Source organism: Bergeyella zoohelcum ATCC 43767, assembly GCF_000301075.1.
GTDB lineage: Bacteria > Bacteroidota > Bacteroidia > Flavobacteriales > Weeksellaceae > Bergeyella > Bergeyella zoohelcum.
Genome location: NZ_JH932293.1, coordinates 1,759,706 through 1,803,288, shown reverse-complemented (window position 1 = coordinate 1,803,288; position 43,583 = coordinate 1,759,706). Strand labels below are relative to the sequence as shown.

General features: G+C 36.7%; 39 protein-coding genes (1 of these 39 cut by a window edge). 14 read left to right on the top strand and 25 right to left on the bottom strand.

What is annotated here, in order from left to right; translation table 11 throughout:
- Positions 1-201: 201 nt before the first annotated feature.
- Both HMPREF9699_RS08300 and HMPREF9699_RS08295 read left to right on the top strand, forming a co-directional pair.
- Entirely contained in the window at positions 202-756 is a 555-nt protein-coding gene (locus tag HMPREF9699_RS08300; RefSeq protein WP_245946139.1) for a hypothetical protein, read from the top strand.
- Positions 756-968, top strand: a complete 213-nt coding sequence (locus tag HMPREF9699_RS08295; protein WP_002664041.1) for a hypothetical protein — start codon at positions 756-758, stop codon at positions 966-968. The genes HMPREF9699_RS08300 and HMPREF9699_RS08295 overlap by 1 nt, the downstream gene beginning before the upstream one ends.
- Here the strand turns inward: HMPREF9699_RS08295 and HMPREF9699_RS08290 are convergent.
- The 8 genes from HMPREF9699_RS08290 to tsaE all read right to left on the bottom strand — a co-directional run bounded on the left by HMPREF9699_RS08290 (position 947) and on the right by tsaE (position 8,405).
- Positions 947-2,047 carry a glycosyltransferase family 4 protein gene (locus HMPREF9699_RS08290; RefSeq protein ID WP_002664040.1) on the bottom strand — a complete coding sequence of 367 codons (1,101 nt, stop codon included), beginning with the start codon at positions 2,045-2,047 and terminating at the stop codon, positions 947-949. The two genes, HMPREF9699_RS08295 and HMPREF9699_RS08290, sit on opposite strands and share 22 nt — an antisense overlap.
- A gap of 43 nt (positions 2,048-2,090) precedes the next feature.
- Positions 2,091-2,876, bottom strand: coding sequence for a polysaccharide deacetylase family protein (locus HMPREF9699_RS08285; protein ID WP_002664039.1), 786 nt, complete (start codon positions 2,874-2,876; stop codon positions 2,091-2,093).
- Entirely contained in the window at positions 2,873-3,805 is a 933-nt protein-coding gene (locus HMPREF9699_RS08280; RefSeq protein WP_002664037.1) for a glycosyltransferase family 2 protein, read from the bottom strand. Before HMPREF9699_RS08280 ends, HMPREF9699_RS08285 begins: the two co-directional genes overlap by 4 nt.
- Complete coding sequence (locus HMPREF9699_RS08275; protein ID WP_002664034.1) at positions 3,802-4,989, bottom strand: glycosyltransferase family 87 protein; 1,188 nt, start codon at positions 4,987-4,989, stop codon at positions 3,802-3,804. Before HMPREF9699_RS08275 ends, HMPREF9699_RS08280 begins: the two co-directional genes overlap by 4 nt.
- Before the next feature lie 215 nt (positions 4,990-5,204).
- Positions 5,205-6,017 carry a 2,3,4,5-tetrahydropyridine-2,6-dicarboxylate N-succinyltransferase gene (locus tag HMPREF9699_RS08270; protein ID WP_002664032.1) on the bottom strand — a complete coding sequence of 271 codons (813 nt, stop codon included), beginning with the start codon at positions 6,015-6,017 and terminating at the stop codon, positions 5,205-5,207.
- A gap of 139 nt (positions 6,018-6,156) precedes the next feature.
- A complete protein-coding gene (locus HMPREF9699_RS08265; RefSeq protein ID WP_002664030.1) occupies positions 6,157-6,528 on the bottom strand; it encodes a hypothetical protein in 372 nt (123 codons plus the stop codon).
- Between the two features lie 11 nt (positions 6,529-6,539).
- Positions 6,540-7,733, bottom strand: a complete 1,194-nt coding sequence (locus HMPREF9699_RS08260) for an alanine dehydrogenase (protein WP_002664028.1) — start codon at positions 7,731-7,733, stop codon at positions 6,540-6,542.
- Between the two features lie 264 nt (positions 7,734-7,997).
- On the bottom strand, positions 7,998-8,405 hold the full coding sequence (gene tsaE / locus HMPREF9699_RS08255; RefSeq protein ID WP_002664024.1) for a tRNA (adenosine(37)-N6)-threonylcarbamoyltransferase complex ATPase subunit type 1 TsaE: 408 nt from the start codon (positions 8,403-8,405) through the stop codon (positions 7,998-8,000).
- Between the two features lie 209 nt (positions 8,406-8,614).
- Between tsaE and argS the strand changes: the two genes are divergently transcribed.
- The gene (gene argS / locus HMPREF9699_RS08250) at positions 8,615-10,378 is read left to right on the top strand and encodes an arginine--tRNA ligase (protein ID WP_002664022.1); all 1,764 of its coding nucleotides are present in this window, start codon (positions 8,615-8,617) and stop codon (positions 10,376-10,378) included.
- Between the two features lie 155 nt (positions 10,379-10,533).
- Here the strand turns inward: argS and clpP are convergent, their stop codons facing one another.
- A complete protein-coding gene (clpP, locus tag HMPREF9699_RS08245) occupies positions 10,534-11,208 on the bottom strand; it encodes an ATP-dependent Clp endopeptidase proteolytic subunit ClpP (RefSeq protein ID WP_034985828.1) in 675 nt (224 codons plus the stop codon).
- 64 nt (positions 11,209-11,272) lie between these two features.
- Positions 11,273-13,195, bottom strand: coding sequence for a DNA primase (dnaG, locus tag HMPREF9699_RS08240; RefSeq protein ID WP_002664020.1), 1,923 nt, complete (start codon positions 13,193-13,195; stop codon positions 11,273-11,275).
- A gap of 128 nt (positions 13,196-13,323) precedes the next feature.
- Between dnaG and HMPREF9699_RS08235 the strand changes: the two genes are divergently transcribed.
- On the top strand, positions 13,324-15,156 hold the full coding sequence (locus tag HMPREF9699_RS08235) for a TonB-dependent receptor plug domain-containing protein (protein ID WP_002664019.1): 1,833 nt from the start codon (positions 13,324-13,326) through the stop codon (positions 15,154-15,156).
- Between the two features lie 183 nt (positions 15,157-15,339).
- On the top strand, positions 15,340-15,993 hold the full coding sequence (gene fsa, locus HMPREF9699_RS08230; protein WP_002664017.1) for a fructose-6-phosphate aldolase: 654 nt from the start codon (positions 15,340-15,342) through the stop codon (positions 15,991-15,993).
- A gap of 243 nt (positions 15,994-16,236) precedes the next feature.
- Here fsa and HMPREF9699_RS08225 read toward each other — a convergent pair whose 3' ends face one another.
- The 6 genes from HMPREF9699_RS08225 to ruvA form a co-directional block, all read right to left on the bottom strand.
- The gene (locus HMPREF9699_RS08225; protein WP_002664016.1) at positions 16,237-16,521 is read right to left on the bottom strand and encodes a rhodanese-like domain-containing protein; all 285 of its coding nucleotides are present in this window, start codon (positions 16,519-16,521) and stop codon (positions 16,237-16,239) included.
- A 205-nt stretch (positions 16,522-16,726) separates the two neighbouring features.
- Positions 16,727-17,083: an MmcQ/YjbR family DNA-binding protein gene (locus tag HMPREF9699_RS08220; protein WP_002664014.1), complete on the bottom strand. Its 357-nt coding sequence runs from the start codon at positions 17,081-17,083 to the stop codon at positions 16,727-16,729.
- Between the two features lie 106 nt (positions 17,084-17,189).
- The gene (locus tag HMPREF9699_RS08215; protein ID WP_002664012.1) at positions 17,190-17,909 is read right to left on the bottom strand and encodes an AAA family ATPase; all 720 of its coding nucleotides are present in this window, start codon (positions 17,907-17,909) and stop codon (positions 17,190-17,192) included.
- Positions 17,910-17,945: 36 nt separating this feature from the next.
- Positions 17,946-18,401 (bottom strand): DUF302 domain-containing protein, encoded by a 456-nt coding sequence (locus HMPREF9699_RS08210; RefSeq protein WP_002664010.1) that lies wholly within the window; start codon positions 18,399-18,401, stop codon positions 17,946-17,948.
- Between the two features lie 65 nt (positions 18,402-18,466).
- Positions 18,467-25,456 (bottom strand): T9SS outer membrane translocon Sov/SprA, encoded by a 6,990-nt coding sequence (sov, locus tag HMPREF9699_RS08205; protein WP_456151132.1) that lies wholly within the window; start codon positions 25,454-25,456, stop codon positions 18,467-18,469.
- A 43-nt stretch (positions 25,457-25,499) separates the two neighbouring features.
- Positions 25,500-26,087: a Holliday junction branch migration protein RuvA gene (gene ruvA, locus HMPREF9699_RS08200; protein ID WP_002664006.1), complete on the bottom strand. Its 588-nt coding sequence runs from the start codon at positions 26,085-26,087 to the stop codon at positions 25,500-25,502.
- Between the two features lie 131 nt (positions 26,088-26,218).
- Here ruvA and HMPREF9699_RS08195 point away from each other — a divergent pair, with 131 nt between their 5' ends.
- The 8 genes from HMPREF9699_RS08195 to HMPREF9699_RS08160 all read left to right on the top strand — a co-directional run bounded on the left by HMPREF9699_RS08195 (position 26,219) and on the right by HMPREF9699_RS08160 (position 32,611).
- The gene (locus tag HMPREF9699_RS08195; protein WP_002664004.1) at positions 26,219-26,869 is read left to right on the top strand and encodes a protein-L-isoaspartate(D-aspartate) O-methyltransferase; all 651 of its coding nucleotides are present in this window, start codon (positions 26,219-26,221) and stop codon (positions 26,867-26,869) included.
- 158 nt (positions 26,870-27,027) lie between these two features.
- The gene (locus HMPREF9699_RS08190; protein WP_002664002.1) at positions 27,028-27,699 is read left to right on the top strand and encodes a hypothetical protein; all 672 of its coding nucleotides are present in this window, start codon (positions 27,028-27,030) and stop codon (positions 27,697-27,699) included.
- A 233-nt stretch (positions 27,700-27,932) separates the two neighbouring features.
- Entirely contained in the window at positions 27,933-28,214 is a 282-nt protein-coding gene (locus tag HMPREF9699_RS08185) for a 2TM domain-containing protein (protein ID WP_002664000.1), read from the top strand.
- A 55-nt stretch (positions 28,215-28,269) separates the two neighbouring features.
- Positions 28,270-29,022: a hypothetical protein gene (locus tag HMPREF9699_RS08180; RefSeq protein ID WP_002663999.1), complete on the top strand. Its 753-nt coding sequence runs from the start codon at positions 28,270-28,272 to the stop codon at positions 29,020-29,022.
- A 28-nt stretch (positions 29,023-29,050) separates the two neighbouring features.
- Positions 29,051-30,970, top strand: coding sequence for a TonB-dependent receptor plug domain-containing protein (locus tag HMPREF9699_RS08175; RefSeq protein ID WP_002663997.1), 1,920 nt, complete (start codon positions 29,051-29,053; stop codon positions 30,968-30,970).
- Positions 30,971-31,026: 56 nt separating this feature from the next.
- Entirely contained in the window at positions 31,027-31,608 is a 582-nt protein-coding gene (locus tag HMPREF9699_RS08170; protein ID WP_002663996.1) for a hypothetical protein, read from the top strand.
- 89 nt (positions 31,609-31,697) lie between these two features.
- Positions 31,698-32,315, top strand: coding sequence for a Type 1 glutamine amidotransferase-like domain-containing protein (locus HMPREF9699_RS08165; RefSeq protein WP_002663995.1), 618 nt, complete (start codon positions 31,698-31,700; stop codon positions 32,313-32,315).
- Between the two features lie 8 nt (positions 32,316-32,323).
- Complete coding sequence (locus HMPREF9699_RS08160) at positions 32,324-32,611, top strand: winged helix-turn-helix domain-containing protein (protein WP_002663994.1); 288 nt, start codon at positions 32,324-32,326, stop codon at positions 32,609-32,611.
- Between the two features lie 10 nt (positions 32,612-32,621).
- Here the strand turns inward: HMPREF9699_RS08160 and HMPREF9699_RS08155 are convergent, their stop codons facing one another.
- A complete protein-coding gene (locus tag HMPREF9699_RS08155; RefSeq protein ID WP_002663992.1) occupies positions 32,622-33,938 on the bottom strand; it encodes an Nramp family divalent metal transporter in 1,317 nt (438 codons plus the stop codon).
- 145 nt (positions 33,939-34,083) lie between these two features.
- Between HMPREF9699_RS08155 and HMPREF9699_RS08150 the strand changes: the two genes are divergently transcribed.
- The gene (locus tag HMPREF9699_RS08150; protein WP_002663991.1) at positions 34,084-34,779 is read left to right on the top strand and encodes an SIR2 family NAD-dependent protein deacylase; all 696 of its coding nucleotides are present in this window, start codon (positions 34,084-34,086) and stop codon (positions 34,777-34,779) included.
- A gap of 6 nt (positions 34,780-34,785) precedes the next feature.
- On the opposite strand, the gene HMPREF9699_RS08145 is transcribed toward HMPREF9699_RS08150, so the two are convergent.
- The 8 genes from HMPREF9699_RS08145 to HMPREF9699_RS08110 form a co-directional block, all read right to left on the bottom strand.
- Positions 34,786-35,064, bottom strand: a complete 279-nt coding sequence (locus tag HMPREF9699_RS08145; protein WP_002663989.1) for a barstar family protein — start codon at positions 35,062-35,064, stop codon at positions 34,786-34,788.
- 9 nt (positions 35,065-35,073) lie between these two features.
- Complete coding sequence (locus HMPREF9699_RS08140) at positions 35,074-35,517, bottom strand: ribonuclease domain-containing protein (protein WP_002663985.1); 444 nt, start codon at positions 35,515-35,517, stop codon at positions 35,074-35,076.
- 55 nt (positions 35,518-35,572) lie between these two features.
- Positions 35,573-36,355 (bottom strand): NAD(+) synthase, encoded by a 783-nt coding sequence (nadE, locus tag HMPREF9699_RS08135; RefSeq protein ID WP_002663984.1) that lies wholly within the window; start codon positions 36,353-36,355, stop codon positions 35,573-35,575.
- Positions 36,356-36,376: 21 nt separating this feature from the next.
- Positions 36,377-37,312 carry an NAD(P)H-dependent flavin oxidoreductase gene (locus HMPREF9699_RS08130; RefSeq protein ID WP_002663983.1) on the bottom strand — a complete coding sequence of 312 codons (936 nt, stop codon included), beginning with the start codon at positions 37,310-37,312 and terminating at the stop codon, positions 36,377-36,379.
- A gap of 9 nt (positions 37,313-37,321) precedes the next feature.
- Positions 37,322-38,524, bottom strand: a complete 1,203-nt coding sequence (locus tag HMPREF9699_RS08125) for an NAD(P)-dependent oxidoreductase (RefSeq protein WP_002663981.1) — start codon at positions 38,522-38,524, stop codon at positions 37,322-37,324.
- Between the two features lie 506 nt (positions 38,525-39,030).
- Positions 39,031-41,820, bottom strand: coding sequence for an excinuclease ABC subunit UvrA (gene uvrA / locus HMPREF9699_RS08120; protein ID WP_002663979.1), 2,790 nt, complete (start codon positions 41,818-41,820; stop codon positions 39,031-39,033).
- 169 nt (positions 41,821-41,989) lie between these two features.
- On the bottom strand, positions 41,990-42,751 hold the full coding sequence (locus HMPREF9699_RS08115; RefSeq protein WP_002663977.1) for a TIGR03915 family putative DNA repair protein: 762 nt from the start codon (positions 42,749-42,751) through the stop codon (positions 41,990-41,992).
- A protein-coding gene (locus HMPREF9699_RS08110; RefSeq protein ID WP_002663976.1) for a putative DNA modification/repair radical SAM protein crosses the window boundary here: on the bottom strand, positions 42,732-43,583 show its 3' portion. The gene runs 426 nt beyond the window's last position; 852 of the gene's 1,278 nt are visible here — the last part of the coding sequence; its start codon lies off the right edge, out of view; the stop codon is at positions 42,732-42,734. Before HMPREF9699_RS08110 ends, HMPREF9699_RS08115 begins: the two co-directional genes overlap by 20 nt.

Here is a 43,583-nt window from a genome sequence, read left to right as displayed (position 1 = left end):
AGTTGTAACTCATCACAAAGTTACGGAAAATTGAAAGCAATTTACAACGAGATTCGAACCATCGCAAAAACCGATGCTGTTGTAACTCATCACAAAGTTACGGAAAATTGAATTGCATTAACACCTTGACATACAAAAATGTAATAATTATCCATCACTCAATCAAAATTCGGTGTATATTTGCAAAGCGTATTAGAAACAATGAAACATAAACATCGTTTACTATTGTTAGGGGTATTGGTAGCTACCACAGCGATTTGCATGAAAGCAAGAGCCCAGAAGACGGTTACTCACATCCCTGAGGTGGTGGTTCAAAAAAAGAAAAAAACCATACTCTACACTCGGCTCAATATTTTCCCAGAGGTAGAAGAAATCCGTGAGGTTACTGAAAATCATTTTTTTAATACTATCTATGAGCGAATTTCTAAATCCAATGACCTCCGCATTCTACAGACCAATGGTTATGTAAATATGGGAGAAAACCTACAAGAACAAGTAGCAGAACTTTGCCAAAATAATGATGCTGATTTCGTAGTAATTCCGTCCATTAAATTTTTCAAAGTAGGTTTCGGAAAGTATATTTTTTCTAGCCAAGTAGTTGTTACTTTAGACCTCTATAACGCCCAAGGACACCTTGTCTCTTCCAGTGTTTATGATACACTAAAACGCAAAGGAAGAATGTTTGGCTCGGCAGAAAGTTCTATCAAAAAAGGAACCATGGGTGCATATAAAATGATGAAAAAAAATATTCCCTAATGAACGCAAAAGTTTTTATCACAGACCGTAAAGAAGAAGCTGTACAAATCACACAGATGCTACATGAGCATGATATTCACTCCGAAATCCAAGAGGAAGAACTTTTCTTAGAAAATGGCAGCAGCATTCAGGGGTTTGCCATTATTACTTCCTTAGAAAATGAAAATACCGCTTTTACTTTAATTGATGATTATCTACAGAGTAATTCCTGATACACTGCATTCCATTGATTAGCGATATGCTCATCATTAAATCTTTGGACAAAATCTTTTCCTATCTTCACTCTTCGCATCCTTTCATCGGTAAAATTCCAAAGGTATTCTATTTTAGAAGCGATGTCTTTTTCATCATGAGGATGCACATAGAGGGCAGCATCTCCTCCTGCTTCGGGCATCGCACTGATATTGCTGGTAATCACTGGTGTTCCAGAATACAAAGCCTCGATAACGGGTATCCCAAACCCTTCAAATTCAGAAATGTAAATAAACACTTTGGCCAACTGATATATGGCTGCAAGTTCCTCCATCTGTGCTACACTGATGAACTGAACAGGAATAGCATATTGCTGAATGTACTTCTGTACTTTTTGAAAATAGCTTTTTTGGGGTTTACCTACCACTACCAAAGGTATATCTTTCCCACGAATGGCTTTTAAAACATGAAGCAGATTTTTTCTTGGCTCTATGGTACCCACACTGAGGAGAAAAGCATCGGGCAGAGCGTATTTTTCTTTGACTGTTTGTAGATTTTCAGGAGTAAATTTTCGTTGGAATGCAGGATGACAACCCTGATAAATCACTTCTACTTTTTTAGGGTCAATATCTAAAAAATGGACAATGTCTTTTTTGGTTTGTTCCGAAATGGCAATCACTTTATCGGCCACCTGAGCTGCTTTTTTAAACTTCCAAAAGTGTATCTTCCTATCCATCCAAGTGTAATACTGAGGAAATCTTTCAAAAATCAAATCATGAATGGTTACTACCTTTTTTACTTTAGAATCTTTCGCCCATCGTAAAGGCAATTCTCCTGATAGCCCATGAAAAATATCTACCTGAAGCTGTTCTGCTGCCTTTCCTAGTTGGGTTTGCCTTGCCAAAAAACCTTTATTTTCTTGAAAATGAACATTGGGCATTGCCATAATCTCTTTCCCTAATTCGGTCTTTTTTTTATTGAACAAAATATATTCATTCTCTGGAAATGCAGTGGCCATTATTCTTACTAAATCTCTAGAATAATTTCCTAATCCTGAACGATTTTGGAAAAATCTTTTGGCATCGTATGCTATTTTCATATCATTTTGTTTTGTGAACAATAATTAATGGATAGGTCCAAAACTATCCGCCATGAGCAAGTATTTCATCTCTAAACGCTTTAAAAGTAACCATTTTTTCCCCTTTAGCGGTAAGAAATGAAAGAAGTTTATCAAATTTCTTCACCATCTTTTCACCTACATTACGGGTGGTATAGCTGGGAAGTTGGTATTTTTTCTGAGCTATATCTGAAAACTCCCAAGGGTGAAAGTAGAGATTTAAATAGCCATCTTTATTCAGCGTATCTGATGCCCAGCGGTGGTACAGCCCCCGAGGGAAGTTATGAAAACTCAGCCAAAAAAGCGGTATTCTAAAATTCGGAGTTACCGAAGCAGGAATTTGTAGCACTTCATTTTCTATAAAATGCGTCCTAGAAACATGTCTATTATCATATCTCCCTGGTAGCCAAGTAGGATTTACCGAAGAATTATAACGGTATCCTGCCTTTTGCACCGCATCAGTAGGAACGGGCATCATCCTGGGCATGCGTAAACCGATGACTTCGGTAGCAAACATTTGCTCTAGTGCCAAGCGAGACTTCTCTAAATCTTCCAGCGTAAACTGTGAGTGATAATAAGTATGAGAAGCCAGCTCATGCCCTTCATGGAGTAATCTCTTAATCAATCCTTTACTATGCTCAGCAAAAACTACCGTAGAGAAGAAAGTAGCTTTAGCATTGTGTTTTTTGAGCAAGTCCAAAATCTTTATCAGTCCATTTTGGGAAACGGCTATTTGCTCCTCAAAAGGAATATGTCCTTGGTACTCCAAAGGCATATCAAATTCTTCTATGTCAAATGAAAGTAATGTCATTCCGTATTTTTTGAACGAATAATATAAGCGGGTCTATTCTTTACCTGCTTGAAAATCTTCCCAATGTACAGCCCCAATATTCCCAAAATAATGAGCTGCATTCCTCCAAAGAAAACCACCGTCATAATGAGCGATGCCCAGCCCGAAATCTCCGTATGGGTAAACAGTGCATAAAACACATATACAGAATAGCCGATGATGGAGAGAATAGAAAACAAAACACCTAAATAAGTAGCGATGTATAAAGGCTTTACGCTAAACGCAGTAACTCCTGTTACCGCAAACTTAATCATCTTTTTAAGATTGTATTTACTCTCCCCATGCTCCCGAACTCCTGCAGTAAAAGCCACGCCCACTTGCCTAAAGCCTATCCATTTAAACAAGCCTCTTAAGAAAAGATTATCCTCATTCATGTCTTTCACCACGGTCAAAACTTGTGCATCTATAAGGCGATAGTCTGAACCCGAACCTTTTTCTATTTCGATGTCTGACAGTTTTGTAATAATATGGTAATATAAATCTGAAGTTCGTTTTTTAAATTTTGAAATTTCTTTAGGATAAGTACGCACAGTATAGACAATGTCATTTCCGTTTTCCCACTGATGAATCATTTCAGGAATAAGCTCTGGCGGATGCTGAAGATCTGCATCCATAGAAATTACGGCATCTCCTTTCGCATGGTCTAGTCCTGCCTTTACCGCCATCTGATGCCCAAAGTTTCGGGAAAATTCTATGAATTTCACCTCTTGAAATTCCTTCGCCAGTGCTTCTAATACGCACTGTGTAGCATCAGTACTGCCGTCATTGACAAAGATTAATTCATACCCATAGCCTTCCAAATCCTTAAATATTTCTCGGATTTTATCATGGAGAATGGCTACATTTTTCTCCTCATTATGAGCAGGAACTACGATAGAAATCCGTTTCATACGCTTTCTTTTAACTGATAATCTTTTTCAAAATCTTTGGTCATTAGCTCATAAATCACTCTAAACCACACCAAAGCACAAGGCAAAGCCTTTAGTGAGTACTTAATAATGTATTCATCTTTAATATATCTAGGAAAAATATCAGAGAAGCTAAAACAAGTAATCACCATCACGAAAATGAGCAAAGCATGGATGAACCAATTTCTTTTCTTTTGCATGATGTACCAAATCATCACCCCTACTACGGCAATGATATAAGTAGGAGATTCTGACCCCGAGCTGAAAAGCACCACAAACAGAAGTGTGGAGGCTAAAATCATCATCTGAAATGCCAAATGCTTAAACTGCTTCGTCCGAAGATAGGGCAAAGCAAATAGCAGCCCACCAGGAATTAAAAAATAAAAATTAGAAATATCTGCATTCCCCAACACTCTGCGTACAATGCCCATGATGGAATAATCTTGCCGATTGCCCAATACTTGATTGGATAAATTTTTCTCAGTCAATGAAATATACCAATCATAATAAGATTTCAGCCCGAATTCTACACTGGAAAGGAACATCGGTAAAATTAAAAATAACAGACCGAAACCGATGAAAGAAAGTATGAATTTCAGTTTGTTTTGGATGAAGAAGAAATTGGCAAGTCCGACAATACCATATAGTTTTACAAAAAAACCAATGAGTATAGCAATGGCAGACTGGGTTTCTTTTCTTTCGTAAATAAAAATGGCAGATAAGACCAAAAGTCCCGTAAGTGCTACATTAAACTGTAAACTGACTGCTGCCGTAATATACTCCTGCAGACAGAGCCATGCCAAAAGCGAAATGTATTTCTGAGAAAAAGGCAATTTAGAGAAAGCATATACTAAAACGGCTGCATTGGCAATGTTCCAAAGTATAATCCCTAACCAATCTGGTAGAATAGCAAAGGGAGCTATGAGTACGGAGAAGAAAACACCGTAATGATTAGAATCAAAATGGACATCGGGGTACAAATCATAAATATTCTGCTGAAGCTGAATATTGGTAAATACATTTTTGAAAATCATGTAATTATTGTATGCCAGCTGCCCATTCATGTATTTCACTAATGCAGAAGCTATTGCCACTAAAAAGTATATCCCAAAAATAATTTTGGGATGATACAGTCCTTTTAAAAATATCGCCTTTGCGTTTTTCATTTTTTTAATCTATAAAAAGCAGAAAACAATATGGAAAAGATAACGCACACCACCACGCTTTTAAAGCCTTTTATAAAAACTTTCTAAGATATTCTAAAAAACCTAGCGTGGTTTTAGTAAAAACCTAATGTGGTTTCGGTGAAAACCTAGCGTGGTTTTAGTGAAAACCTAATGTGGTTTTCGGTGGGCAATCATGCTCTTTTTTTCTTCTTGTGTTATACTGCTACATTATTTTCCCTAAGGGCATCATTCAGAGAGGTTTTCTTATCGGTAGATTCTTTTCTCTTCCCTATGATTAATGCACATGGCACTTGGTATTCTCCTGCAGGGAATTTTTTAGCATAGCTCCCTGGAATTACCACCGAACGTGCAGGTACTCTCCCTTTCAGTTCCACAGGAGTATCTCCCGTTACATCAATGATTTTAGTGGAAGCGGTAAGCACTACATTCGCTCCCAATACAGCTTCTTTTTCTACATGAACCCCTTCTACCACGATGCATCTAGACCCTACAAAAACATCATCTTCTATAATCACAGGTGCTGCCTGAAGGGGTTCTAATACGCCACCTATCCCTACGCCACCGCTGAGGTGTACATTTTTACCTATCTGTGCACAAGAACCTACCGTAGCCCAAGTATCTACCATGGTTCCGCTGTCCACATACGCCCCAATGTTTACATAAGAAGGCATCATAATCACCCCCGAAGCTACAAAAGCCCCTTCTCTGGCAATGGCATGAGGCACTACTCTTACACCTTTTTCTGCATAGTTTTTCTTCAAAGGAATTTTATCATGAAATTCAAAAGGGCCTACCTCTATGGTTTCCATCTGCTGGATAGGGAAATACATTACCACCGCTTTCTTTACCCACTCATTTACCTGCCATCCGCTGGCGGTAGGCTCTGCTACGCGGAGTTCTCCTTTATCTAATAGTGCGATTACTTCTCTTATAGCAGCTTTGCTCTCTTCATTTTGTAACAAATCTCTATTGTCCCAAATATTTTCAATGGTTTGTTGTAAAGTCATTTTATCTTTATTTATCATTTTATTTTTGCAAATCTACGATTCTTTCGGGGGATAATATCCATTTATACCTTATTTTATCCATGGTATTTTTTTATTCTTATCCACAGTGTACTTTACCCTGTCTCATCATCTTACCTGATTATCGCTTTACGAAGTGATGAAACACCGCTATGGTATCACATTTTTCAAATTGAATTTCGAAGTTTCCATATTCTGTATCGCTATGCATCAGATATCTCGGGCAGGGCGTTCGTCTTGCTTCGCTTTTGCTAAAATTAATTTCTCCTTTGCTGAAAATTTTTTCCTTGAAGGTAGTCTCGTCTATATTGTATTGTTTCATTTGTCCAGAAAAGGCATCAGAAAAGCTAAAAGTCTTGCTATTGGTTTCCGCAATCACTCTGCTATTGGGCAGATAACCGCTACAAGTAGCCCCCTTTTGATTAAAAATAAAAAGTAAAATTACTAAGCCTGGAATGAGCCCATAAAGGAAAAAACGAATTTTTCTTGCCATGAAATAGAGTTTTATATCATTAATAAATTGATGTCACAATAGGGTAAATCAAATCGGTTACAGAGTATTTTTTTGGTATGCCTCCCTCTATACATATAGAGACTATGTTTTACTTCATCTCTATTCATCAACATATTTTCAAAACCACCTTCCTCATCATAATTCAGTAGATAGGTAAGGAAAAAATTAGAAATGGCTTTAGAGGTAAGCCTTGGCACTCTGGAGGTAAGATTCGGTAGTCCACTATGTACCACGCCATGTTTTACGAAATAAGGTGCCTTAAAGGTAGTAATCTCTGAAGTTTCTACCACTTTACCATAATCTATCCCCACATCTATGATGATGCTTCCGTTTTTCATTTTCATCACCATATCTTCTGAGACAATGGGGATATTGCTTTGCTTATGCATACACCCAATGAGCACATCGGCTCTGCGGAGGTTCTTTTGTAATTCTTTAGGCTCTATGATGGAGGTAGGAATTCGGGCACCAATACTGGTATGCAATCTTCTAAGTTTAGAAAGGGAATTATCAAACACTTTTACATCAGCTCCTAACCCAAGAGCGGCTTTGGCAGCAAATTCTCCTACAATACCTGCCCCAATGATGACCACCTTAGTAGGACGGACTCCTGTAATCCCTCCCAGCATATTTCCGTTAGATTGTGCCAAAAGCTCAGAAGCATAGAGGATAGAGGCGGTTCCTGCAATTTCGCCTATAAGCCTTACTAGTGGCAATTGCTGATATTCATCTGTAATAAATTCAAAGGCGATGGCAGTGATTTTCTTCTTTGCCAAAGTGAGAAAATACTCCTTATCTCTGAGGTTAATTTGTAATGCCGAAATGAGGTATGCATTGGGTTTCATCCATTGTATTTCCTCTACCGTAGGCGGATTAATTTTAAGTATCAAATCTTGAGAAAAAGCTTTAGAAGCACTATCTGTAAGCTGTGCTCCAGCATCTGCATATTGTTGGTCAGTAAAGAAAGAGCCACTTCCCGCACCTCTCTCTATGATGATTTGGTGTCCAGCATCGGTAAGTACTTGTACCGCATCGGGGGTTACACATGTACGCATTTCATCTAGACAAGTTTCTTTCGGAATGCCTATGCTCAACTTCTTTTCCTTTCTTTTGATTTCCAGTTTTTCCTCCACTGGCATCAGTTCTAAATCATTGAAAGGGGTAAAAAACGGGTCATTACTCATGATGCTAAAACTTACATTCTTTACAAAGATACTATTTAAAAGCGAATAGCCATTACCTAATGTCCGATAGCTTTATAAAAATCTTTATCTTTCGATGAAAATGCTATAAGCAATAAGCAGGAAGCCATACGCTAAAAGTCTTTGTACTTTATATATTGTACTTTGTACAATTTTTAATTTTATAGCCTAGTTTCAAAACACTTCGCCAAAGTACCAAACCATACGCCAAAAGTCTTTGTACTTTATACATGTACTTTGTACAATTTAAGAAAATGAAATATTTCTTTTCCCGTTTATCTCTACTATTTCTAATGTATGATAATCTGTCCCCTCAAAGGCTTCAGGAAAAAGTTCTGCCCACTCTATAATACACAAGTTACCACTGTCCAAATACTCATAAAATCCCAATGCTTCCAGTTCCGAAATATCTTTAAGTCTATACAAATCAAAATGATATACACTTCCTCTTTCAGTATCGTATTCATTCACTATGGCATAAGTAGGAGAGGAGACTTCATCTTTCGCATTCATTTTTTGGAGCAAAACAGCAGTAAACGAAGTTTTCCCCGCTCCCATTTCTCCTTTCAGCTGAATAACAGCATGTTTTTTATTTTCAAGTATCCATTTTGCAATGGGATTCCATTCCTCTAAAGTAGTGATGCTCCAAGTCATTTTTCTATTCTGCTAAATTATGATGTACTATGTATAAAGTACAATGTATAATGACTAATTATATGATGTTATATGATGTACAATATACAATAGTTGTAGATGCTTCGCTTATCGCTCTTTGAGTAGAGAAATACCAGCTACTACAATTTCTGCCAAATATACCATTTTTTAGGGTTTATGCGTATATTTGCATTCTAATTTTTCATACTATGGATTTTAAAACACAGCTTTCAGAAATTTTTACTCCCATCATTAGAAAAGCATATCAAAATGAAGAAATCACTATAGAACTCCAAGATACAAAACCTAACTTTGAAGGAGACTTTTCTATTGTTACATTTCCACTGGTAAAGTTGCTGAAAAAGAATCCTGAAATCCTTGCCGAAGAATTAGGAACACTTCTGAAAAATGAATGCCCATTCATCAAGGCATACAATACCATTAAAGGGTTTCTGAATATCTCTTTAGAAGATGATTTTTTCCTCCAATCTCTTCCCCATATTGAAAAAAATATAGAAAATAAACCGCAAAATAAAGGACAGGTAATGGTGGAATATTCTTCTCCCAATACCAATAAACCACTCCATTTGGGACATATTCGAAACAATCTTTTAGGCTATTCCATTGCTCAGATTTTAGAAGCCGATGGTTATAAAGTTATTAAAACTCAAATCATCAATGATAGAGGAATCCATATTTCTAAATCCATGTACGCATGGCAAGAGGAAGCCCAAGGAGCAACACCTGAATCTACGGATACCAAAGGGGATAAATTCGTAGGGAACTACTATGTAGCTTTTGACAAAAGATATAAAGCGGAAATACAAAAAGAGATAGAAAACGGACTTACTGAAGAGGAAGCAAAAAAACATGCTCCTTCTATCATCGCTGCTCAGAAAATGCTCATTGATTGGGAAAATAATGATGAGAAAGTGCGTCAGCTATGGGAAATGATGAATAATTGGGTATATCAAGGTTTTGCAGAAACCTACCGTAGATTAGGCGTGAACTTTGACCAAGTGCAATATGAGAGCAATACTTACCTCCTCGGGAAAGACCTTATCCAAAAAGGACTAGACCAAGGTGTTTTTTTCCAAAAAGAAGATGGCTCCGTTTGGATCGACTTAGAAAGTGAAGGCTTAGACCAAAAATTACTCCTCAGAAAAGATGGTACTTCGGTCTATATGACCCAAGATTTAGGAACTGCCGTACAAAGATTTGAAGAAAATGATATTCAAAAACTTATCTATACTGTAGGGAATGAACAAGATTACCATTTCCAAGTGCTTTTTGCCATTCTAAAAAAATTGGGTTATACTTGGGCAAATCATCTTTATCATTTGTCTTATGGTATGGTGGAACTTCCTCATGGTAAGATGAAATCTAGAGAAGGTACTGTAGTAGATGCAGATGACCTTATGCAGGAAATGTATCTTACCGCCAAAGAAAAAGCACAGGAACTGGGCAAACTGGAAGGACAAACCGAGGAAGAAAAAGAAAAATCTTACGAAATAGTAGGGATGGGAGCCTTAAAGTACTATATGCTGAAAGTAGATCCTAAGAAAAAAATGCTCTTTAACCCTGCTGAAAGCATTGATTTCAACGGAAATACAGGTCCTTTCATTCAATACACTTTTGCTAGAATTCAGTCTTTACTTACTAAAGTAGGTGCTGTATCTACGGAGCAACCTAAAAATCTTGTGCTAAACGCATCTGAAAAAGAGCTTTTGGTACAGCTCGCAAGTTTTCCTGCTATAGTTTCTAAAGCTGCCGAATCCCTCAGTCCAGCATTAGTTGCCAACTATGTGTATGATGTGGTAAAAACTTACAATTCTTTCTACCAAAACAATTCTGTGATGAATGCAGATACTGATGAAAGTAAAAACTTCCGTGTTCAGCTTTCTGCCATCACTGCTAAAGTCATCCAAAAATCACTTGCACTCCTAGGGATAGGCACCGTGAATAGAATGTAAAACGGCTCAGTGTTCGTCAGAAGATATTTTCACTGAGTAGAGATGCAAACTCTGATGCTTTATGTAAAAAACTTTAAAACCCCATAGAACATAACATTACGCTCTATGGGGTTTTGATTCATATTACCACTGAAAAAAGGGCAAATCTCTTTGAGTTATTTTTTCTCTAAAACTTCGTCTATCATTCCCATTTCTTTGGCCTCGTAGCTCGTCATCCAGTAGTCTCTGTCGGATGCTTTTTCTACCCAATCATAAGATTGTCCAGAATGTTCCGCAATGATATCATAGAGTTCTTTTTTCAGTTTGAGCATTTCTCTCAGGTTGATTTCCATATCGCTGGCCACACCTTGAGCTCCACCACTAGGCTGGTGAATCATCACTCTAGAGTGTTTCAGTGCAGAGCGTTTTCCTTTTTCTCCTGCCACCAAAAGCACTGCACCCATGGAGGCTGCCATACCTGTACAGATGGTAGCTACATCGGGCTTAATGATTTGCATGGTGTCATAAATTCCCAATCCAGCATATACGCTTCCGCCTGGGGAGTTAATATAAATCTGAATATCCTTATTAGGGTCTGCACTTTCTAGGAAAAGAAGCTGTGCGGTAACGATATTGGCCACTTGGTCATCTATTCCTGTTCCTAAGAAGATAATTCTATCCATCATTAATCTGGAAAAAACATCCATCTGTGCTACATTCATACGGCGTTCTTCCATGATGTAGGGTGTAAGATTGGTAGGGTTAAATGCGTTCATGTATTGTTCCGTAGCCAATCCGTTATTGTTAAGATGTTTTACAGAGAAGTCTCTGAATTCTTTTTTTATATCCATAATTTTAATATATGATTTCTTTTTTTTAGCAAAATGTATTCCTAATTCTTTCCCCGACAAATTGTCATACCGCACGGTAGAGTGATTTATCCAGTTGGATTTTAAGCTGGGTTAAAAGTAAGATTTTTTTATAATGTTCATCATGGTTTTCTGCGGTTTTCAGTTTTTCTTTCTCTTCATTTATTAGCTGGAGAATGTAGGCTCTTTTGTGTCTTGTACAGGCTTCAAAAACGATTCTGTCCAATATTTCCTCTTCATGATGAAAAGAGATATTAAATTTTTCCCAATTACTGGTATGGTAAGGTTCTACCAAGGCATCGGCAATTTTTTGAGATAAATCTTCTTCCATATAATTGCTAAAGAAATTTCCTCCACGAATCTCGTTTTTGGCGATGCCCTCCTTCATTTCAGCAATGATTTTTTCATTAATAGGCGAACGAATTTCATAATCATCTTCTTCAAAATGTGCCAAAATTTCCTCCAAGACCGTGGTTTCATAAGACTGATTTTCTATATCTTTTCTTTCAATGATGTACTCTCCGTATTTTAGAAGAAGTTCTATTAGTTTTTCTTCTAAAAATAATGTAGAATCTACAGAAGTATCTATTTTCTCTACGGTAAGCGTAGAGGAGTGGTGAGGAGTAGCAGGCGTCTTATCTATTTTTCTTTCTTGGCTTTGCTGAATGTTTTTCAGTTCGTTAAAAAGATTCTGCTCATTGAGTCCTCCGAATTTAGAAGAAATCTCTTGGATATAAACTTCCTGTTTCAGTGGATTAGAAACATGGGCTACAGACTGTATGATGTCCCTGATGGCAGCTGCTTTTTTGATGGGGTCATGCTGAACATTACTGAGGAGAACATTCGCTTTAAAATCAATGAAATCTTGAGCATGTTCCGCAATATATTTTTGTACGAAATCTGCAGGATGTTTTTTCGCAAAAGAATCGGGGTCATCTCCATCAGGGAAAAGGAGAATCCTCACATTCATTCCTTGGTCTAAGAGGAGGTCTATGCTTCTGAAACTGGCTTTGATACCTGCTTCATCTCCATCGAAAAGGAGGGTTACATTTTCTGTGAGTCTTTTGATGAGTTTTATTTGTTCTGGAGTAAGTGCAGTTCCAGAGCTTGCCACCACATTTTCTATGCCCGACTGGTGTAGAGAAACCACATCCATATAGCCTTCTACCAGTAGGCATTCGTTGGCTTTAGAAATGGCTTGTTTACTTTGGTTCAGACCATATAAAACATTAGATTTATGGTAAATATCTGTTTCTGGGGAGTTAAGATATTTAGCGGTTTTCAGGTTAGAATTTAATATCCTTCCACCGAAGGCAATGGTTCTCCCCGAAAAAGTATGAATAGGGAAAATTACCCGCTCTCTAAATCGGTCAATTCCCTCGCCCGTTTCTTCACGGAAGATGCTTAGCCCAGATTTTGCCAGAATTTCTTTGGTATAGCCTTTCTCTAAAGCGAACTGTGTAAAGCTACTTTTAAATGCGGGGGAGTAGCCCAGCTGGAATTTTTTTAAAATACTATCATTCAGCCCTCTTTCTCGGAAGTAGGAAAGCCCGATGGTTTGCCCTTCTTCGGTATTCCACATTTGCTCTTGGAAAAAATCATTGGCTATTTCATGAATTTTATAGAGCAGTTCTTTATCGGTTTGTTTTTGTTTTTCCTCTTCACTCAGTTCTCGAAGATTTTCTTCTATCTCGATGCCGTATTTTTTTGCAATGTATCTAAGGGCCTCAGGGTAGGTAAAACTTTCCAGCTCCATGAGGAAAGTAATGGCATTACCGCCTTTACCTGTGGAGAAATCTTTCCATATTTGTTTACTAGGAGAAACTACGAAGCTGGGGGTCTTTTCATCTCGGAAAGGGCTCAGTCCTTTGAGATTGGCTCCTGCTCTTTTCAGCTGAACAAATTCCCCTACGATGTCTTCCACCCTTACGGCAGAAAAAATTTTGTCTATGGTTGCTCTAGTAATCATGCCGCACAAAGATACGATGAAAAAAGGAGAAAATAATGGCAGTTTCTGGGGGATATCGTATTTTTTGTTTTAGAATATTTATGATGTTTATAAATGGTGTATTTTTGCACGCTAATTAAAAATTAACGATGAATAGAAAACTATGGACCGTTGGGCTTTTGCTTTCTGTGGGAATGGTCTTTGCTCAATCTAGTGAAAATGAAATAGAGGAGGTTACCATTACAGGTAAAATATTATCTACCCCTTATTCTAAAGCAGTGGAGAATATCATTGTCATTGATAAAAAACAAATTCAGAGTAGCCCTGCTACAAGCATAGAAGACCTTCTCCAGCAGTTTAGCGGAATAGATATCAGAAGAAGAGGTGCCAATGGGGTGCAGAGTGATGTGAGCATCCGTGGAGGTTCTTTTGAACAGGTACTAGTACTCATTAATGGAGTGAGAATAAACGATGCCCAAACAGGACATAATACTATGAATATTCCTGTAGATTTAGGGAATGTAGAGAAAATAGAGGTCATCAAAGGACCTGCCGCAAGGAAGTTTGGAAACAATGCTTTTTCGGGAGTGATTAATATTATTACCAAGGCTTCTGCTAAGGAAATAGTAAAAATCTCTGCCAATGGGGGGGATTTTACTACTTACGGATTGGGACTGAGTGCTACTTTCGGAAGTGAAAAAGTACAAAATTTGTTTCAAATCAATACCCAGCACTCTGAGGGGTACCGACACAATACCGACTATGATATCCGTAATGCTTTCTATCAGTCTAAATGGAATGTAGGAAAGGGAAATCTTAATATTCAAGCGGGTTTTGTGGAAAAGAAATTTGGGGCAAATGGATTCTATGCCAGTCCGAAAGCTACAGAACAATATGAAGAAACCCAAGCCAGTATAGTAACTGTAGGCTATGATGCTCAGTGGAAGAATGTGGCACTCAACGCACATGCTTTCTGGAGAAGGGGACAAGATATGTACACCATTAATAGACAAAAACCTGAAATCTACAGAAATATGTCTATAGGGAATAATGTAGGTGCTACCATCAATGCCGCTTATACTTCTTCTTTAGGAATTACCGAAATAGGTGTGGCAGCTAGAAAAGAATACCTTAATAGTAATAATACCAATACTTTTTCACCAACCAACATTAGCATTGGTGAGCGAGAAAGATTTATCACGGAGGCTTTTGCAGAACATAAATTTTCTTTGTTCGATGACCAGCTCACCATTATTCCAGGTATTTCTTGGGCGAGTATTCATTCATCTCATTTCTTCTATCCTGGGATAGATGTAGGCTATAGATTTATGGATGCCCATAAGATTTTTGGAAATGTGGCGAAAGTAAACCGTGTGCCTTCGTTTTTTGATTTGTACTACATCAGTGGAACGGAGCTAGGAAACCCAAATCTTCTTCCTGAAAATGCACTTTCTTATGAACTTGGCTATCAGTATTTAAGAAATAAAACAGAATTCAAGGCAAGTTATTTCGTGAGAGATTCTAAAAATGGTATAGACTGGGTGAAAGAAAATGCTACAGACCTTTGGACAGCAAAAAATGTAGGAAATCTTTTTACGCAAGGGGTAGATGTAGAGCTGAGCCAGCGTTTTTCGGGCATTGCAGAGCGTTTTTCTGTAGGATATACTTATTTGGATACTCAGATTCAGCAAGATACTAATTTCTCTAAATATCTTGCGGAACATTTTCGCCATCAAGTGGTAGCTAAATGGGAGGCTAAATTTGGAAAATATTTCTCTAACCAATTAACCTATCGTTATCAAGAGCGAATCTTTGGCGATAGTTATCAGCTTTTGGATACTAAATTTTCTTTCCAAAAAAATCATCTTACCATTTATACACTTATTAATAACCTTACTAATGTGGAATACAAAGAGGCATTTGGTGTACCTATGCCGGGAAGATGGTTCCATGTAGGGTTCAGTTATCAGATTCCATTGTAATGGATGACAAAAAGGAGCGTGTAGAATGTTTCTATATGTTTTTAGTACTTTGCCAAAGTCTTAAAAACTTTGGCAAAGTACTTTCAAATGTATTAAGGCTCAGAAAATTTGAGCAAAATATAAGTTAAGATGAGTGCAATTTATTATCTTTGAACGAGGAAATAATAAAATAAAGATTATAACATGAAGTTTTTTATTGATACGGCCAATTTGGCTCAAATTCAGGAAGCTCAAGATTTGGGAATTCTTGATGGGGTAACTACTAATCCCAGCCTGATGGCAAAAGAAGGAATTATAGGTGCAGATGCAGTGAAAGCACACTACGCAAAGATTTGTGAACTGGTAGATGGCGATGTTTCTGCCGAAGTACTTTCTGTAGATTACGAGGGGATGATTGCAGAAGGAGAAGAATTGGCAAAAATTCACCCGAATATTGTAGTAAAAATTCCGATGACTAAAGATGGTGTGAAGGCACTTTCTTATTTCTCTAAAAAGGGAATTAAGACCAATTGTACACTTATCTTTTCTGCAGGACAAGCACTTTTAGCAGCGAAGGCAGGAGCTACATTTGTTTCACCATTCTTAGGAAGATTAGATGATATTTCTACGGATGGACTGAATCTCATTGATGAAATTAGAACCATTTATGATAACTACGGCTTTGAAACGCAGATTTTGGCAGCCTCCATCCGTCATTCTATGCATATTATAGACTGTGCGAAAATAGGTGCGGATGTGATTACCTCACCACTTGCTCCTATTCTTAGCCTTTTGAAACATCCACTTACGGATAATGGTTTGGCTCAGTTTATTAAAGATTCTGAAAACTTGAAATAAGATTTTAGTTTTAGAAATTAGAGACTGTACTATGTATAAAGTATTTTATTTAGTTTCATTTTTTCAAAATCGTTAAAGTTTAGATATAAGAAAATCCAGCAGTTTGAATAAAAATCTGTTGGATTTTTTCTTTTTCAGAGAGGCTAATGCTTTAAAACTTCTACTCAATCAGGTAGTCTTTATACCTCTTTTTGCCAATATAAATAAAAAGCGGTTTCAAAAAAATGAAACCGCTTTTTTTCCTTAACCTATTTTTTGGCTCAGCTCTGCATAGCCACCTCCATTAAAACCTTTTTGGAGTCCTTGAGACTGAAGATATGTTAACGCTTGACCACTTCTGTTTCCACTTCTACAGAATAAGATTACATTTCCATCTATTGCTAAGATTTCATTGGCTCTTTCTTCTATTTCTCCCAGTGGGATATTGATAGCACCGTCTATAGCACCATCTAAATCTAATTCCATAGGTTCTCTTACATCTATCAGTGTGTACTTACCTTCTTGGAGTACGCTTTCTAAATTGTCCATTTTTTATTGATTTATTGGCGTAAAAGTACGAAAAAATTATAGAAATTAGAAACGAACTTTTTAAGGGTTTGAAGTAGTTTGATTTTATTTGAAAGTAAACCGTTTTTTATTTACTTCTCGAGCTCCTCTTGATTAAATTCCCTGAGTTTTTATACGATTTTAAAGTTTTTCCCAAGTTTTTTAGTTTTTTGGTAAACCCACGGCATCATATTTTATTTTCGATGATAAATTTTTCTTTTTTGGTTAAAGACTGAAATACCAACTCATAAGAATGGTCTATGAGTTCAAAGATAAGCCTTTCTGGGAGTCCTTCTACCACTACAGAGTTCCAATGTTTCTTATTCTGATGATAAGCCCCCGTGATTTGTGGATATTCCTCACGAAGCGTTTCAGACCAGTCAGGAGCTGTTTTTACATTAAAGAACAAAGGAAATCGGTTAAGATTGACTAACAAGAACATTTTAGTTCCTACTTTAAAAGTCAAAGTCTCGTTATCAAAAGGAAAAGACTCTGTTACTCCATTTTTATTTAAACAATAATTCCTGATGATTTCTATATTCATGGTTAGAAGTTAGATATTAGAAGTAAGAAATTAGGAGCGAAAAATTCTTTGTATTTTGCTGCCTACAAATTTTTAAAGATTTCAAATTGTTTGAAAGTAAATCGCTTTATTGCCTTCTAAAATGCTCATTCTCTAAATATTGGATGAGATGGGCTTTGACTTGAGAGAGTGTAATATCCTTAGCTTCAGCGAACGAGATGTCGTATTTTCTTTCTATGTTTTGTAGATGAGTAGGGTAGTGTGCCAAAAGCTGAGCGTAGTAAGCGTCTAATAATGCTTTGGATGGTTTTTGATACTCTATTTTCAGTTGGAATCTTCTCATCAAGGCATGATCTATGATTTCAGGGTGATTCGTAGCACAGATGAGCAGTGTTTTTTCCGATAGATAGTCCATAAGTTGGATAATGGTATTCACCAGTCTTCTCATTTCTCCTACATCATTATCATCATTTCCTCTGGATTTTCCTATCTGGTCAAACTCGTCCAGGAAAAGAATGGCATTTTCTCTTTGTGCTTTATCAAAAACTTGTTTGAGGTTTTTAGAAGTTTCTCCTATTCTGGAGTGAATAATATTACTGAGATTAAGAATCATCAGTTTCTTTCCTAGTAGATGAGCAAGTGCCTTTGCGGTAAGGGTTTTTCCGCAGCCAGAATGCCCGAAAAGTAAGATTTTATTATCCACGGGCAATTGGTATTTCAGAAGTTCATCAATGAATTGATGTTCCTTTATCAGCTGCTGAAGCTGTGATTTGCTTTTCTCATCCAGGAATACTTCATCCATTCGGACATTGCTTTTCTCTTCAATAATTAGATCTAAAATATTCATAAAACTTAACATCAAAGAAGTAGGTGGGAAATTATCTTAGTTTTGGCGGGTAATTCTTTTTGCTATTGCATCCATTGCGGCTTGCATTTTAGACAATAAATTTTTATCCTTTATATTGTACTTTTTTTTCCATGATGAAACAGGAGCAAAAACTATGCTTACTTCGGCATTTTCATCTTCCACAATTGCTATTTTCAGTGGGAGATCTAATGCTACCCAAGGATTTTCTTTCATCAGAAAAGTCCCTATCTTAGGATTCCCAAAAACGATTACTCTGCTTCCAGGCATCGTGAGTCCTACTTCCTTTGCATTACGCTGATGGTCAAAATCTGCAAAAACGGTAAGTCCTTTCTCTTTCAATGTTTGATAGAGGAGATTTACGGTGGTATTAAAGTCATTTTTACTTTTCATATGAATCACCTCTTGTTTCTTTTGAGCAAAAGAAAAATGAAGTGTAAGAAATGCAAATAAAAAGATGAATAGCTTTGTCATGGGTTATTTTTTTAGATGATTTTTGATGAAAATGGGCTGCCTGAAATAGTAGGCAGCCTAATGAACTATGGATTATTTTCTCCAAAGGTAAAAGTAGCAGATATACCTGCTCTTACCGTGGAGAGAGGAAAAGCGGTAGAAATTTTATAGCGGGTAAGCATCTGATCATAGAAAAGTCTAAGATTTAGATTTTTCGTTGCATTATATTCTGCAGAGAGTTTAATGCTCATGAGTCTTTGTCCACCAGTAACCTGAGAATCTTGTAATAATAGATTGGAAATACGGGTAACATTATCTCTTAGCTGGAAATCACCACGGATATTCAGGTCGCTTTTCACTTTATTTCGCCCCCTCCTTGGAGTAAATCCGCCCCCAAGTTTAAAATCTTTAATAATATAGCCAAATCCTACACTATATTCTTTTCCTGAATCTTCGGTGAGCGTGGTATTTACCAGTCCGAGCATGAACATACGGTCTCTATTATAGTTGGCACGGAACTGCATATTATTTCGCATGGTAATATCAATTCCTATTAGTGGAGAAAAGGCTTCTACATAGCCTATCTGAGAAAGGGTATAAGGATTAATGAAATTACCATTCACATCTCTATCTATATTATTATAATGCAATATATTAGACTGTATTCCTGTAACAGTTTTGGTGGCTGTATAACCGTGAAGTAGGTCTATTTTAGAGAAATTAGCATTGATAATCGGGATATTTTTCAGCCCTGAATAGACCAGTTTCCAGTTAGGAAGTGGGAATCCTGCTTTTTTAGGATTATTAAGTATGCCTACAGGTTGCTTACCTTCTACCGCCGCCTCAAAGGCAGGGATAAGTACATAGGCATTACCTATTCCGTAGCCATCTCTGTAACCGCCAGAAGTCATAGGAGTAGCTTGCATTTGGGAAATGGTTCTCGCATTTTGGAGAAGTGCGTTATGAATTTCGGTGCCATTTTTAAAGCTGGTAGGCATCATCCAAGTAGTGTTAGAATGGGTAATCATATCTATGCCAAAAGCGAAATCGTGATTTGGGCGGAAGAGATTCATTCTGTTATTAAATCCTGCTTGAGAAAAATTACTCATGTAATTTTGCAAAATGTTCAGGTCTATTCTAAAATCAGGCATCGGAACAATTTGCAATGCTCCAGTAAGGTTAGTATTGACATTTTGTACAAAAGGTTCTGTCATCAGTGGAGATTCACTGATCCATCTATTTTCCAAAGCCAATCTTCTGATGTCTGCCTGAGAGCCTAGAAGGAATCCGTAGGTAGGACCTCCGATGGTCTGCCCATATCCGAACCAATTGGGTGCAGAGATGATACCAGGAAGTACTGTTCCACTGGTTTGGGTATAGTTTAAGTCTAGCTGTTTTAAAGCGGTCAGTGCATAGGCGACTCTGTCCCCGATGGAGATTTTGGTTTTAAATTTATAAGGTTTATAACGGAACCGCTTTTTCTCCCACATTTTGGTATAAACGGTATTGAGGGAGTCTATTTCTTTTCTTCGCTTTTGCATCTTCGCATTCAGTCTCTTGAAATAACCTACTTTTTCAAATAGTCTAGGGAAATCTACAGTAGCCGAGGCGGTGATATTATTACTATTTTGGGCGATATTTCCTAGGTTGCCTTGAGGGCTATTCAGCATGGCGGTAGAACGGGCATTCCAGTTGTAAGTGGTTCCATACATTACCTCAGCATTAAGGAAATCTATGAACGGAAAATGCTCAAAAGGCAGTCTGTAATTGGCTTGTATCCTATGGTTATACAGGACTGGTCTTCCCGCTCTGAATGGGTTTTGGAAAATAGAACTTTGTGACATATTATGAACGCTCATATGGTCATTCAATGTTCTAGTTGCTGAATTAATTTCTAACTTAAAAGATTTAGTAAAGTTAAATCCTACAGCGTATTGCCATCCGAAGTAGAAGTTTCTATTTCTTATCACATCAAAATTAGAATTGGTATTTCCATTCAGAATGGCTTCTATATTTCTAAATTCTAGTTCGTTATAGTTCCTGTCTAACTCTGTACGGAAAGAAATTCTGGTAGGAATAGGATTAAAATTAAATTCCTTAATCCATCGTAAATACTGTGCAGATTTGGCAGTATCACTGATGAGTTTATTAAACGGCCGAATGACCCAAGGTTTAAAGGTATAGTTATAATCAATATTTCCACGAAGATTCTGTCTAAGATTTTTCTTAGTATAAATGTCTCTGTAATAGTCATCATTATACATTACTGAGAGAGAGACATTTTCTATATCGTAGAATTTCGGTTTTCTTTGGCTGTTTACCCTTTCTTTTCTCATATTCACGATGCCCAATGAACGCTGCTGAGTGTAAGTTCTGGCAATCTGTTTCAGCTCTTCTTTATTAGGAGCTTTATCAAAGGTTACATCATTGTCCATAGGATTGTATTTAGGGTCTTCTATGGTCTGTGAGTAAGCGTAATTCACCGGAATTTTAATTCCCGTTTTTTCAGGCAAAAATTTATCTACATTTACAGAAGTATTGATAGAAAATGCCGTTTGGGCAGATTGAGCTCTTTCAGATGGGCGAGAGTTTAGCGTTCCAAAACCTATGGAAGAGTGGGATGCTGCTGTATTCACCACTGCAAAATCTCCTAAGTTAAAATTAAGGGTGGCATTTCCTGCATATCCGCCTTTATTTTCTACATCAGACAATCGGATTTCATTTACCCAAAGCGTAATATCTTTCGGAACGCCATTATTTCCAGAGTTATCTCTTACCCCTATCATAATGGTAGTGATATTTCCTATAGAAGGTCTTCCTTTTACGAAGATTCTCTTATGAGTATCTCCAAAATTAGTGTACGCATATCGGTCAAAAATAGCTGCTCCTGATTGGTCTCTTTGGATTTTAGCATCTACAAAATCTTGAACATCAAGGTTCATTTCATTAATAGAAGGCCAAATATCCATTGGTGAAGTAGCATTTTTATCGGTCAATTGTAGGGAAGATTCGTATTCGTAGTAATTATCTGAATTATCACTACCAAAACGGATAAAGAACTTAGTGGTTTCATCGTACACACCTTGGTCTCTCAAATTATTAGAATGAGCATGGACGAAGAGTTTTAGTTTACCAAACCTACGCATATCTAAGTTGGTATTTTTAAATACCCCTCTTGCTTCATTTTTAAGATTTCTTGCTCTGAGGTAGAGTGATGCTTCGTTCTGTCTTTCTGCCCCTGCAGGCCCACTGAGTACTTGTCTTACAATTCCTGGTGGCAATACATATGGAGGCTGATTGAGTCCATTTTCTTCTAAATTTACAGAACCTACTTCAAAATTCATATTCTGATCACTCGGCTGTCCTGTTCCTTCAGAATTGGAGGGAATACTAAAGCTAGCGATGTTATTGGTGTACTTTCTCCAGTCAGAACGCACGAGGTCAAAAGTACCCAGACGAATGGTAGATGCCTGATTAAACCCTGTGAGAAGGAGCCTTGCATATCTTACATTATTTAAAATAGAAGGGTCTGCATCTCCGGCATTGTTCACGAAATTCATTACAGGAATTCTCACCAAATACCAATTTACATTACTGGTATTTCCATTCATGAAAGTAACAGGAACGGTTTTTACATCTACTATATGATTATTGCTATTGGTATTGAGACTAGCTTGGTCTAATCGGATTTCGTATTGATTATAATTCTCTGATTGGTCTAAATTATAATCCCTATTTATATCTTCTGCATCGGGAGTTTGTGAGGCTACCTCTAAGGAATTGCTTTTAGAGTTGCCTTCTGGATTTCGGAAGTACTTGTATCGTTGTGAAATAGAAGTACTTTGTGTACCTTGAAATTGATTAGAAAGGTAGAAAACGAAATCATCACTGGCGGGGTCTGAATTTCCTGTAACAGGATTTACGAAATCGGTATTAAATTTCAAGGCTTCCCCTGCCGCATCTAGTCCGTCATAGCCTAAATCTTGAGCCGTTCTCTCATCTCCTTCTGAAGAGAAAGCATATACGATAGGAGGCTGTTTAGGCTGATTTCCCCAGTTGGTGGTAGTGGTAGTAGCGGGTTGAGAGTTAGTAGGTAAGCCATTTTCATATTGGAGCTGACCGTCTTTGAGTACATCTTCAGAGACATTTCCTAGTTGTAATAGAAGCCGAGGATTTGGCCCCAGCTGTTTGCCATCTGCATAAGGGTCCATCATCCAAAATTCTACATATTCTATGTTAGATTGGATAAAATTAGACACATTTACAGAACGCATCAGCCCTCCCCATCGGTTTTCTGGAGCTTCTACATTAGGGTTTACATTATAAGGTCCTCTTTCTTGAGGGAAGTAAGCAAGGTCTAGGGTATTGGTAAATACTTGTTCTCCTGCTACTAAATCTCGGGTATTAAATAACTCCTGAACTCTCACTCTTCGGGATGCGTGGTTAGATACCGCATTGGCATCTATTCCTTGGGGGGCTGTTCCTCCTACGCCGTAAAATCTCGGGTCTATAAAATACCATGACAGTAGCCCTCTTCCGTAGCCACTTTGTAGATTATCATTTTGTCCTGCTCCTGAGAATATAGGGTCATTTTGATTTTTTTCAGGTTTGGAAGCCAGTGCCCAAGCATTCGGTTCTTTGAGTGAAATTCTTGAGGTAGTCTGTTCAAAATCATCAATATAAGATTCATTATTACTAGCATCATTAAGCCCTGGAAGGAGATATGCGGCTTCCATTTTAAAATCAATATTAGATTCTGCTTCGGTATTGATGAATGGGATTTTATCGGTCCATCGGGTAAGGAATGGAGCTTTATTATTGTACAAAATATTTATTCCCGCCATGGAATTATTGACCGCTTCTTGCCCGAAGTTCACTTTTTGAGTCAAAGGAATTTCGGAATAATTCACAAAAGTTCCTCCAAGTATGAATTTATCTGAAAAACGGTGTTCTACATTGGCTCCTAAAAATCGTTTTCTCTGTGTATTAAAGGTAAGCTGATTTTCTAACGAGATATTAATGGCTTGTCCAGATTGTCTTATTCTTTCATTGATGATATTCACCTGCCCTAGCATGTAGTTCACGGTATAGTCCACACCTTCTACCAGTTCTATACCGTTGGCGGTTACTTTTACAGAGCCTTGAGGTACATTGATAGCACCGAGAGGGATGCCTTGTCCTTGGGAACCCTTATATCTGCCCTCAATGGTGTAACGCTGTGCCAGATTAGATTGGGTAGCTATTTGTTTTTGCTGTTCGTATAAGTCTTTAAAAACATATTGACTGTTAGAAGTTCCCAAAACGGACTCCATAAAGCTTCCAAAAGGCTGTGCTTTGGTAAACATGATTTTTCCTTCTTCAGGACGAATGGTAATATTAGGAACGAAGTCAAAAATACCGTCCCCCAATGTTCCACCATTATCCTGAATGTCATTATGTAGATTCAGCCTATCCCAGTTAAGAAGTTTAAGGAGATTAATATCTTTTACGGGTGTATCTGGTAAGTAATTGAGTTTACCCCCTGACTTAGGATCACGGTAATACACATTGAGCATGAAATTTTCTGCATCAATTTGCATTCCGTCCAATGAATAGACATTTTTCATCATCAGATTCCACATCGGAGAGGAAGTCTTTACATTGGTATTGGGCTTTAAAACTTTAGTAATCAATACTGGACTTTCTTCTGAAAATTCCCCCACTTTATACACTTGGTTAGAGCCATTCATAGTGTAGGAATAAGAAACTGCCAGCAGCTGATTATCATTTAATCTTTGATTCAGAGATAGATACCCTAGCTGAGGATTAAATTTATATTCATTTTCACTAAGCCTTCTGGCTTTTCTATTGAAAATAAAATGCTCTCCATCTTGATAAGTTTCTGTAGCTCCTGATGCCACAGGAAGATTTTGTCCATTAATGAGGTTATAGGCAGAATTTACATCTCTAATTCCTGCTCCTAATCCGTCTATGGTAGCGTAAATATTAGATTGTGCATTATCAGGTGTGCCCGTAGCTCCTTCACCCAAATCTCGGATACCGATGATGGACTTTTGTGTAGTGAGGCTAGAGTTTCCTTGGTCTAGTACCCAAACTTCTATTCTATTGATATTAATGGTAGAGTTAATGACAGGGTAGTTTTGCAATGCCGAATCATAATTGTTTAGGAAGTAATGTCCAATGAAATAGTGCTGATTATCTTCATAATCCACTGCATTAAGTTTAAACGAGTTCATTACGCCTCCGCCTTGTACGGTAATATTTCTCGCCTCGCCTCTCTGCTGAGAAAGAACGATGGAGCCAAAAGTTTTTCCAGCTTGGAAATCGGTTTTAATACCGAAGAGCGATTCTGAACCACGGATGAGATTGGTAGAGAGGGGCATATTGATATTTCCTAGCTCCACCTTTTTAATGAAACGGTCTTCCCCGCCCGTAGTTATATCATTCAGTCCCTTATTTTGTAGATCTTTCCATGTACCTTTGGCTTGCCAAGCGAGGTTCATTCTGTTCTCAAAGGCAAAACCACTTTGGGTGTCATAGTTGGCTCTAAGCTGCAAATTTTCGCCCACCTTTCCTAAAAGTCCCAGCTGGATTCTTTGTTCAATGTCAAAAGCAAAAGAAGTTCTATTTTGAGGAAGAATGAGCGGATTATCTATTTTCTGATACAGTCCACCGAGGTCAAAAGATGCAAAACCCGAAGGAATGATTTCTATTTTGTTTCCTCCAAAGATGGTTTCAAAAATTTTATTCCGAACATTGAGTGTAGGGATAAGTCCTCTTTGTTTCTGTTCTTTTTTATTTTTTCTAAAAAGTGCACTGTACTGTTCTGATTTTTCACGGTAGTAGTCCTTAGACATTTTAGACATCCTGAATCTTTGGTATTCCTGTGGAGTCATCACCATAGGTGTTCCAGAGATGAGGTCTCCTATTTTAGGATACACGAAATACATTCCTATTTTAATATCATAGAATGCTTCGTAGGTGGTAGGGTCAGGAAGCTGGAGTTCTTTTTTGATTACTACATCATTATTAGGCGATTCCTGAGCATGAATATTCGCCATAGGAAGCCAAAACATGAAAGCGGCAATCTTAGTATATGGAATGGTTTTCAGTCGCACTTTAAATACTTTTTAATATTTGCTTTACGAGTTCTTCCACCGAGATTTCAGGTGAAGATTTTATTATTTTATCCGCAATTTTTTCGCTCATTTTCTTGGTGATGCCCAATACTTCTAATGCCACTACGGCCTCTTGTTTCACTCTGTTATTGGCAAGGGTAGTGGTGGATTCTGCTATTTCAACATTAAATTTCAAGACTTTATCTCTGAGGTCGATAATGATTCTTTCAGCTGTTTTTGCCCCTATACCTTTAGCTTTTTGAAGGATGACACTTTGTCCATTAGAAATTGCTTGAACTATTTCTACATTAGTAAGCGAAGACAATAATATCAATGCCGAACTGGCTCCTACTCCATTGACCGAGATAAGCAAGTTAAATAGTTCCTTTTCTTCTTGGCTAAAAAAACCATACAGTGGATGAGCATCTTCACGAATCAGCTGCTGAATAAAAAGATGAACCGTCTGTCCCAATACGAGTTTTTGGGAAGTTTGTAAACTCATATTTACACCATAGCCTACACCATTAACATCTATAATGGCGAGGGTAGGATGAAGTTCTTGTACAATACCTTTGAGTGAAAAAATCATTTTCCGAAATTACAAAAAAAATATTTTTGGCAAAGGAAAAAAGTGCTTTTATGTAAAAAAAATATAATTATAGGCTATAAAAAAAGGAAATATCGGTTGGTTAAAAGTATAGTTTTTATTATTTTTGTCCTATGGAGGATTCTTACTTAGACAAAGGCAGAAGAAAGCAGCTGGTGGCTTATTTGGAAGAAAAAATAGGCATCAAAGATGAATTGGTGCTTAGTGCCATGAATGCTGTCCCAAGGCATTTTTTTTTGGAAAGTATTTTTTCTCAATTCGCATACGAAGACAGGGCATTTCCTATTGCCTCTGGACAAACTATCTCTCATCCTTCTACCGTAGCAGAACAAAGTGAATTACTCTGTGCCCAGAAAGGGGAGAAAATATTAGAAATAGGCACAGGATGTGGATACCAAACAGCCGTTTTGATTCATATGGGGCTAAAAGTGTATACTATAGAGAGACAAAAAGAGCTCTATAATTTTTCCAAAAAAATACTGTCTATTATGAATCTATCCCCTGAATTTCAATTTTTTGGAGATGGTTTTTTAGGACTTCCAGCTTATGCTCCTTTTGATAAAATATTGGTTACTTGTGGAGCTTCTATTTTGCCTGTAGAATTGTTAAAACAACTGAAGGTAGGGGGAATAATGGTCATCCCATTAGGGAAAGGAAACGAACAAATTCTCTATCGTTTTACTAAAAAATCAGATACTGAAATAGAAAAGGAAGACTTTGGACTATACTCTTTTGTACCGATGCTAGGAAATACTCAAATGTAATGATAAAAATCTATTTCTTACCATACATCAATAGGTATTCATTTGTACTTCTTTATCTTTGTTGTGTAAAATTATCAAAGATAAAAACTATACTATAAAATAGATAGAATTTATTATCTGTAATAAAAAAAACATTAACATCGTCAAATATAAACACTATGAATTTAAAAAGTAGCATTAAAAAAGCCATATTTTTATCAATTTTATTTTCAGTGTCTAGCATTTCCGCACAAGAGCAACCTAAACCTGTTAAAAACCCACCTGTATCTACGGAATTTTTGGTGAGCAACAGAGGTGTTGCCTTTCAGATGACCACTATCAAAAAGCTACAAAGCGTACCCAAATTAGGTTTATTTGGAGTAACCAATATACTCGGGGAATGGGATAATAAAAACATCAAAGACTATATGATTCAGGCCAATGTGTCTTATCAAGTGGTAAAAGGAGTGGATGTGATTGCAGGATTTCAAGCAACTCCTCCAGGCGGATTTCGTCCTTCGGCGGGGATTATCTATTCCTATGCCAAGCCCGATTTGTTATTTGTAGTGAATCCTCGTATAGATTTGACCAAAAACGGAACTTTTGAAACTTTCTCATTGGTAGAATACCGACCTAAAATCAATGACAACTGGCGTTATTACAGTCGTTTACAAGGGGTTTATGTGCAGACTACCGATTTTGAACACCACGCCAGAAGTTATATAATGGCGAGATTAGGCGTTATTTATAAGGATATTAATTTCGGACTAGGAACCAATTTGGATTGGTATGGTCCCGCAAAAAAATACCACGGCAGTGTGGGTGTTTTCGTAGGAGCTGCCTTATTTTAAGAGATATTTTTTTTTATAAAATATTCAATATCAACACATTTATTGTTTCAATAAAAAAACTAAAAATCAGATGATGATATAAATTGTCTGATTTTTTTAAAAAATATTTGGTTTATAAAATAAACTTATTTATCTTTGCGTCATCAAAGAGAAAGAAATATTTTTTTTGAAAACTTAGTTTGTAAAATAAACTAAATCAAAAATCAGATAATCAATAATATAAATATAAAAAAATGAACACAACAGAACCAAACGCTTACAGAAAAGCAGAAAAACGAGTAAAGAAACTCAAAAAATTCTACCATCATTTGGCGACTTATGTCGTAGTCAATGCCTTCCTTGTCGGACTGAATCTCTATCAAAATCCCAATCATTTATGGTGTTTGTGGGTGATTTTCGGCTGGGGTATTGGGCTGGTTTCGCACGCTTTTAAAGTATTTGCCCCTAATATTTTCTTTGGAAAAAATTGGGAAGAACGCAAAATCAAAGAGTTGATGGAGAAAGAGGAAAAATAATATTTTTTTACAATTTTACTTTACAAAATAAACTAATTTATAAACAATAAATACAATGAATAGAAATTTTAGAAACATCGTTTTTGCTGTGGTTTGCTCATTTCTTGCAATCAATACACAAGCTCAAAGTACACAACAATCTGAAATTCAGACAATAGAAAATCAGTCTTCGCTCAATGGCATTCAACAACAAATAGAAACCGCTTTAGGCGAGGCTTTTACGACCAAAAATGGACTTCCGTTAGAAAATTTGGAAAAACAGCTTTCTGAAAATAAGGAAAATAGCCAATGGAATTTGTATTGGAAATCTTATTTGAATTTTTATCAAACCATTTTCTATTTGAAAACAGATAACAAAGAAAAAGCGAGTGAATACAATCAAAAAAGCATTGATATTCTGCAAGATAAGAAAAATAAAAACGCCGAAGAATATGCCCTATTAGCCAATAATTTGAGTTTATCGTTTGTTTTTATGAAAAATCAGATGGAAGCGATGCAGATTGATGCCAAAATTCGTGAAAATCTGCAAAAAGGCTTTCGTTTGGAAAAAGAAAATCCGCGTTTGTACTATGTGGAAGGCAATTATGACACCAATATTCCCAAGCAATACGGCGGTGGCAAAAAGGCAGAAACTTCACTTTTAAAAGCCATTTCACTCCCTGAACCGAACCAAAATTCCGAACATTTACCTACTTGGGGAAAAAGGGAAGCCTATCAAAGTCTTTTGAAATGGTACTCTTCTGAAAATCAGAAAGAAAAAGCTGACGAGTTGCAGAAAAAATTCCAATCAGAATTTCCTGAAAAATAAAACTTAAACAGATATTATTTATAACTTTATGAAAACACTACTCTTTATATTTAATTTACTTATTTTCAGTTTTGTACAAGCCCAACAAGACAGCCTCCAAATCAATCAATTGGAAGAGGTTATCATCGTGAAAAAAGACCCGATTTCCGAAAAATTTGCGGTAAAAAAACTCAATTCGTTGGATATTTATTTCAATCCTGCTGCCAACGCCGACCCGCTCAAAGCCATTACCACACTTCCTGCTTCCACTAATACAGATGAGAGTGCTAACCCTTCGCTTAGAGGCGGAAGTCCCTATAGGTCAAGGGTTTATCTCAACGGTTCTCCTGTGTTAAATCCCGTGCGTTTCAGTCGGAATGATGGCTTGGGAAATTTTTCACTTTTCAATACTGAACTTATTGATAAACAATATGTTTATTCGAGTAATCCACCTTTGAATTTCGGTAATTCAAGTGCAGGATTGGTGGAAATAGAAACTAAAACCCAGCCTATTAGCGAATTTACACAACTTTCTTTGGCTCTTTCCAATATTGGACTGATGCGAAATCAGAAACTCGGTAAAAACAATTTTACGCAAATTTACACCAATTATCAGTTTAGTGATGCTATTATCGGGTTGAACAGAAAAAGTTTAGACCAACTGCACCATTTTTCCACTTTCGATTTGGGAGCAAACACACATCTAAAAATCAATAAAACCCTGTCTTTCAATACATTTAATTATTTTATTGATGAAAAATATTCGGTTTTGAATCGTTCTTTGAATTTTTTAGGCGATGTTGAAGCCTTCAAAAAACGCTTTTTTTCAGTGAATAATTTGGATTATTTTACGCAGAAAACGAAAATTCGTTGGGCTTCGATGGTAGATTTTTCCCACTCGGAATTCAAATTTGGAAACATTGATTCCAAAGTGAAAAATATTCAGTTTTTCAATGGTTTGAGCTTTAAAACTCAGTTTTCGAGAGCATTTAGTATGCAATACGGTGTAGATGCTTCGGTATTTCGCTATCATTACAATGAAGTTTTACCGCAATTTTATTTCAGTTTAAAGCCTGAAAGTCCGACTTTTACCAATCAAAAAACAACTGACTTTTTTTATGTAGAACCTTATGTGTATGCCAATTATTCACCTAATAATCAGTGGAATTTTTCATCGGCTTTGCGGAAAAATATTTTTCTTCACAAAAACACCGAAAGTTTTACAAGTTACCAATTTTCAGCCAATTACACGCCAAATAACGAGCATCGGTTGATTTTCAGTGCAGGAAAATACCACAGCTATACTACACCAAATTATATTATTCGCAATTTCAATACGCTGAGCAGTCATCAAATTGCTTTGGATTATTCTTTTGAAAATGAGAAATTTAACATTTCTACATCAGTATATTTCAAAGCAGATAAAGGCGATATTGTAACCAATCATTACGAGCAATTTGATAAAACACAAACCTTTGGAAGTGAGGCTTCTGTGGATTTTAAATTGAATCATCAATTTTCTTTTTCAATATCGAATACTTTTCTAAATCAGAAGTATGCTATTGGAAATCAAAAATATAACACGCCTTTAAACTTAAAATATTTTATCAAGTCGCAACTAATTTACAAAAATCCGAAATGGTTTACGGCTTCGTTGGTTTTTGCCACGCGTCCGGGAAATCGTTTTACTCCTGTGCAGTCGGCAGTTTTTAATCCACAAGCCAATGATTTTCAACCGATTTTCGGCGATTGGTATTCCGCTGAAATGCCTCATTATAAACGCTTGGATTTTTCAGCAAACCGACTTTTCTTCATTGGAAAAACTGCTGTGATTGGTTTTGTTTCAGTTAATAACTTACTGAATTTCAATAATTCTGCTTCGGTGTATTACAATTCGAATTACACAAATTTACATTACAACCACCTCCAAAAACGGATTTTCTATTTTGGAACGATGGTGCGGTTTTGATTTATAAAATAAATTAAATTAAATTATATTTGTAACCTATTTAAAACTCAATAAAAATGGAACAATTACAACCTAATGATAGCCTAAAAATCATTCAAGAGGTTATCAATCAACGCAAACAAAAGTACGAACAAAACGGATTTTTCTTTATCTTTTGGGGCGTACTCATTATGTTAGCAGGAACTATACATTTCCTGATGTATCAATTTGATTTTCATTTCAATAAATCGGGACTCGTGTGGCTTATTTTGATGCCTTTGGGATTTATTTTTACCTTTATTGCCAAAATGCGAGAAGGCATAAAAGCCGAAAAACAAGGCAAAAGCATCGACTGGATGGGCTGGCTTTGGCTCGTAGCGGGAATAGGTGCAATGGTGGGCGGATTTACACAATCTTCCAAGTGGATTATTGTACTGATATACCTACCTTTTGCAATGGCTTCTCTGGCAACGGCATTACAGCTGAAAAACCGACTTTGGATAGGTACCTCGCTTATCTCTTTTATATTGGTTTACAGTACTTTGTTTATCAATTATGGATATTACACCATTTTGATGACCGTGGTTTTGGCAGCCTTGTTGTTTTTAATTCCAGGAATTCAGTTGCATTCGGATTATAAAAAACGAATCTTCTCGTAAGGAACGGATATTTTTAACACATTGATTATAATGAAATTACAAGCGGACGAGATGTGTCTCGTCCCTACGGTGAATAAAAAACAAAAACAATGAAAAATATATTTCTATGTTCCTCTTTTAGTGAGGTAGCTTCTATTTTCGAAACATTTGCAGGAGCCGAAAATAAAGGAAAAACAATCACTTTTATCGCTACAGCAAGTTTAGTGGAAGAGGTTACCTTTTATGTAGATACTGCAAAAAAGACCTTTGAAAAAATGGGATTTATCATTGATGAGTTGGAAATTTCCACCGCAAAATATTCTGAAATTAAAGAAAAAATTCAGCAAAACGATTTCATTTATATTTCTGGAGGGAATACATTTTTTCTTCTTCAAGAGTTGAAAAAATCGGGTGCAGATACCATCATTATCGAGGAAATTAAGAAAGGAAAAACCTATATAGGAGAATCGGCGGGTTCTATGGTGCTTTCATCTAATATTGAATATGTTACCCTAATGGACGATGTAGCAAAAGCCCCCGAATTACAATCTTTTGTAGGCTTAGATGTTATTGATTTTTACCCTGTACCTCATTACACCAATTTTCCATTTGTAGAAGCAGTAGAAACCATCATTTCAGAATTTGGAAAAAAAATAGATTTGTGTCCGATAACCAATTCACAAGCAATTATCATTGACGAAGAAAACAAAGAAATAAAAACCGTATAAATCAAGTGATGTTTAAAAATTTAAATCCTCTTTTGCATTCGCAGTTACGATTGTCGATCATGTCGCTTTTGGTTTCGGAAGAAAAAGCAGATTTCAATCGGATAAAAGAAGTTACTCAAGCTAGTTCGGGCAATATCAGTGTACAGATAGCTAAACTGGAAAAAGCGGGATACATCAGCGTAACCAAATCATTTAAAGATAATTATCCAAATACGGAACTCACTCTTACCACCCAAGGCTTAGAAGCCTTTGAGGAATATATAGAGGCGTTGAAGGGGTATTTTTCATCCAAGTAGGTAACAATTTTTATTCCGCAGTGAAAAAGTGGAAAACTAAATAAACATTTAAGAAAAGAATGATAAGCCCTATGATCCAAACCATTATTTTAAGCCAAAAGGCATTGGCAAAACTTCCCATTTTGGAGGAGTCATTGGTAAATTGTATCAACGGGAAAACAGCGAACGGCAACTGTAAAGAGAGTATTACTTGAGACCAAATTAATAGTTCTGCAGTTCCTTTTTCCCCAGCAAATAGGGTAACAAAAAATGCAGGAATAACAGCAATAAGTCTTGTAATCATTCTTCTGAGCCATGGTTTGATTTTCAAATTAAGAAAACCTTCCATCACTATTTGTCCTGCCAGTGTACCTGTAAGCGTGGAGTTTTGTCCCGATGCTAAAAGTGCTACCGCAAAAGCTATCCCAGCTAATGAAGTTCCTAATAGCGGTTCTAGCATCTGATGGGCATCTCCTATATCTGCAATGTCTGAATAGGGGGTGCCGTGGAAAGTAGCCGCAGCCAGAATAAGTATCGCAGCATTAATAAAAAATGCCAATAATAAAGATAATGTACTATCTAATGACGCGAATTTTATTGCTTCCTTTTTCCCTTTTTCAGTTCTTTGGTACGCTCTGGTTTGGACTATACTACTATGTAAATATAGGTTATGAGGCATCACCGTAGCACCCAAAATACCTACAGCAATGAAAAGCATCTGAGGGTTTTCAATAATTTCTTTTTTAGGAATAAATCCACTGAGTAAATCCTGAACATTAGGCTGAGCAATCAATACTTCATACGCAAAACAAGCCAATACTAAAAAGACTAATGATGCGATAAAAACTTCCAACCATCGGAAGCCTCTCTTTTGAAGCATTAGGATGATAAATACATCTATAATGGTAATGATGACACCATAAGTAAGGGGTACACCGAAAAGTAAATTTAGTGCAATGGCCGTACCGATGACTTCGGCTAAATCCATAGCTGCAATGGCTATTTCGCAAAAAAGCCATAGAACGAAATTAACAGGTTTAGAATAATGCCCTCTACACGCTTGTGCTAAATCTCTTTCCGTAGCAATACCTAATTTTACAGATAGATGCTGAAGAATGATAGCAAAAAAATTAGAAAGCAAAATAACGAAAAGAAGAGTATAGCCAAATTTAGCTCCCCCCTCTATATCTGTTGCCCAATTTCCGGGGTCCATATATCCCACAGAAATCATGAGACCAGGACCGAAAAAAGCAAAAAACTTCCTCCAAAAGCCAGCGTTTTGAGGGACTTTTACCGTAGAAAAAGATTCAGCTAGAGAATTACTTTCTCTTTCATATCTCCATGACATGTACGCTTTGTTTTTTTGCAAATGTATTTATTTTTAATTCATTATACAAAGAAAAACAAGAAAAAGTTAGTCTTTTATTTTAGTAAAAATAAGGCTTGCCAAACTTTTAGCCATAGTTACTATACAGAATAATCCTTATCTTAGCATGATGAAAGATAAAAAAACATTTGTAGTACTTTCAGGTGCGGGAATATCTGCGGAGAGTGGTATTTCTACCTTCAGAGATGCCAATGGACTTTGGGAAAATCATTCTATAGAAGAAGTGGCATCTATAGAGGGATTTAATAAAAATCCCGCCTTAGTTTTAGATTTTTATAATCAGAGAAGAGCACAGCTTTTTTCAGTAGCTCCCAATGAGGCACATCATCTTCTGGTAACATTAGAAGAGGATTTTGATGTAAAGATTATTACCCAAAATGTAGATGACCTCCACGAAAGGGCGGGCTCTACCCAAGTACTCCATTTGCATGGTGAATTGAGAAAAGTGAGACCCATAGACACCTATTCTCCAGTGATTCCTTGGAAGAAAGATTTACTATTAGGAGATGTAGATGAAAGAGGAGTACAGCTAAGGCCGCACATCGTATGGTTTGGTGAGGAAGTTCCTATGATGGAAATAGCCATGGAATGGGCAGCACAAGCAGATTATTTCTTAGTAATAGGCACCTCATTGCAGGTATATCCAGCTGCTGGACTTATTCATTTCGTGCCAGAACATGCAAAAGTGTTTAGCATCAATCCCGATGAAAATTATATGACACACAAATATGCCATTCATTTTTCAGAGATTGCTTCTGTAGGAATGAAGAAAATGATAGCATCGATAAAAAAAGCAGAATGAGTCTCATTACTCATACTGCTCTAAATAATATCTGAACTCAAAACCTTCGGTTTCTTCATCGGCTTGTTCTAAAGTGTTTATGAGATCTTCAAAAATTTCCAATTGATCTACACTGAGTTCTATGAGTTCCATCCTCATCGGTAGTTCTATGTGTGCAGTAAGAACATCCCAAAGTGCATCTAGATTATCACCAAAATACTCGGGAAGAGAAACTTCTTTTTTTAAAGCAGAATAAAAATCTTCTTCTGAGCCTATTTCTGAAAAATCAATTTGAACGGTTTTCATTGGAGTAATTTATTGTTTTATAAAAGTTTTATAATGATTTTTTGTGAGCCATACCTCACCTGATTTTGTATAAATAACACGGTCTTGTTTTCTGTAGCCACAGGTAACATTCACATCTGCTTCATAGTATATTTTTTCTTTCGGAAGTTTTCTTTCACGGTTATAAAACCTATTTCCGCCAATGGCTCTATTAGGAATTGCCTCACAAATATTGCCTTTAGCAGGATTCCATCCTAATCTTTTAGCTTCTTCCTTGGTGAGATAATAGTGGGGAAGTTTACCTTCTTTTTTAATATAAGGAATGATCACTTTTTCATCGGTCAGTGCTCTAATATCCTTTGCTTTAGATGATGAATTGATTCCTCTTTGTAGTGTAGTATCGGGTACGAAATTTTGTAACACCATCCATGATACGAGTATCAAAAGAATAATGAACAGTCCATTTTTTTTCATAATGATTAGGTTTTGAAAGATTAAAAGACGGTATTAACCATACGCTCTAAAGCATCTATTTCCATTCCTCTGGTATCTCACAGATGGGGATAGGGTTAATTTTATGCTGAGCCGCTTTGTGCATTCGGGAGAAAATTTTATAGACCTCCAATGCTCTTCCTGTATAGTCTTTTTCCGTTTTCGTTCCCCATGCTTTTTGAATTTCTTCCAGTTCGGGATAAGTGGCTCCTATTTGGTCTTCATCCGTTCTTTCGCCATCCCAAAGTCCATCGGTAGGAATGGCATTTTGGATAGATGAAGGAAGTTCTAAAGCCTTTGCTAGTGCATACACCTCTGTTTTGTAAAGGTCTGCAATAGGGGAAACATCCACGCCGCCATCTCCATATTTGGTAAAAAATCCTATGCCGAAATCTTCCACTTTATTCCCCGTGCCACATACCAAAAGCCCATGGATTTGCCCATAATAATACAGCGTAGTCATCCGAAGTCTACTTCGTGTATTTGCCAGTGCCAATGATTGATTGGGATATTCTGCCGTATCCAAAACACGAACTAAACTTTCAAACGGTTCGTTCAAATCTACTGATATGCCTTGTACATTGGGAAATTTTTCTTCTAAAAACCGAATATGCTCTAATGCTCTATTTTTCTGCTGAACTTCTTGTCTGATGGGCATTTCTAAAGCTAATACTTTCAGTCCCGTCATGGCACAAAGCGTAGAAACCACCCCAGAATCTACCCCGCCTGAAATTCCTATCACATAGCCATTCACATTAGAGTTCTGGGCGTAATCTTTCAGCCAATGAACGATGTGGCGAATAATTTTGTCTGTTTGCATTTACTACAGTTAGATGTTTTTTTACAATTTTATATCTTGAATGGCGTTGAAATCTCTAATAATTTCATCAAAGACCTCTTGAACAGTCATCACTTTATCTATCATAGCAGAAACTTGTCCTATTTCTAATTCCCCATATTCCAAATCTCCTTCGAACATTCCTCTCTTAGCTTTGGCTCTGCCTAAAATTTCTTTGAGTTTTTCTATATTTTTCCCTTCGGTATAAACAGATTCTAAATCATGAAAAAGTTGATTTTTCACCATTCTCACCGGAGCTAATTCTTTTAAAGTCAGCTGAGTATCTCCTTCATTTAGCATAGTGATTTTTTCTTTCCATACGGGGGAGGCACTTGCTTCTTCGGTAGCAGCAAATCTAGAACCGATTTGTACGCCATCTGCACCCAGTACCATTGCAGCTTTCATCTGAGCCCCGAATCCTATTCCTCCTGCGGCAATGAGTGGCGTAGAGATATGCTTTTTCACATTGGGAATGAGTACCATTGTCGTGGTTTCATCTCTCCCATTGTGTCCTCCTGCTTCAAAACCTTCCGCCACAATGGCATCTACTCCTGCTTCTTCACATTTCATAGCAAATTTAGTAGAAGAAACTACATGGGCTACTTTAAGTCCTTCTTTCTGGAACATTTCAGTATAAGTTTTAGGATTTCCCGCAGAGGTAAAAACGATCTTTACTTGTTCTTCCAAAATAATTTGAATAATTTCTTCTAAATTAGGGTAGAGCATGGGGATATTCACGCCGAACGGCTTATCTGTAGCTGCTTTACATTTTTGGATATTTTCTCTGAGAATATCAGGATACATGCTTCCTGCTCCAATGAGTCCTAAGCCACCCGCATTAGAGACCGCTGATGCTAATCTCCATCCTGAATGCCAAATCATTCCACCTTGGATAATAGGATAATGGACATTAAATAATGCTGTAATTCTGTTTTTCATTTTTCTTAATTATTGAGTAACATAGTCGGTAAGGTATTCAAACTGTGGGGTGAGCTGACCATTTTCACAGATGGTACCTCTTTGTAAAATTCCACTTTTATCTCCATCAAAAAATGCGGGTATTACTTCCTTTAAAAACATTTCGGCAAAACCTTGACTAGCATCTCTTGGTAATTCACAAGGCAAATTATCCACTGCCATCACTGCAATAGATGAATGATCAGCAGTTACTTTTATTACTTTATGCTCCTTCGGAGAATAGCCATATATAGGATCTGCAATGGTAGAGGGCTGTAGGGTAGAGGCAATAGGGCCATCTATGTCACAAGAAATATCTGCAATGACAGAGATATTATTATCCTCTTTTTTTAGCATCTCTTGTGTTAAAATATACGGAGAACCTGTCTTATAAAAATGCCCTGCGATAAATATATCTGCCACTTTTGTGAATTTTTCAAAATCAGATTCGTAAGCGTCTGGATGTGATATAAAATCATTATTATCACTTGGCTTACCATCCTTTCTTCGGTAATAGTCTGCCAAATCTATATGGGTATATACAGGCTCTTCATACTCATTATTAAGGAAATCTTCTTTAGAAATCTGTTTCATATTCATACCATCAAGCATTTCCTTTGCACCATAGCCCACTTTTCCAAATCCTGTAAGCACTACTTTGATAGGTGGGAGATTGAGTTTTTTTAGTTCCTCTATCAAATCTTTTTGAGAGTAGAGATGTTCTGCTTTAGGCATGCTGTAGAGCTGATGTTTCACACCATAGGTAATAAAACCATTATAAGCCCCTACAATCCCCGCATATCTCCCAAATCCTATTAACCGGGTACCCTTTTCATCTACCAATGTTTCATGATCTATTAGGCGAATATTTTTTTCTAAACATGCCTGAAGTAATTTTTTATTGTAAGGCTGTTCTTTAATGGTATGGGAAAAGAAAAGGTAAGTTTTATTCGGAATTAAATTTTCGATAGGAACTTCTTTTACTCCGAGTAGTATATCACAGTCTTGTAAGTCATCACTCACCTCAAATCCTCTGGCGATATACTCTTCATCTTTGAAAATACGAATAGGAGACGCTTCTACTTTAAAAGAGGCTTGGGGATAATTTTGACGAAATTGTTCCAATACTTCAGGGGTAAAAACCACTCTTTTATCTGGTGGTTTTTTTCCTTCTCTTATAATTCCAAACTTCATACTTTTACTTTTTTATAGTTACCCAACAAAGATAGCGATTATTTAGAGATGTATTATATGTTTTTAGAAGTGAGAAATTAGAAATTAGAAGTTGTACAATGTACAAAGTATGATGTACAATGATTTTAGAGGTGGGAAATTAGAAATTAGAAGTTGTATAATGTACAGAGTATGATGTACTATGATTTTAGAAGTTGGAAATTAGAATTTGGAAGTTAGAAAACTATTCGCTAAAAACCAGTCGCCCTCATCCTACTGCGTGTACTGACTCCATCGGAGTTAAATGTATATGGTAATAACCATTTTTGTTATGCGACCCCGATAAGGGGCCATATGTGATATAAAATAATATTCCATGCTATAAACATCTGACCTCTACGAGGTCAAAGATTCATAAAGCACTTTACCAAAGTCTTAGAAACTTTGGCAAAGTACGAGAGAGAAAGTTTTTAAAGGTGAATTGCTAAAAGCTATAAGCCATTGGTTAATCGGTCATCCGCTTACCGCTAATAGCCTTTTATTTTTTCCTCTATAAATTTTGCTGTTCTAGAATTTTTATTTTTTATCAAATCTTCGGGAGTGCCACAGAAAACAATTTCGCCACCATATTTTCCCGCTTCAGGACCAATGTCTATAATCCAATCGGCACATTTAATAATATCCGGCTGATGTTCAATAACAATCACAGAATGCCCAAGCTGAATCAATGCTTGTAATGATTTTATCAACTTCTGAATGTCATGAAAATGCAATCCCGTAGATGGTTCGTCAAAAACAAAAAGCGTTTTTTCTGCAGAATTTCCTTTCACCAAAAATGAAGCCAGCTTCACCCTTTGTGCTTCACCCCCAGAAAGCGTAGAAGAACTTTGTCCCAACTGTAAATATCCCAGTCCTACATCTTGTAAAGGCAGGAGCTTAGCTACTATTTTATCTTCTTTATTATGACTAAAAAAAGTAATGGCTTCATCTACCGTCATCTGAAGAATATCAGAAATGCTTTTATCATCGTATTTTACATCTAATATTTCCTTTTGAAACCTTGTTCCGTTACATGCTTCACAGATAAGCTCTATATCTGCCATAAACTGCATAGAAACGGTAGTTACTCCTTCTCCTTTGCACACATCACATCTCCCTCCATCTACATTAAATGAAAAATGTTTAGGTTTAAGCCCCATGGATTTTGCCAATTTCTGTTTGGAAAAAATGTCTCGGATATCGTCATAGGCTTTGAGATAAGTAACAGGGTTAGAACGAGAGGATTTTCCTATGGGGTTTTGGTCTATTAGCTCTATGTTTTGAATGATTTTTTTTGGAAAGGTAACGCTATCATAATCTGTTTTTTGCCCTGCCATTCCCAGCTGAATTCGGATTTCATTCACCAATATTTCCTTCATCAGTGTAGATTTTCCAGAACCCGATACGCCCGTAATCACCGTAAGGCATTCCAAAGGAACATCTACGGAAATATTCTTCAGGTTATTATGTCTCGCTCCCCTGATTTCTATAAAAGCACTAGGTTTACGCCTTACCTTGGGTACTTCTATCTGTAGTCTTCCTGTAAGATATTTAGAGGTGAGGGTATCCGCATTACGGAGTTGTTCAAAATCTCCCGCAAAAACCAGTTCGCCTCCTAAAAAACCTGCTTCGGGACCAATGTCTATGATGTAATCTGCAGCTCTCATCACATCTTCATCATGTTCCACTACGATAACCGTATTGCCTAAATCTCTAAGATTTTTAAGCACTTGTATCAGATTTTCGGTATCCCGAGAATGAAGTCCTATGCTGGGTTCATCCAAAATATAGATAGAACCTACCAGTGAACTTCCAAGGCTGGTAGCAAGATTAATCCGCTGGCTTTCTCCTCCAGAAAGCGTATTACTGGCACGGTTAAGCGTAAGATATCCTAACCCTACTTTCAGCAAAAACTCTAAGCGTGAGGTGATTTCATAAAGCAATCTTTTGGCAATTTTTTCTTCATGTTCCTCCAACTTAAGATTCTGAATCAGAGGGAGCAACTCATTGAGTGGTAGCTCTATCATGCTCTGCATGGTATGACCATCTATTTTTACATTTTCGGTCTCTTTTCTTAGCCTAAGCCCTTCACAGTCTGGGCATTTGGTTTTTCCTCTATATCTGGAAAGTAATATTCTGTACTGAATTTTGTATAGATTTTCCTCCAGCATTGTAAAAAAATTCTGAATAGATGCAGATTTTTTATCTTTCCCTTTCCATAATAGTACTTTCTGTTCCTTGGTAAGTTCAAAATAGGGCCTATGAATAGGAAAATCTTTATTGGTACGGATGAATTCTTTCTTCCATTCACGCATTGTTTCTCCTTTCCATGGGGCTACAGCATCTTCAAAGAGGGTAAGTCCCTTGTTCGGAATGACCAAATCTTCATCGATGCCAATGATTTTTCCGTATCCTTCACAGGTAGGACAAGCACCATAAGGATTATTAAAACTGAAAAAATGGATTGTAGGTTCTAGAAATGTGATACCGTCTTGCTCAAATTTATTAGAAAAATGGATTTCTTCATTGGTTTCAGTGTCTCTTAATATACACGCCCCATGCCCCTCATAAAAAGCCATCTGTATGCTGTCTGCCAGACGCTGCTCAAACTGCTCATCTTCTTCATATTGAAAACGGTCTATCACGAGACGAAAAACCATCTCCGCTGTAGGTTCAAATCCAAAGTCTTCTAAATCCTGTATTTGTGCAATGTTTCCACTAATTTCTAACCGTGTAAAGCCTGAAACTTTTAAAGTATTGAGCGTAGTTTTCCATTCATCTATCACCATGGAAAGGGGTGCCAAAATCAGGAAACTCCTTTCCGTATTTTTTCTTAAATAGTCCACCACATCTGTTACGGAATTTTTTTTCACTTCCTGCCCTGAGATAGGGGAAAAAGTTCGTCCTATCCTTGCGAAGAGCAGTTTCAGATAATCATAAATCTCTGTGGTAGTGCCTACTGTGGAACGAGGATTAGAAGAAATTACTTTCTGCTGAATGGCAATAGATGGTGCTAAACCTTTGATATCATCTATTTTCGGTTTTTCTAATTTACCCAAAAATTGTCTTGCATAAGAACTGAGACTTTCCACATACCTGCGTTGCCCTTCTGCATAAATGGTATCAAAAGCCAAGGAAGATTTTCCTGACCCCGAAACCCCAGTAATGACCACTAATTTATTTTTAGGAATCAGTACATCTATATTTTTAAGATTATTGAGATGAGCGTTTTTTACAAAAAGTTGTTTTTTGATATCAATGCTTTGATTGTGGTTCATAGGGTAATTAAAAAAGCAAATTTACTGAGATTATTTGGATTTTCCTATATTTCAGAGAGGGTATATATTAGAGAATTCTTAGAAAATAAAGCTTAGAAAGTACCCATAAAAAGGATGTAATAAGTACTGTCTTTACTCATGGAACAAAAAATGATAGGTAAAATGTGCCTTAATTTTTCTCCGTAAGATATTTCCAATATCGTTTGGGAAGATGCTGTAAATGGAGCTTGGTATTCTTTCGTTCTTGGATGTTGGTTTTTTCAAAATAGCTTTTCCAAAGCCGTTGGTATGCTTTTTCAGAGGTATGCAATTGGTTTTTAAGCTCTGCCATTACCGATAGTTGTTCTGGTGTAAAGTACAGGAATATTACTTCTTTTGTATTGTAATTCATCGCATATTGGCGTTTGACATCTAAAATCATCCATGGCTGATCTGCATACCTTTTGACAAAAAAATGTTTAATTAAAGGAAGTACATCGAAATCAGGCTCTATTTCTGCAAAATAATAACCATTTTCCATTTGCTGAAAACGAACAAAGGCTTTCATTCTATGGCTTTCTCGGATAACTTTTTTTTCTATTTGTAAGATTTCCAGTATGGTGTTATCCACAATATCATTAAAAATTGCTTTACTTTCGGTATGAATACACTTATTGAGAAGCTCTAAAAACAACTGATTTTTTCTAGAATCTTCGTACAAATACAGCTTAATGAGCTTTGACATTCCAGATTTAGATAATTTTTTTTCAAAAAAAGTGAGTATCCGTTGGGCTTTATTTTCCTGAGTAATGACTTGATGTACCTTAGAAAATAATTCTTCTTGATAGTGGTGATTTTCAATGATTTTAGGAGCATCAAAACGATATTCTACCGCTTCAAAAAGTGCTGTAAGCAATCCTTCAAAACTTCCGTCATAGACCAGCTGTGTCATCTGAAAACAAATTAGGAATGGTGAGTTGTACAGTTTTATATTTTGATTGAGAACCTTTTATAAGTAAATTTCTGAGATGATGGCTATCAAGTGACCTAGTAAAGCTGCGTGTCTCTTCCAAATCAATAAAATATTTGGCACGATTGGTAGCCGCTCCCATTTTTTTTAAATGTTCTAATCTCACAGTCTGAAACTTTCTTGCTTTTAATATTTTCATTACCGTTTTTATGCCCAAACCTGGAACTCTGAGGAGCATTTCTTTAGAAGCCGATTGGATATTTACTGGAAAAAGATGACTATTCCGAACTGCCCATGCTACTTTCGGGTCAAGCTCCAAATCTAAAAACGGGTGAGAAACATCTAAAATTTCATCGGCATCGAATCCATAAAACCGCATCAGCCAATCTGCTTGATACAGCCTATGCTCACGCAATGCAGGCACCGGTGTATGAATAGAAGGTAGTCTGGCATCGGTAGTAATAGGTACATAACCAGAGTAATATACTCTCTTCATGGTGTGTTTATTATAGAAATAATCTGCAACCTTTATGATTTTCAGGTCTGTATCATTACTTGCTCCCACAATGAGCTGGGTAGATTGTCCTGCAGGGGCAAACTTAGGAGTAGATTTAATAATTTTTATTTCGTCCTTTGTTTGTTGTAATTTATTGGATATGAAAGAAATAGGTTTTATCATGTCCTCATGTGATTTCTCTGGTGCCAAAAGTTTCAGTCCTTCAGCCGATGGAATTTCAAGGTTAATGGAAAGTCTATCAGCATAGCGTCCTGCTTCTTGGATGAGTTCATCACTTGCTCCGGGAATAGTTTTAAG

What these genes read in the sequence shown, in the direction of transcription:
- HMPREF9699_RS08300 (WP_245946139.1), top strand. Translation starts at nt 202, where the DNA reads ATGAAACATAAACATCGTTTACTATTGTTAGGGGTATTGGTAGCTACC.
- HMPREF9699_RS08295 (WP_002664041.1), top strand. Translation starts at nt 756, where the DNA reads ATGAACGCAAAAGTTTTTATCACAGACCGTAAAGAAGAAGCTGTACAA.
- HMPREF9699_RS08290 (WP_002664040.1), bottom strand. Translation starts at nt 2,047, where the DNA reads ATGAAAATAGCATACGATGCCAAAAGATTTTTCCAAAATCGTTCAGGA.
- HMPREF9699_RS08285 (WP_002664039.1), bottom strand. Translation starts at nt 2,876, where the DNA reads ATGACATTACTTTCATTTGACATAGAAGAATTTGATATGCCTTTGGAG.
- HMPREF9699_RS08280 (WP_002664037.1), bottom strand. Translation starts at nt 3,805, where the DNA reads ATGAAACGGATTTCTATCGTAGTTCCTGCTCATAATGAGGAGAAAAAT.
- HMPREF9699_RS08275 (WP_002664034.1), bottom strand. Translation starts at nt 4,989, where the DNA reads ATGAAAAACGCAAAGGCGATATTTTTAAAAGGACTGTATCATCCCAAA.
- HMPREF9699_RS08270 (WP_002664032.1), bottom strand. Translation starts at nt 6,017, where the DNA reads ATGACTTTACAACAAACCATTGAAAATATTTGGGACAATAGAGATTTG.
- HMPREF9699_RS08265 (WP_002664030.1), bottom strand. Translation starts at nt 6,528, where the DNA reads ATGGCAAGAAAAATTCGTTTTTTCCTTTATGGGCTCATTCCAGGCTTA.
- HMPREF9699_RS08260 (WP_002664028.1), bottom strand. Translation starts at nt 7,733, where the DNA reads ATGAGTAATGACCCGTTTTTTACCCCTTTCAATGATTTAGAACTGATG.
- tsaE (WP_002664024.1), bottom strand. Translation starts at nt 8,405, where the DNA reads ATGACTTGGAGCATCACTACTTTAGAGGAATGGAATCCCATTGCAAAA.
- argS (WP_002664022.1), top strand. Translation starts at nt 8,615, where the DNA reads ATGGATTTTAAAACACAGCTTTCAGAAATTTTTACTCCCATCATTAGA.
- clpP (WP_034985828.1), bottom strand. Translation starts at nt 11,208, where the DNA reads ATGGATATAAAAAAAGAATTCAGAGACTTCTCTGTAAAACATCTTAAC.
- dnaG (WP_002664020.1), bottom strand. Translation starts at nt 13,195, where the DNA reads ATGATTACTAGAGCAACCATAGACAAAATTTTTTCTGCCGTAAGGGTG.
- HMPREF9699_RS08235 (WP_002664019.1), top strand. Translation starts at nt 13,324, where the DNA reads ATGAATAGAAAACTATGGACCGTTGGGCTTTTGCTTTCTGTGGGAATG.
- fsa (WP_002664017.1), top strand. Translation starts at nt 15,340, where the DNA reads ATGAAGTTTTTTATTGATACGGCCAATTTGGCTCAAATTCAGGAAGCT.
- HMPREF9699_RS08225 (WP_002664016.1), bottom strand. Translation starts at nt 16,521, where the DNA reads ATGGACAATTTAGAAAGCGTACTCCAAGAAGGTAAGTACACACTGATA.
- HMPREF9699_RS08220 (WP_002664014.1), bottom strand. Translation starts at nt 17,083, where the DNA reads ATGAATATAGAAATCATCAGGAATTATTGTTTAAATAAAAATGGAGTA.
- HMPREF9699_RS08215 (WP_002664012.1), bottom strand. Translation starts at nt 17,909, where the DNA reads ATGAATATTTTAGATCTAATTATTGAAGAGAAAAGCAATGTCCGAATG.
- HMPREF9699_RS08210 (WP_002664010.1), bottom strand. Translation starts at nt 18,401, where the DNA reads ATGACAAAGCTATTCATCTTTTTATTTGCATTTCTTACACTTCATTTT.
- sov (WP_456151132.1), bottom strand. Translation starts at nt 25,456, where the DNA reads ATGTTTTGGCTTCCTATGGCGAATATTCATGCTCAGGAATCGCCTAAT.
- ruvA (WP_002664006.1), bottom strand. Translation starts at nt 26,087, where the DNA reads ATGATTTTTTCACTCAAAGGTATTGTACAAGAACTTCATCCTACCCTC.
- HMPREF9699_RS08195 (WP_002664004.1), top strand. Translation starts at nt 26,219, where the DNA reads ATGGAGGATTCTTACTTAGACAAAGGCAGAAGAAAGCAGCTGGTGGCT.
- HMPREF9699_RS08190 (WP_002664002.1), top strand. Translation starts at nt 27,028, where the DNA reads ATGAATTTAAAAAGTAGCATTAAAAAAGCCATATTTTTATCAATTTTA.
- HMPREF9699_RS08185 (WP_002664000.1), top strand. Translation starts at nt 27,933, where the DNA reads ATGAACACAACAGAACCAAACGCTTACAGAAAAGCAGAAAAACGAGTA.
- HMPREF9699_RS08180 (WP_002663999.1), top strand. Translation starts at nt 28,270, where the DNA reads ATGAATAGAAATTTTAGAAACATCGTTTTTGCTGTGGTTTGCTCATTT.
- HMPREF9699_RS08175 (WP_002663997.1), top strand. Translation starts at nt 29,051, where the DNA reads ATGAAAACACTACTCTTTATATTTAATTTACTTATTTTCAGTTTTGTA.
- HMPREF9699_RS08170 (WP_002663996.1), top strand. Translation starts at nt 31,027, where the DNA reads ATGGAACAATTACAACCTAATGATAGCCTAAAAATCATTCAAGAGGTT.
- HMPREF9699_RS08165 (WP_002663995.1), top strand. Translation starts at nt 31,698, where the DNA reads ATGAAAAATATATTTCTATGTTCCTCTTTTAGTGAGGTAGCTTCTATT.
- HMPREF9699_RS08160 (WP_002663994.1), top strand. Translation starts at nt 32,324, where the DNA reads ATGTTTAAAAATTTAAATCCTCTTTTGCATTCGCAGTTACGATTGTCG.
- HMPREF9699_RS08155 (WP_002663992.1), bottom strand. Translation starts at nt 33,938, where the DNA reads ATGTCATGGAGATATGAAAGAGAAAGTAATTCTCTAGCTGAATCTTTT.
- HMPREF9699_RS08150 (WP_002663991.1), top strand. Translation starts at nt 34,084, where the DNA reads ATGATGAAAGATAAAAAAACATTTGTAGTACTTTCAGGTGCGGGAATA.
- HMPREF9699_RS08145 (WP_002663989.1), bottom strand. Translation starts at nt 35,064, where the DNA reads ATGAAAACCGTTCAAATTGATTTTTCAGAAATAGGCTCAGAAGAAGAT.
- HMPREF9699_RS08140 (WP_002663985.1), bottom strand. Translation starts at nt 35,517, where the DNA reads ATGAAAAAAAATGGACTGTTCATTATTCTTTTGATACTCGTATCATGG.
- nadE (WP_002663984.1), bottom strand. Translation starts at nt 36,355, where the DNA reads ATGCAAACAGACAAAATTATTCGCCACATCGTTCATTGGCTGAAAGAT.
- HMPREF9699_RS08130 (WP_002663983.1), bottom strand. Translation starts at nt 37,312, where the DNA reads ATGAAAAACAGAATTACAGCATTATTTAATGTCCATTATCCTATTATC.
- HMPREF9699_RS08125 (WP_002663981.1), bottom strand. Translation starts at nt 38,524, where the DNA reads ATGAAGTTTGGAATTATAAGAGAAGGAAAAAAACCACCAGATAAAAGA.
- uvrA (WP_002663979.1), bottom strand. Translation starts at nt 41,820, where the DNA reads ATGAACCACAATCAAAGCATTGATATCAAAAAACAACTTTTTGTAAAA.
- HMPREF9699_RS08115 (WP_002663977.1), bottom strand. Translation starts at nt 42,751, where the DNA reads ATGACACAGCTGGTCTATGACGGAAGTTTTGAAGGATTGCTTACAGCA.